The sequence below is a fragment of the Planococcus citreus genome (assembly GCF_003664125.1).
In the GTDB taxonomy this organism is placed as follows: domain Bacteria; phylum Bacillota; class Bacilli; order Bacillales_A; family Planococcaceae; genus Planococcus; species Planococcus citreus.
Window position 1 is genome coordinate 57672 of record NZ_RCCP01000005.1, and the last position, 57671, is coordinate 115342.

The window sequence follows — 57671 nt, forward strand, 5'->3', positions numbered from 1 at the left end:
CGATGAACAAAACGAGCAATATGCATTCGATAAAGCACAACAATTAAGAAATTCAGGAAAACGAGTGACCTTGCAGTATGCACCGGCCGTTAAAGCGCTGGAGCCATTCACTGCCTTGTTCACCGAAGTAATCAGAGGGGAGGAGCTGCACAATGGATGAATTGACGATTGCCATGCCAAAGGGCAGAATCTTTGAAGAAGCCTATGAACTATTAGTCGGTGCGGGATATGACCTACCGAAAGAGCTCGACGACTCGCGCAAGCTGATCGTCGAAGCGCCGAATGAAAAATTCCGCTTTATTCTGGCGAAGCCTATGGATGTGCCGACTTATGTCGAGCACGGGGTAGCGGATATCGGCATTGCCGGAAAAGACGTCTTGCTCGAGCACGATAGAGACGTACACGAATTATTGGACCTCGGCATCAGTGCATGCTATATCGCGACTGCCGGATTGCCGGATACGGAAATGGACGAAGTGACGCCGCGCATTGCGACGAAATATCCAGCGGTGGCTTCTCATTATTACCGCAGCAAAGGCGAGCAAGTCGAAATCATCGAATTGAACGGCTCGATCGAATTGGCGCCGCTGATCGGCTTGTCCGACCGCATCGTGGACATCGTATCGACCGGCCGCACATTGAAAGACAATGGCTTGGTGGAATATGAGAAGATTGCGGACATCACGTCGCGCCTCATTGCAAACCCGGTAAGCTACCGCTTGAAACAACAGCGCATTACAGAATTGGTCGATAAACTGCGGGAGCAGGTGGAACGATGAACATTCAGCGCCTGACAGACGAGTTGTCGATTCGGCGCCAATTAGCCGATGGCACAGAACAGCAATTGCAAGCGGTAAAAGAAATCATTCAAGCGGCGCGTACAGAAGGCGATGCAGCATTGTACCGCTTTGCAAAAAAATGGGACAAAGCGGAGTTGTCCGCATTAAAGGTGACGCCAGAAGAAATCCAACAAGCAGCGAAGCGTTTCGATCCCCAATTGCTTGCCGACCTGACAGAAGCTGCGGATAATATCCGAAGCTATCATGAAGGCCAACAGCAACAAGGCTATCGCCAAGACCGGGCGGACGGGTCGTATGTCGCGCAGCGTGTCACAGCGATCGAATCTGCTGGATTGTATGTTCCAGGCGGCACAGCGGCCTATCCATCCTCCGTCTTGATGAACGTCATTCCGGCACAAGTCGCCGGAGTCGGGCGCATCGTCGTTGTATCACCGCCTGATAGCGAAGGGAATTTGTCGGACGGCGTTCTTGTTGCAGCGCATATCCTTGGCATTGAAGAACTATATAAAACTGGCGGGGCACAAGCAATCGCGGCGCTCGCTTACGGCACGGAATCGATCCAACCGGTCGATAAGATTACGGGACCCGGCAATATTTTCGTAGCGCTCGCAAAACGCGAAGTGAACGGAGACGTCGCGATCGACATGATCGCAGGTCCGAGTGAAATTGCCATCATTGCCGATGACAGCGCATATGCGGATGAAGTGGCGGCGGATTTATTATCCCAAGCAGAGCACGATCCACTGGCAAGTGCTGTATTATTGACAGAGAGCCGTGCGTTTGCCGAACAAGTCGCAACGCAAGTGAAAAGCCAATTGGCCACTTTGCCGCGCGAAGCGATTGCCGCGGCGTCGATCCGTGACCACGGCGCCATTTATGTGGCGGACAGCCGCGCTGATTTGATTCGTGCTGCCAACCAATTGGCTCCAGAGCATTTGGAGATCATGACAGAAGATGCGGAAGCGGTAGCGGAACAAATCGATCACGCCGGCGCGATTTTTATCGGCCGTTATTCATCGGAACCGATCGGCGATTATTTTGCCGGCACGAACCATGTCTTGCCGACCAATAGCACGGCGCGCTTTTCAAGCGCTTTGTCCGTCTATGATTTTGTTAAACGGACGAGCATCGTCCATTACAGCGAGCAGGCATGGCGTGAAAACCAAGAAAAAATTGCAAGGCTCGCACGGCTGGAAGGCCTCGAAGCACACGCACGTGCAGTCGAATCGCGCGCTTGGAAAAAGGAGAGTCAATCATGAGGAAATCGGACATTACGCGAAAAACCAATGAAACGGAAATTGCCGTCAGCTTCTCACTCGATGGAAAAGGGCAGGCGGATATCAATACAGGGGTGCCATTCATGGACCATATGCTGGATCTTTTCATCAAGCATGGCCAGTTCGACGGGCGCATCCACGCAAACGGCGATACCCATATCGACGATCATCACACGACGGAAGACATCGGGATCGTCCTTGGCCAGGCAGTGCTTGAAGCTTTAGGCGATAAAAAAGGCTTGCGCCGCTACGGCAACGCCTTTGTGCCGATGGATGATGCGCTCGCGCAAGTGGTCATCGATTGCTCGAACCGCCCTCACCTGGAATTCCGGGGAGATATCCCGAACGCCAAAGTCGGCGCATTCGATACGGAGCTGGTCCATGAATTCCTATGGAAGTTTGCGTTGGAATCACGCATGAACGTCCACGTCATCGTCCATTACGGACGCAATACGCACCACATTATCGAAGCGGTCTTCAAGGCGCTTGCCCGCGCGCTCGATGACGCGACGATGATCGACCCGCGTGTAGAAGGCGTCCCGTCGACAAAGGGGCTTTTAACATGATTGTTGGCATCATTGATTACGGCATGGGCAATTTATTCAGCGTCGAACAGGCATTGAAAAAACTGGAATGCACCGTCATCACCTCAGACGATGCACAAGTCTTGGCGGAAGCGGATGCGATTTTGCTTCCGGGTGTCGGCGCTTTTCCGGATGCCATGAAGCGCCTGGAGGAGAAAGGCTTAGCCGAATTCATCCGTTCGCTTCCGGAGCAGAAGATTCCGTTGCTCGGGATTTGCCTCGGCATGCAATTATTATATGAAGATAGTGAAGAAGGCAGGCCGGTCAATGGGCTTGGTTTATTGAAAGGCCATATCCGGCGCTTTCCAAAAGGCGCTTACCGCATTCCGCATATGGGATGGAACCGCCTGAACTTCACGCAACAGCCGTACTGGCTTGAAGATGTACTGGAAGATACACATGTTTATTTTGTCCACTCATTTTTGGCGACGGAGACGGATCGTGCAGAAGTCTTCGCGACTGCCGAATACGGCGGGCTTGAAGTGCCGGGGGTTGTCGGCGGCGGATTGATTACGGGGATGCAATTCCATCCGGAAAAATCGGGCGAGTTCGGGCATTATTTATTGGCGCAGTGGATTGCAAATGTCAGGGGGGATTTCCATGAGTGAATTTCAAATTTATCCGGCGATCGACTTGAGGGGCGGAAAATGTGTCCGCTTGTTCCAAGGCGATTATGGGCAGGAGACGGTCTATGCGGATTCGCCCGTTGAAATGGCAAAAAGTTTTGTGGAAGCCGGGGCTAAATGGATCCATATGGTCGATTTGGACGGCGCGAAAGACGGCAGCCGCATCAACGATCAAATGGTCATCGAAGCGGCAAAGCTCAATGCCAACATCCAAGTAGGCGGCGGCATCCGCAGCCGTGAAGACATCAACCATTATTTATCGAATGGCGTTGCACGGGTCATCATCGGAAGCTTGGCCGTTCGGGAGCCGGAACTGGTCGCGTCCTTTATCGAAGAGTTCGGTGCAGAGCGGATCGTCATCGGCATCGATGCGAAAGACGGCATGGCGGCGACAGAGGGATGGATCGAAACATCCCATAAGCCGGCATCTGAAGTGGCCGCTTATTTTGCTTCAAAAGGGGCGAAGCATTTCATCTATACCGATATTTCGACGGACGGCACGCTTGCCGGCCCAAATATCGACGCTAACCGCAAGCTCGTCGCCGATGACGCTTCGCAAGTCATCGTATCGGGCGGCATCGGAACGCTCGATGACGTAAAAAAAGTCAAGCAAGCGGCTGCCGACAGCCCAATTGCCGGCTTGATCATCGGCAAAGCTTTGTATGAAAACCGCTTCACCCTCAAGGAGGCGCTGTCATGCTGACAAAACGCATCATCCCGTGCCTCGACGTTAAAGAAGGGCGCGTCGTCAAAGGCGTGAGCTTTGTGGAACTTCGGGATGCGGGAGATCCTGTGGAACTTGCTAAATTTTATGATGAACAAGGCGCAGATGAATTGGTCTTCCTAGACATCTCTGCTTCACACGAAGGCAAAGAGACGATGGTTGAAGTGGTGCGCATTGTCGCCACTGAACTATCGATTCCTTTTACTGTGGGCGGGGGCATCCGGACGCTAGATGATATGAAACGCATGCTGCGTGCAGGGGCGGATAAAGTCTCCTTGAATACGGCAGCGCTCGACCGGCCGGAATTGATCAAAGAAGGCGCGGATTTCTTCGGGTCGCAGTGCATCGTCGTCGCCATCGACGCGAAAAGAAACGGGGACAGCTGGGACGTCTACACGCATGGAGGCCGCAACCGAACCGAATGGGATGCGATCGAATGGGCGAAAAAAGCGGTCGCTTTAGGGGCTGGGGAGTTGCTTTTGACCAGCATGGACAGCGATGGCCAGAAAGACGGATTCGATGTCGAACTCACGAAGGCGGTGCGTGACGCCGTCGAAGTGCCTGTCATCGCAAGTGGCGGTGCAGGAAATCGTGAGCATTTCAAGGAAGTATTCGAACAGTCAGATGCGGATGCAGCACTTGCGGCATCGATCTTCCATTATAAAGAAACGAGCGTCAGAGAAGTGAAACAGTATCTGCAGCGAGAAGGAGTGAATATCCGGTGACAAATGTGAAATACGACGAAAACGGGTTAGTGCCCGTCATATTACAAGATGCAACTACAAAACAAGTGCTGACTTTGGCCTATGCCAATGAAGAAGCGGTCAAGCGCACGATCGACACGAAAGAAACTTGGCTGTATTCAAGAAGCCGCCAAGAACTTTGGAATAAAGGCGCGACCAGCGGCAATACACAGACCGTCCAGTCCGTACAGATTGATTGCGACGGCGATTCCTTGATTTATGAAGTGATCCCGAATGGCCCGGCCTGCCATACAGGAGAGACAAGCTGTTTCCATGAAACATTGGCAGGGGAACGTGCTGCTTCAGCATCAGATATGATTACAGAGCTCAGCGCGTTAATCAAACAACGCGAAACGGATATGCCGGAAGGCGCTTATACGACGTATCTATTTGAAGAAGGCGTCGATAAGATCTGCAAGAAAGTCGGGGAAGAAGCGGCAGAAGTCATCATCGCTGCGAAAAACCGCGATGCGCGTGAACTGGCAACGGAAAGCGCAGACTTGCTATACCATCTCCTCGTGCTTCTCCAAGAACAGAAAGTCGATTTTAAAGAAGTGACGGGCGTGCTCGAAGAACGCCACGCCGCGAAAAAGGACAAGTAAATAATAGGGAAATATGCTATAATAACAGCACATTTAGGGATAGGAACGATTTCGATCGTTCCTTTTCCTGTTACGGAGGCATATTTTGGAGAAAAACAAAAGAAAAAATTTCGATAATGTCGTATCATTCATTCCGACAGGGGAATTTTACTATCAAAAAGCACTCAAGGAGCTGCAGCGCGAACAATATGATAAAGCGTATAAGTATTTGCAGCGGGCGAAAGAACTGACTCCGGATGATCCGCTTATCCTCATGCATTACGGAGTGGTGCTGATGGAGCGGCAGGAATTCGAGCTGGCGATGGATGAATTGCGCACTGCCCATAAGCTCGATCCGGAAGAACCGAATATTTTATTCTTTTTAGCTGAAGTCCATGCACATCTGGGCTTGTTTTTTGATGCCCGGAAATATGCCAAGGCTTATCTCGAAAAGGATACCCGAGGGAGCTACGCGGCGGAAGCGATGGAAATCATCGATTTTGCCGAACAGGAAGACTGGCAGTTGTTCGATGATGAAGGCGAAGCCCATAACAGCGAGTATTATTATTTGCAGGAAAAAGCGCGCCGGTTGATGGAACAAGGCAAGTTTCCGGAGGCGATCGAGTTATTGGAAGAAGTCATCGAAGAAAAGCCGGATTTCTGGGGGGCCTATAATAACCTGGCGCTGGCGTATTTTTATGTCGGGGAAACGGAAATGGCGAAATCGCTTCTTCACGAAGTGCTTCGCAGAAATACCGGCAACCTGCACGCCTTATGCAATTTAGCAGTGTTCCATTATTATGAGAAAAATGATGAATTGGACGATATCCTCAGCTTGCTGAAAAAGATCCAGCCCTATGTCTTTGAACATCGCTATAAACTGGGCGCGACCTTCGCTTTGGTCGGCAAATATAAAGAAGCCTACCGCTGGCTGAAAAGCCTCCAAAAACGCGGATTTGATGGAGACCCGGCGTTTTACTTCTGGCTGTCGCATGCCGCGTATCATTCGGGCCATGAAGAAACTGCCAAATATGCATGGGAGCAATTGAAGCGGATGGATCCGGCAAAAGAAGGGTATGAACCGTGGGGAGAGCAGGCGGTGATGCCGCATGCGGATGCGCTTGAACATGATCGTGATTTTCTCATCCGTAAACTTGACCACCCCCATTTAAGCGAGCGGATTTACGGTTTGTTCCTGCTTGGGAAATCTTCCCATAAGCAGGAAATCATCTCGCATCCGAATTGGCTGAAATCAGAGCAGCCATCGGTTTTGGAAACCTATATGCTCGGCTACGCGCTCGGCCATCCATTCCGCGAATCGGTCAAAGAAGAAAAAGCCTTTTTGCGTGCGATGGAAACAGCGGAGCGCTTGTATTACCAAAAAGGAATGGTCGACCGCGAAAATGACGGCATTTTCCAATTGTGGTTCATGCTAGCAGAACAGGCTTTTGCTGCGCAATATGCGTTCCGCAATCCCGCAGCACTTGCCGCTGCTGTCAGCTATATGGTTGAAGCGGCAGAAAAACGGGAAACAACAAAAAAAGCAGTCGCTGCAAAATTCGGCACATCTGCTGCCACAATGGCCAAATATGTCGATGAATTAAGCGGGTTTTTGCCGAATTTCAAGGACTAGGCATAAAAGTTGAAGGCGACAGTTTATTGCTTTACGATTTAGCTATTGATAACGAGGAGGGCCTATGATGACAGAAACAACAAATATTTATGATGTATTAATTATTGGTGCAGGGCCGGCTGGCATGACAGCAGCCGTCTATACGTCCCGAGCGAACCTTTCGACGCTCATGCTTGAGCGCGGGATCCCTGGCGGACAGATGGCCAATACCGAAGAAATTGAAAACTATCCAGGATTCGACCATATTCTCGGTCCTGATTTGTCCACGAAAATGTTTGAACATGCAAAAAAATTCGGAGCCGAGTACGCTTACGGCGACGTAACCGAAATTATCGACGGCGATGAATTCAAAACCGTCAAAGCCGGATCGAAAGAATACAAAGCCCGTGCCATCATTTTGACGACTGGAGCCGAGTATAAGAAAATGGGCATTCCAGGCGAAAACGAACTGGGCGGACGCGGCGTCAGCTATTGCGCAGTGTGCGATGGCGCATTCTTTAAAGGCAAAGAACTGGTCGTTGTCGGCGGCGGGGATTCTGCCGTAGAAGAAGGAGTCTATTTGACACGCTTCGCGGATAAAGTGACAATCGTCCACCGCAGAGATGAATTGCGCGCGCAGAAAATCCTCCAAGACCGCGCATTTGCCAACGATAAGATCGACTTTATCTGGAGCCACACTGTAAAAGAAATCCACGATAAAGACGGCAAGGTCGGCAGCGTTACCTTGGTATCGACAAAAGACGATTCCGAACGGGAATTCGAAGCGGACGGCGTGTTCATCTACATCGGCATGCTGCCATTGACAAAACCATTTGAATCACTGGGTATCCTGAATGACCTAGGTTACATCGAAACAAATGAAGAAATGCAAACTTCGGTGCCGGGAATCTTCGCGGCAGGCGATGTGCGGGACAAAACTTTGCGCCAAGTCGTCACTGCGACTGGCGACGGCAGCATCGCCGCGCAAAGCGTCCAGCATTACGTAGAAGAGCTTGCCGAAAAAATTGCTTCAAAAGCGCAAGCTTAACGCTTTCTTAATCCCTTTGTAACAGCATTGTCATGCAAAAGAGGTATAGTAAGTAATGTAAATCAACCCCCTTTTTATATAGTTATTTTTGACAGGCTGCTTTCCGGATTGTCCGGGGAGTGGCCTCTTTTTTTGCATTCTTTTGCATGACACGCCAGGATAGATGTATAATGAAAATAGTTTATATTAGATGCGGAGTGGCAAATGTGCAGCGAATCGCGAATTTATTGCTAATAGAGAATGGCAAAGTATTATTGATGAAAAAGCCGCGCAGGGATTGGTACGTAGCTCCTGGCGGCAAAATGGAAAGCGGTGAATCGATTTATGAAGCGGCCATCCGTGAGTTCAGGGAAGAAACGGATACAGAGCCGTTGGGCGTTCACTTGAAGGGCGTCTACACCATGATGATCCAAGAAGGCGGACAGACAGTGGATGAATGGATGCTATTCACGTTCCGGGCGACACAGTTCCGCGGGATCCCATTCGAAGAAACGCGTGAAGGGATTCTCGAATGGCATCCAGTAGAAAGTCTGCATACCCTGCCGATGGCGGAAGGGGACCGGACAAACCTATTGTTTGCGGCTTATCAGGAAGGGGTCCAATACGGGACCTTCTATTATACGCCAGAGTTCGAACTGCTAGAAGAGAACATCCAATCATCGACTGAAGAGGTGAACCGCCAGCATGGATAAGCATATCGAAGAAACCGAATTGATCATTATCACCGGCATGTCCGGTGCGGGCAAGACAGTGGCGATCCAAAGTTTTGAAGACCTCGGTTTTTTCACGATCGATAATCTTCCACCGGCACTCCTCCCGACATTCATCAAATTGATGCGGGATTCGGGCAAATCGATGAAGCGCGTCGCAGCAGTCATGGACCTTCGCGGCGGCGATTTTTTCGCCAGCCTCGTCGATGCAATCGATGACCTCTCCAAAGAACCGGAAGTGGCGATCACGATCCTGTTTCTCGATGCGGAAAACCAGACGCTCGTCAGCCGTTATAAAGAAACACGCCGTTCCCACCCATTATCGCCGGGCGGACTTGTGCTTGGCGGCATCAAAAAAGAACGGGATATGCTGAAAGACTTGCAAGGACGGGCCCATTATATGTATAACACGTCAGAAATGAGCCCGCGCCAGCTGAAGGAGAAAATCACGTCGGATTTCGCTTCGAAAACGAGCAATGTCTTTACGGTCAATTTGATGTCTTTCGGCTTTAAGCATGGCATGCCGATTGACGCCGACCTGGTGTTCGATGTGCGTTTTTTGCCGAATCCTTATTATATAGAAGAATTGAATCCGCAATCGGGCTTGGATCAGCCGGTTTCCGATTATGTCTTGAAGTGGCAGGAAACGCAGACGTTGGTGAGTAAGCTTGAGGATTTATTCGATTTCATGATTCCCCAGTACAAACAAGAAGGCAAAGCACAATTGGTCATTGCTTTTGGCTGCACAGGCGGCCAGCATCGATCCGTGACGCTTGCCGAGTATTTCGGGAAATACCTATCGAAAAACAACAAAGTCAGCATTACGCATAGAGATGTGAAAATCAGAAAGGGCTGAGCATATGGAAAAAAGTCTCCAGCAAAAACGAGTCGTAATCATCGGGGGCGGAACCGGTCTGTCCACTTTGCTGAGGGGCTTAAAAACTTTTCCGCTCGACTTGACGGCAATTGTGACAGTGGCAGATGACGGTGGAAGCTCCGGGCGTTTGCGCGATGACTTGGATATCCCGCCGCCAGGAGACATCCGCAACGTCATGGCTGCGCTGTCGGATGCCGAACCATTGGTGGCTGAAATGTTCCAATACCGCTTCAAGCATTCGCTTGATTTGGAAGGGCATTCATTGGGCAATCTGATGCTTGCGGCATTGACTGATTTGACAGGCGATTTTTCACACGCGGTCCGGGAAATGAGCCGTGTTTTGAACGTCAACGGCACGGTTTTGCCTGCCGCCAATCAATTGGTCACATTGAACGCAGAGCTTGAAGATGGAACCATCATCAAAGGCGAGTCCAAAATCCCCGCCTATCTGCAGCCGATCAAGCGTGTATTCCTCGAACCTGCCGGCGTCAAGACATTGCCGGATACCATACAGGCGATTCAATCTGCGGATGTCATCGTCATTGGGCCGGGTTCCTTGTACACGAGCATTTTGCCGAATTTGCTCGTGAAGGATATCAAAAAAGCGCTGCTCGAAGCGAAGGCAAGGAAAATATACATTTGCAACCTGATGACCCAAGCGGGTGAAACTTACGGCTATACGGCTTCAGATCATGTGAAAGCCCTTTACGACCATGTAGGCGTGAACTTTCTCGATGCCATTCTGATCGATAAAGTCCAAATGCCGCAAGGAGTGGCTGAAAGATACAAAAAAGAAAAAGCATGGCCGGTAGAATACGATGAAGAACGCCTGAGAAATATGGGGCTTGAAGTATATCGCCATGACATTGCGAATATTTTCGGGGAAGCCGTCCGGCATGAACCGATGAAAGTGGCGAAATGGCTTTTTGAATACACCAGCAGCGAATCACAGGAACCATCGCAGCGCCGGTATTCCTAAAGCTTGAAAGGGGGGGCGTAATTGTCTTTTGCATCAGAAACAAAAAAAGAAATGACCCAGATTGAAGTAGACGATTGCTGCGGCAAGGCAGAGCTGTCGGCGATGATCCGCATGAACGGTACGCTGTCATTTTCCAACCGCCAGCTGAGCCTGGATATCCAAACGGAAAACGCAGCCATCGCGAGAAGGATCTATACTTTGCTCAAGCGCTTCTACAAAGCGTATCCAGTGGAACTCTTGGTCCGTAAAAAAATGCGTTTGAAAAAGAATAATGTCTATATATGCCGCTTACGGGAAGGCGCGAAATTCGTGCTTGAGGATTTGTTGATCTTGTCGGAAGGCTTTCAGTTCCAACAGGATATCTCGCCTGAGTTGATCTCGACGACGTGCTGCAAGCGCTCTTATTTACGCGGTGCCTTTTTGGCCGGAGGGTCGGTCAACAATCCCGAAACGTCCTCTTATCATTTGGAAGTGTATTCTTCCTATAAAGACCACGCTGAAGCGCTGGTCATCCTGATGAACCATTTCCAGTTGAACGCGAAAATGATTGAACGGAAAAAAGGGTTTGTGACCTATTTGAAGGAAGCTGAGAAAATTTCCGATTTCCTCAGCCTGACAGGTGCCCATTCAGCGCTATTGAAATTCGAGGATGTCCGCATTCTCCGCGATATGCGTAATAGCGTCAATCGCTTAGTCAATTGCGAAACGGCCAATTTGAATAAAACGATCGATGCGGCGCTGCGGCAAATTGAAAACATCCGCTTTATCGACCAAGTAATCGGAATCGACCAATTGCCGGACCGCCTGAAAGAGATAGCCCGCTTGCGTGTGGAGTACCAGGATGTCACACTGAAAGAACTCGGCGAGATGGTATCGACAGGAAAAGTGAGCAAGTCAGGCGTCAACCACAGGCTCCGGAAAATCGATGAGATTGCCGAGTCGTTAAGAAAAGGCGAAACGATCAGCCGTTAAACGGGCTGCTCTTTTCTATAGATTGCGTGAGAGTCAAGTTTTCGGAGGAGGATATGCATGGTAGAAAAACAAGTGGAAGTGCAATTGAAATCAGGATTACAAGCGAGGCAGGCCGCATTGTTCGTACAGGAAGCCAACCGCTATAGTTCGGATGTCTATTTGGAAAAAGGCGACAAGAAAGTCAATGCCAAGAGCATCATGGGCATCATGAGCCTAGCTGTCAGCAAAGGCACGAACGTCACGATTTCAGCCGACGGCGCTGACGAAGAATCAGCCGTCGATGCGCTGGCGCAATTGATCGATAAAGAAGCTTAAAGCCAAGCGCATTAAGCACCAAAAAAGAGCTGCCCCGTAAGCGGGACAGCTCTTTTTGTGTAACTTAATCTTCTTTTTCGTGGTTTTCCGGCAATTTGTTGCGGGTGATGATTTGGTCGATCAGACCGTATTCCAGTGCACGTTCTGCAGTCATGAAGTTATCACGGTCTGTATCGCGTGAAATCACTTCAAGCGGCTGGCCAGTACGTTCAGATAGAATTTGGTTCAATTTCTCGCGCAAGAACAGGATGCGTTTCGCGGCGATTTCAATTTCAGTCGCTTGCCCTTGAGCTCCGCCAAGTGGTTGGTGGATCATGACTTCAGCGTTTGGCAATGCATAGCGTTTGCCTTTTGTGCCGGCTGCGAGAAGGAAAGCACCCATGGATGCAGCCATGCCGATGCACACTGTTTGGACATCTGGCTTGATAAATTGCATAACATCGTAGATCGCCATGCCGGCCGTGATGCTGCCGCCTGGGCTGTTGATGTAGATGGAAATGTCTTTTTCCGGATCTTCAGCTTCAAGGAATAGCAATTGCGCGACGATGGAGTTGGCGACGTTGTCATCGATTCCGCTGCCGAGCATGATGACGCGGTCTTTCAATAGGCGTGAATAGATATCGTATGCGCGTTCGCCTCTGCTTGTCTGTTCGATTACTGTAGGGATTAAATTCATGGATAATTTCCTCCTTCGGGTAAATGTAAGTGCTACTGAAACACTGTTCAGCCGTACATTCATCATACACATCATGGTCAATGAAGGTCAAATCTAACGAATTGAAAATAGGCGCTTGAAATACGGGGAAAGCTTTTGTATAATAGAAAAGTCGCGAACAACATTTGCCCTCGTAGTGTAAAGGATAACACGTAAGATTCCGGTTCTTGAGATGGGGGTTCGATTCCCTCCGAGGGTGTAAAAAATGAAAAACCGCACAGCCTGCTAAAGGCTGTGCGGTTTTTTGTTGAATCTTTTTAGCGGCTGAAACGTAGAATCAGGTGTATTGGGTTTCAAGGAACGGATAGTCAGGGAAAACAAAAAATATTATTGTAAAAGAAAAGGAGACGGGAAAATGAAAAAATTACTTATTCCATTGCTATTGGTGGTTGGGCTGATCGTCGTTGCCATCGCCGTATTCGGTTCAAGCTATAATAATTTCGTTCAATTGGAAGAGGACGTCAACCAATCGTATGCGCAACTCGAAAGCCAATTGCAGCGCAGGCTCGATCTAATCCCGAACTTGGTCGAGACAGTGAAAGGCTTTGCCGACCAGGAGCAAGAGGTCATCGATAGTGTCACAGAAGCCCGTTCAAGCATGGCGAATGCCGGATCAGTGGAAGAACAGGCCGAGGCTGACGCCGAATTGAGCGGCGCGCTCAGCCGCTTGCTCGTCGTCGTCGAGAACTATCCGGAAATCCGTTCGAGCGAGAACTTCCAACAATTATCCGATGAACTCGCCGGGACGGAAAATCGGATCGCAGTCGCCCGCCAGGACTATAATGGCTCGGTGACGGAATTCAACCGGGAAGTCCGCAGTTTCCCAGGCAATATGGTGGCGGGAATCTTCGGCTTTGACGAAAAGGAATATTTCGAAGCTGATGCCGGGGCAGAAGATGCACCCGATGTGGACTTTGGGACTGACGAAGAATGATCCGAAGAATTCCTGTTTTGCTCTTGTTGCTGCTGATGATCGCCGGAACTGTGCAGGCGGCAGAATTTCCGGAGTTGACTGATGATATTTACATTCAGGATCTCGCCGGCGTCTTGAGCGAAGAGCAGGAAGCCGAGATCATGAGCCTGGGCGCTGGCTTAGAAGATGCGACAACTGCACAGATTGCTGTCATGGTCATCGATTCTTTGGAAGGTGAGCCGATTGAAAGCTACGCGAATGAAGCCTTGCGGCATTATGGTGTAGGTTCAGCGGAAGAGAACAACGGCGTTCTGGTCGTGCTATCGATGACGGACCGCGAGATCTACATCGAAATCGGTTACGGCCTCGAAGGCGCGCTTCCTGACGGGAAAGTGGGGCGCATATTGGATGATTATGCCGTTCCGTATTTGCGCGAAGACCAGCCGGACGAAGCGATCCTCAATACGTATCAAGCACTGTACAATGAAGTTGCTGCAGAATACGAGTGGGACGGAGAAGCGGCCAGTCCGCAGCCGCTCAATGAAGTGACACCAGGCAGCGAAGACAGCGAAGGCGGCATCATGCAGCCGATCGTGACGTTCCTGATCGTTCTTGTTTTACTGTTCCTGTTTACAGGAGGAGGTGGCGGCCGTGGACGTCGCGGCCGCGGCAGAACCATGAGGCGCGGCGGATTTTTCGGGCCCGGCAGTTTTGGCGGCGGCTTCGGCGGCGGTTCCGGCGGTGGAGGTTTCCGCGGCGGCGGGGGCGGCTCTTCAGGAGGCGGCGGAGCCGGGCGAGGCTTCTAATAAGGGGGAATGGCATGTATACACTCTACACACGGCCGAATTGTGGGCTTTGCGAAGAGGCAAAGTCAGCACTGCGACTGCTGCAGGAAGATTACCCAATTGACTTCCGGGAAATCAATATTGAAGAAGATGAACAATTGCACGAACAATATATGCTGATGATTCCGGTGCTCACGAAACAGGAAAATGTGCTGCTCTACGGAAATTTCGGCTATGGTGAACTTTTAGAAGCGTTAATTCTTTAACGCTTCTTTTTATTTGCATAAATCTAATAGCTCGGCTACAATGAATCTAGTGGGACGTATTTATATATAGTGGGACAAAAAACGTCCAACAAAGGGGTGGAGCGATGGATCCAGTTCTGCAAGCGCAAGTGCATTTATTGCCTGAACTGCCAAGCTTGCTGAAAAAGCGCTATAGCATCCTCGAGCTGATTCAAACTGAACAGCCCGTTGGAAGGCGCACAATCAGCGAGATGACAGGCGCAGCCGAAAGGGAAATCCGCAAAGAGACCGATTTATTGAGGGACCAAGCCTTGATCGAAATGAGCAAGAGCGGCATGAGCCTGACGATACTGGGAGACGATGTTCTTGACCAACTCCGTGAGCTGGTCAAGGAATTGGCCGGGACCGCTGAGCTTGAAATGGGGCTGCAAGCGAAACTCGGCATCAAACAAGCCGTCGTCCTGCCAGGGGATAGCGACCGGCTATCATCGGTCAAAGCCGCTATCGGCAGGCAAGCCGCTCGCATTGCGGAGGAAATGTTCGAAAACTGCAGGACGATCGCTGTCACTGGCGGCAGTACGATGGCCGCCGTTGCAGCTGAAATCCGGACAGCCAAGAAAAATCCTGCCATGCAGTTTATCGCTGCGCGAGGCGGCTTGGGGGAGGAAATGCTTCACCAGGCGAACACCATCGCTTCATCCTTTGCCGAAAAAACAGGCGGGGCTGTCCGCACGCTTTATCTGCCTGAGCATTTGAGTGCAGAAGCACTCGAAATGATGATGAAGGAACCTGTCATCAAAGAAATGATGGAGCTGTATGACCGGACGGATTTAGTCATCCATGGAATCGGCGATGCCGAAGAGATGGCCATCAGGCGCCGCTCTTCCGTGAACGAAGTCGAACAGATCAAAACAGGCGGAGCTGTTAGCGAAGCCTTCGGTTATTATTTCGATAAAACCGGAAAAATAGTTTATCGCATCCCAACAGCGGGCATTCAATTAGAGCAGGTCCAAAAAGCACCGGGCATCATGGCGGTCGCCGGAGGACGCACAAAAGCGCGTGCCATCGAATCTTATTTCCAGGCCGCGCCTGAACGCACCATCCTCGTTACAGACGAAGGAGCAGCAAGGGCAATACTCAACCAAACAACAAAATTGGAGGAATTATAAATGACTTTAAAATTAGCAATCAATGGTTTTGGCCGCATCGGCCGTGTCGTATTCCGTGAAGCAATGCAAAACAGTGAAGTGGAAGTAGTAGCAGTCAATGACCTAACAGATGCAGCTATGCTGGCACACCTTTTGAAATACGATTCAGTTCACGGAACATTGGACGCTGAAGTTACAGCAGAAGGCAATTCAATCTTCGTCGATGGCAAGGAAATCAAAGTATTCGCTGAAAAAGACCCAGCGCAATTGCCTTGGAAAGAGCACCAAATCGACATCGTTCTGGAATCGACAGGAATCTTCACAACAGAAGAAAAAGCTTCTAAGCACATCGAAGCTGGAGCTAAGAAAGTCATCCTTTCAGCTCCTGGCAAAAATGGCATGAAAATGTTGGTTATGGGCGTTAACGAAGAAACTTACAACCCAGAAGAGCATCATGTCGTTTCCAATGCATCTTGCACAACAAACGGCTTGTCCGGCATCTCTAAAGTGTTGAACGAAAAATTCGGCATCAAGAAAGCCATGATGACAACGATCCACTCTTACACGAACGACCAAGCATTGCTTGATGCGCCTCACTCTGACTACCGCCGTGCGCGTGCAGCAGCTGAGTCGATGATCCCGACAACTACTGGCGCAGCGAAATCCGTTGCAAAAGTATTGCCTGAACTTGAAGGCAAAATCGATGGCATGGCGATCCGCGTTCCAACACCGAACGTTTCATTGATCGACCTTGTTGCTGAACTTGAAACAGAAGCATCTGTTGAAGAAGTGAACCAAGCGCTTAAAGAAGCGACTGAAAACGAGTTGAAAGGCTACTTGGAATACAGCGAACTTCCGCTTGTCTCACGCGACTATAACGGCAACACAGCTTCCGCTACAGTAGATGCTCAATCTACAATGTCCCTAGGCGGAAACATGGTGAAAGTTCTTGCTTGGTACGACAACGAATCCGGCTACTCTGCACGCTGTGTAGACTTAGCTGTACACATGTACAAAAAAGGGCTGTAAGCTGAAAATCATAGCTTAATTACCAATGAACCTCTATAATAAAGAGGGTAAAAGGGGTGGGGAATTTACCCCACCCCTTATTTTTTTGAATATAATTAGGAGGTATTTTCATGCTGCAGAAAATGACCATGAAAGACTTGGATTTGAAAGGGAAACGCGTATTTTGCCGTGTAGATTTCAACGTACCGATGGAAGACGGGAAAGTGACAGACGACACGCGCATCCGTGCCGCGATGCCGACGATCGAGTATTTGGTCGAACAAGGCGCAAAAGTCATCTTGGCAAGCCATCTCGGACGCCCGAAAGGCCAAGTTAACGAAGACATGAGATTAGCAGCGGCAGGCGCACGGTTGGCCGAATTGCTCGGTAGCGACGTGAAATGCCTTGAAGAATCCGTAGGGGACACTGTGGAGCAGGAAATCGCTTCTCTTGAGTCCGGCGAAATTCTGTTGCTTGAAAACGTCCGTTTCCATGCAGGCGAAGAAAAGAACGATCCGGAACTCGCGAAACAATTTGCGGCTTTGGCCGACGTATTCGTCAACGATGCATTCGGCGCTGCGCATAGAGCGCATGCTTCCACTGCAGGAATCGCCGAACACTTGCCGGCAGTATCAGGCCTGTTGCTCGAAAAAGAGCTGGATGTTCTCGGCAAAGCTTTATCAGAACCGGACCGTCCGTTTACTGCCATCATCGGAGGGGCGAAAGTAAAAGACAAAATAGGCGTCATCGACCATCTGCTCGACAAAGTTGATAACTTGATTATCGGTGGCGGTTTGTCTTATACCTTCATCAAAGCGCTCGGCCATGAAATCGGCAATTCACTTGTGGAAGAAGACAAACTCGACCTTGCCAAATCATTTATCGACAAAGCGAAGGAAAAAGGCGTGAAGTTCTATCTGCCGGTTGATGCGACAGTCGCGAACGAGTTTTCGAAAGATGCAGAGACTAAAACGGTGAAAATCGAAGAAATTCCGTCCGATTGGATGGGGCTGGATATCGGGCCAGAAACAGCGAAAATGTATGCCGATGTCATCAACCAGTCGAAGCTCATCATCTGGAACGGACCGATGGGCGTATTCGAAATGGAAGCTTTTGCAAACGGCACGAAATCCGTCGCTCAAGCGATGGCAGAAACACCAGGCTATACAGTCATCGGCGGCGGCGATTCCGCAGCAGCAGTCGAGAAATTCCATGTGGCAGATAAAATGGACCATATTTCAACAGGCGGCGGAGCTTCTCTGGAGTTCATGGAAGGCAAGGATTTGCCAGGCGTTACCGCATTAACTGATAAATAAAGGGAGTGTTTTTGTGAGAAAACCGATCATTGCAGGAAACTGGAAAATGTATAAAACAGCATCACAAGCGAAGGAATTTGTAGAAAAAGTAAACGGCCTAGTGCCGGATGCTGAAAAGCTTGATTCTGTCATTTGTGCTCCGGCTCTATACTTGACGCAATTAGTCGATGCTGCAGAAAACAGCGCATTGAAAATTGGCGCACAGACGATGCACGATAAAGGCGAAGGCGCATTCACTGGTGAAATCAGCCCTGTACAATTGGCAGATATCGGCGTCAGCTACGTCATTATCGGCCATTCTGAACGCCGCCAGTATTTCAATGAAACCGATGAAACAGTCAATGCAAAAGTGAAGTCGGCATTTTCGCATCAATTGACGCCGATCCTTTGTGTCGGTGAAACGGACGAACAGCGCGAAGCGGGCCAAATGGAAAGCATCGTGGAATCGCAAGTCGAAAAAGCAGTAGAAGGATTGACCGATGCACAAATCGCTGAGCTAGTCATTGCTTACGAGCCAATCTGGGCAATCGGAACAGGCAAAACAGCGACAGCTGAAGACGCCAACGAAGCTTGTGGCATCGTGCGCAAGAAAATTGTATCGCTTTACAGCGATGAAACGGCTGAAAAAGTCCGCATCCAGTACGGCGGAAGCGTGAAACCTGCCAATATCCAGGAATTACTCTCGATGGAGCATATCGACGGCGCATTAGTCGGCGGGGCGAGCTTGGAAACGGAATCGTTCGTCAAATTGTTGGAGGCGGGTTCAAATGCGTAAAACGGCACATCCGGCAGCGTTAATCATCTTGGATGGCTTCGGCTGCCGCGAAGAAACCGCTGGAAATGCAGTTGCACAAGCGCATAAACCGAATTTCGACAGACTTTGGAACGACTATCCCCATGAATTGCTGACTGCTTCCGGTGAAGCGGTCGGTTTGCCGGACGGGCAAATGGGCAATTCCGAAGTCGGCCATTTGAATATCGGTGCGGGCCGCATTGTTTACCAAAATTTGACACGCATCCACAAATCGATCAAAGACGGCGATTTCTTTGAAAATGCCGCATTCCTGGATGCTGTCATGAACGCCAAAGAAAACGGTAAAGCTTTGCATGTCATGGGCTTGCTTAGCGATGGGGGCGTCCATAGCCATTATGAGCACCTGTTCGCTTTATTGCGCCTCGCGAAACAGCAAGGCTTGAGTGAAGTCTATGTACACGGATTTTTGGACGGCCGCGATGTCGGGCCGAAAACCGCGCTCCATTATATAGAAGAAACTGAAAAACAAATGCAGCAAATCGGCATTGGGCGTTTTGCCTCCATCAGTGGGCGTTATTATGCTATGGACCGCGACAAGCGCTGGGAACGCGTCGAGCTCGCGTACCGCGCGATGGTCGACGGGAGCGGACCAAGTGCCAGTTCCGCTGCGGAAGGTGTAGAAGCATCTTACGCGGAAGGAATTGTCGATGAATTCGTCCTGCCGTTTACGGTCGTGAAAGAAGGGGAAGCGCCTGCTGTCATCGAATCAGGGGACTCCGTCATCTTCTTCAATTTCCGTCCGGACCGGGCCATCCAGTTGACGACCGTATTGACTCGTCCCGATTTTGCCCATTTCCCGTTGAGCATCCAGCATCCGAAAGATCTGGTGTTCATCAGTTTCACGACTTACAGTGAAGAATTGAAGACCCGTATTGCTTACGGCAACGTCAATTTGGTGAATACCATCGGGGAAGTATTATCGGTGAACGGCATGACGCAATTGCGCATTGCCGAAACCGAGAAATACCCGCACGTCACCTTCTTCATGAGCGGCGGGCGGGAAGAGGTTTTCCCAGGGGAAGACCGCATTCTCGTGTCATCACCGAAAGTGGCGACTTACGATTTGCAGCCTGAAATGAGTGCCTATGAAGTGACCGACCGTCTCGTCGAACAAATCGATGCAGGCGCACACGATGCAATCATCTTGAACTTCGCCAATCCAGACATGGTCGGTCATAGCGGCATGCTCGAGCCGACAATCAAGGCAGTCGAAGTCGTGGATGAATGTCTCGGCCGTATCGTTGAAGCACTCCACCGCCAAGGCGGATCGGCGCTCATCACTGCCGACCACGGCAACGCAGACGAAGTGCTGACAGAAGACGGCTTACCGATGACGGCACATACGACTAACAAAGTGCCCGTCATTTTGACGAAGCACGGCGAAGTCTTGCGCAGCGGCGGCATTCTAGCGGATCTCGCACCAACGATCCTTAAGTTGCTCGATGTTGAGCAGCCAAAAGAGATGACTGGAAAACCGTTGTATTAAAACATTTATACAAATTGAACAAACCATTTGAAAAGGGAGCTGTTGACATTGCCAATTATTACACACATCCAAGCACGCGAAGTACTCGATTCTAGAGGGAACCCAACTGTTGAAGTTGAGGTATTCACAGAAAGCGGCGCATTCGGCCGTGCAATCGTGCCGTCTGGCGCATCTACTGGAGAACACGAAGCGGTTGAACTTCGCGATGGCGACAAGAGCCGTTACCTTGGTAAAGGCGTCCTTAAAGCAGTGGATCACGTAAACAACGAAATCGCTGATGAGTTGGAAGAAAACTATTCAGTACTTGATCAAGTATCCATCGACCAAGCGTTGATCGAACTTGACGGAACTGAAAACAAAGGCCGTCTTGGCGCAAACGCGATTCTTGGCGTTTCCATGGCAGTTGCCCATGCAGCAGCGAACTATTTGGACTTGCCTCTTTACCAATACCTTGGCGGATTCAACGCCAAACAATTGCCGGTGCCGATGATGAACATCCTTAACGGCGGCGAGCACGCGGATAACAATGTCGACATCCAGGAATTCATGGTAATGCCAGTAGGCGCTGAATCTTTCCGCCATGCTCTTCGCATGGGTGCAGAAATCTTCCACAACTTGAAAACTGTATTGAAAGACAAAGGCTATAACACATCTGTAGGCGACGAAGGCGGATTCGCACCGAACCTTGGCTCGAACGAAGAAGCGCTTGAGACGATCATGGTTGCGATCGAAAAAGCCGGCTTCAAGCCAGGCCAAGACGTCTTGCTCGCAATGGACGTAGCTGCTTCTGAAATCTACGACAAAGAAAAAGGCGTCTACACATTGGCTGGCGACAACACGGTCAAAACTTCCGCTGAAATGGTCGACTGGTATGAAGAGTTGGCAAATAAATACCCGATCGTTTCCATTGAAGATGGATTGGACGAGAACGACTGGGATGGCTTTAAGCTATTGACAGAACGTATCGGCGATAAAGTACAGTTGGTCGGCGATGACTTGTTCGTTACGAACACGAAGAAATTGGCGCAAGGCATCGAGCAAGGCATCGGCAACTCGATCCTGATCAAAGTAAACCAAATCGGTACATTGACAGAAACATTCGATGCAATCGAAATGGCGAAGCGCGCAGGCTACACAGCGGTCATTTCCCACCGTTCAGGCGAGTCGGAAGATGTGACGATTGCAGACATCGCAGTCGCGACAAACGCAGGACAAATTAAAACAGGCGCACCGTCACGTACGGACCGCGTAGCGAAATACAACCAATTGCTTCGCATTGAAGACCAATTGCACGACACAGCGAAATACTTGGGCGTTAAGACTTTCTATAACTTGAAGAAATAATAGTGAATAGGTGAGGGGAAGCTGCCGGAGATTTTTTCCGGCAGCTTTTCTGTTACAGTGGATAAAGATTCCGCTACAGGGGGACGCTTTCCAGAGGGCTCGCATTGAGCCGCTTCGGCGCTTCGCAAAACCCACCTGCTCAACTCTCATGATGTTCGAGCTTCGCAAACGAAAACGCTCAATGCCTTTCGCGTTTCTGCTTGCAGGGTCTCAATTGTCTCGCTGTTCCTCTTGGAGTCGCCCCCTTCCGCTTCATCTATAGCGGGTTTGTAAAATAGAATTAAAATAGATTATTATTGTTTTCAGGCTAGACATTGTAAATGTTCCTCACCAACAGATTCAAAAAAGAATGAACAGAAAAAGATGAAATGGTCTAAACTATTTGTATTTTTTAGGGGCTCTATTGCTTGAGGTTTCAATTTTTGGTAAACTAGAGTTTGTTGTGAAGGTTCTTTTCAGGAGGTGGTATTTATGCATACATTGTTAATGACATTACTTCTTATCGTCTCGATCGCTTTGATTGTTGTCGTTCTATTGCAATCAGGGAAAAGTGCAGGCCTTTCAGGAGCCATCTCCGGTGGAGCAGAGCAACTTTTTGGCAAGCAAAAAGCCCGTGGGTTGGATCTTGTCCTACACCGGGTGACGATCGTCCTTGCTGCCTTATTCTTTATTCTGGCTATCGCCGTAACGAAAGTATAATGTAGAGCACATCGCCTGACCATTTAGTGGTTGGGCGTTTTCTTTTAGGGGAAATTGGGCACTGGCCTATATAATATAGTAAGTAAATTTAGTTGGAGGGAACATTTATGCGCATTTCACAACCGAAACCATTCTTCTTTGAGCAAGGGCCGCGTGCAGTTCTGTTATTGCACGGCTTTACCGGCAATTCCGCAGATGTCCGGATGCTCGGGCGATTCTTGGAAACAAAAGGCTACACAAGCATCGCGCCGCATTACGCAGGGCATGGTGTGGCGCCGGAGAAGCTGGTGGAGACAGGTCCCGTAGATTGGTGGAAAGACGTCGAACAGGCGTATCAAACACTGGTCGACAAGGGATACCAGGAGATTGCGGTGGCCGGCTTGTCGCTCGGCGGCGTATTCAGCTTGAAACTAGGGTATACAAAGCCTATCAAGGGCATTGTGACGATGTGTGCGCCGATGCACATGAAATCCACCGACCTGATGTACCAGGGCGTTTTGGAGTATGCCCGTGAATACAAGAAATATGAAGGAAAAGATGATAAGCTTATCGAAGAAGAGATGAAGAAGTTCGAGGAAAAGCCGATGGAAACACTCGCTGAATTGCGTGAGTTGATCGGTGAAGTACGGAACAACGTCGATCATGTCTATGCACCGCTTTTCGTCGTCCAAGGCTCGTTGGACAAAGTCATCAATATAGAGTCTGCGAACATCATCCACGACGAAGCGGAGTCGACTGACAAGCGAATCAAATGGTATGAGAAATCAGGCCATGTCATTACGCTAGATCAGGAGAAAAAGCAATTGCATGAAGATATATACGAGTTTCTCGAATCGCTCGACTGGAGCGTGTGAGACGGTCTCAAAAGGAGGAGTTAGGATTGGGCAAGAATGAACAGTCATTGGATCAGCGTCTATTGGCCTTTATGCGCGAAGAAGCATACAAGCCATTAACGGTGACAGAAATTGAAGAACAGTTCGGCTTTGAAGACGCCGACGAATTTAAGGAATTGGTGAAGACACTCGTCAAGCTCGAAGAAAAAGGCGAATTGGTGCGTTCACGTTCGAATCGCTACGGTGTGCCGGATCGCATGAACTTGATGCGCGGCAAATTCATCGGCCATGCCAAAGGCTTCGGCTTTTTTGCGCCTGAAGAAGCAGGCCTCGACGATGTCTTTATCCCGCCGAATGAAGTGAACGGAGCGGTAAACGGCGATACAGTCATGATCCGTGTTTCTGAAGGGTCATCTGGAGACCGCCGCGAAGGATCCGTCATCCGCATCTTGGAACGCGGCACAACGAAAGTCGTCGGCACGTTCCAGGCGAACAAAGGCTTTGGCTTTGTCGTCACGGATGACAAGAAAATGAATATGGATATCTTTATTGCTAAAGACGATACACTCGGTGCCGTCGACGGCCATAAAGTCGTCGTCGAAATCACCGGCTGGCCGGAAGGGCGTTTATCCGCAACGGGCATGGTTACACAAGTGCTCGGGCACAAAAACGATCCAGGCGTCGATATTTTGTCGATCATCCACAAATACGGCATCGAAGTGGAATTCCCGCAGGATGTGCTGGACCAAGCAAATGCCGTGCCGGACCAAATCGATCCTGAAGACTTGAATGACCGACGCGATTTGCGCGATGAGCAGATTGTGACGATTGACGGGGCGGATGCGAAAGATTTGGATGATGCTATTCAAGTCAAGAAGTTTGAAGATGGCACATACAAACTCGGCGTCCATATTGCAGACGTCAGCCATTATGTGACGGAAGGTTCTGCCATAGACCGGGAAGCTTACGACCGCGCGACCAGCATTTACTTGACGGACCGCGTCATTCCGATGATTCCGCACCGCTTGTCGAACGGCATCTGCTCGCTCAACCCGCAAGTTGACCGTTTGACTTTGTCTTGTGAAATGATTTTCAACGACAAAGGGGAAGTGTTGTCCCACGATATTTTCCAGAGCGTCATCAATACAACGGCACGCATGACCTATACCGACGTATACGAAATTCTTGAAAAAGACAATCAGGAATTGAAAGAACAATATGCTGAACTGGTTCCGATGTTCGAATTGATGAAAGAACTTTCAGCTGTCTTGCATCAGCGCCGTATGACACGCGGAGCGATCGACTTTGACTTTAAAGAGTCCAAAGTAATTGTGGATGATGAAGGTTATCCGATTGATATTGTCGTTCGTGAGCGCACAGTTGCTGAACGTTTGATCGAAGAATTCATGCTCGCAGCGAACGAAACCGTCGCGGAACATTTTCATCGCATGGATGTGCCGTCGCTATACCGCATTCACGAAGAACCGAAAACGGAAAAATTGCAGCGCTTTTTCGAATTCATTACGAATTTCGGTATTACTGTGAAAGGTTCAGGGGATGAAGTTTCTCCGAAGGCTTTGCAGGAAATCATCGAATCTATCGCAGGCAAGCCTGAAGAGCCCGTTGTTTCGACGATGATGTTGCGCTCGATGCAGCAGGCGAAATATTCTTCACATAGCCTTGGCCATTTCGGTTTATCGACGGAATTCTATACGCATTTCACGTCGCCGATCCGCCGCTATCCGGATTTGATTATCCATCGTCTGATCCGCACGTATTTGATCGAAAAAGACTTGTCGAAAAAGACAATTCGCCATTGGGAAGCGGAAATGGATGATATCGCAACTCACACATCTGACCGTGAACGCCGTGCAGTGGAAGCGGAGCGCGATACGGATGCACTGAAGAAAACACAGTATATGGCAGATAAAGTCGGAGAAGAATTCGACGGCATTGTGTCATCTGTGACGAACTTCGGCATGTTTGTCGAGCTGCCGAATACCATCGAAGGTTTGGTCCATGTATCCAACTTGACGGATGATTATTATCAGTTTGATGACCGTCAGATGATGATGATCGGCGAACGAACCAAGCGCCAGTTCCGCATCGGTGATGAAGTCAAAGTACGGGTTATCGGTGTCAAACCGGAAGAGTCATCCATCGACTTTGAAATCGTCGGCATGACGCAAAATACGCGCCGCAGTTCGCGCAAGGAAACACCGAAAGTGATTCGCAGCGGACGTAATGGCGATAAGCCAAGAGACGGCAAAAAGCGTGGCGAAGGCGGGGCAGACCGCAAGCCGAAAAACAAGAAAAAGTTTTATGAAAAGCCTGCCAAACAGCAAGGCCGTAACAAGAAGAAATAAAAAAAGCGGCCGCGTGCCGCTTTTTCCAACAGTTTGAGGTGAACAGAAATGGCCAAAGGAGAAGGCAAAGTAATTGCCCAGAATAAAAAAGCGGGATTCGATTTCGCGATTGAAGAAACGATCGAAGCGGGGATTGTCCTGCTCGGTACGGAGATCAAATCCGCGAGAAGCGGCAAAGTGCAGATCAAAGATGCATTTGTCCGCATCCGGAACGGGGAAGCGTGGATTTCCAATATGCACATCTCGCCGTATGAACAAGGCAACCAGTTTAACCACGATCCGTTGCGCTCGCGCAAGCTCTTGCTCCATAAAAAGCAGATCAACGAACTGGTCGGCAAATCGAAAGTCGAAGGTGCGGCAATCGTTCCGCTCAAGATGTATTTGAAAGACGGATATGCCAAAGTGCTGCTCGGCGTCGGTAAAGGGAAGAAGAAATACGACAAGCGCGAAGACTTGAAGAAGAAAGACGCGAAGCGGGCAATCGACCGCGCGCTCAAAGAGAGAAGCCGTTAAACTTGAACTCTGACCTGTTTTGTCCTATACTGGTAACAGTACACCGAAGCTAAACCACTTCCGTGTTCTCTTTTAATGAGGGGACGTTACGGATTCGACAGGGATGGTTCGAGCTTGGGTTGCGCGTCGGAGGATCGGCTTCGTCATCAACGTAACTTATAACAACTGGCAAAACTAACAACAACCTAGCATTCGCAGCGTAAGCTCGGATCTGCTTTATGTAACCATCGCCCATGTGGCTGCATAGAGCTCACTTTTAGTGGGATACGGCAGTCAGTGCCGTTTGAGCTGACTGCAAGAGATTCTCGAACTAGCCCTCATGACGCCTGCTTGTCGGCAGATTGAGCGGCGAAACTCCAATAGATAAGCTACACGCGTAGATGCTCAAGTAACGGAGTCTCTGGACGCGGGTTCGACTCCCGCCGTCTCCATAGAATTTTATGGAGTTTATGAAACGCCAAAATCCTACAAAAGGATTTTGGCGTTTTTGTTTTGTGAAAAGCTAATATGAGAACTATCGATATCACTTGATGCATGAAATGTGTCTATATTAAAACTCTTTTAATATAATGATTATTTGTACTGTGTAAATATTAAAAAACCGGCAACTCCATTATAGGGGTTGCCGGTTTCACATTTTATTTCTTCGTATTATCCACAAATGCCCCGTACTGTCTGCGCTGATGTTGCACGGACAGCCATTTTAAGGTAGTGAATTCCTCAAGCACCCATTCGCCGTTAAAGCGGCCGAGGCCGGAGTCTTTTTCGCCCCCGAATGGCATATGCGCTTCGTCGTTGACCGATTGGTCGTTGACGTGGATCATGCCTGTCTCGATCTGGTGAGCGATGTTCGTGCCGTGTTCGATGTTCGCTGAATGCACAGCACCGCTCAAGCCAAACGGATATTTATTGGCCTGTTCAACCACTTCCTCGTCGCTTTCAAACGGAATGAGAATGGCGACAGGGCCGAAAATTTCGTTCTCTGCAAGCGGCATGTCGTTTGTAACGCCGGTCAAGACTGTCGGTTGGAGGACATTGCCGTCCGCTTTGCCGCCGAGGCGGATCTTCGCACCTTGTTCGACCGTGGCGTCAATGTCTTTTAGGATACGGTCGACTTGGTCGCGGTTGATAAGCGGCCCGACTTGCGTATCTGCTTCTGCAGGGTTGCCGTATTTCAACTTGCCGGCACGTTCAATGAACTGCTCGGCAAATGTGTCGTAGATGTCCTTGTGGACGAAAATACGGTTAATCGACATGCAAATCTGGCCTTGGTGATAGAATTTGCCGAATAGGGCAGACTCGACCGCCTGGTCGACATCAGCATCTTCAAGGACGATGAAATTATTATTGCCCCCAAGTTCCAAAGCGGTTTTCTTCAATGTACCACCAGCCAGTTCGCCGATGTGTTTGCCGACTGGCGTCGAGCCGGTGAATGATATCAAACGCGGAGTTGGGTGGGTGACGATGTCATCGCCAATTTCAGAACCGCGGCCGACGACAACATTGAGCAATCCTTTAGGTAGCCCAGCTGCTTCGAACAGGCTCGCGAACAATAGCCCGCCAGTGACAGGCGTATCGGTCGCTGGTTTGATGACGACGGCATTGCCAGTGGCAAGTGCCGGCGCGATAGAACGAATCGCCAAATGGAACGGGAAGTTCCATGGGCTGATAATGCCGATGACGCCAAGCGGGTTGCGGTAGACGCGGTTTTCTTTGCCCGGTTGCTGGGAAGGCATAATTTTTCCTTCCATGCGGAACGGGAAAGTCGCCGCTTCTTTCAGGATATTCATCGAAGCGCCGAATTCGACTGTCGCTTTGATCTTCGTACTGCCGGCTTCTTTGATGAGCCATTCGATGATCAATTCTTTGTTTTCCTTCATGACTTCGATAGCTTTTTCCATGACGGCTTGTTTCGCTTGCGGCAATTCCTTCGCCCACTCAAGTTGGGCGGTTTCTGCTGCTTTATAAGCGGCGTCCAAATCGTTCTTATCGGCTGCTTGCGTGGTGACCAGTTCTTCACCGGTGAACGGATTGGTGTTTTTCATTTGGCTATCGCTGGACCCGGAAGTCCATTCGCCGTTTATAAAAATCTTGGAAAAATCGGTTTTCATTTAAATCGTCTCCATTCTTTTTCTTAAGGCTGTTGTCTCGGGCGGATCAAGATTTCGTTAACGTCGACGTGTGATGGCTGTTCCACCGCATAGCCGATAGCATTCGCGATATCTTCCGCCTGTAGCGGTTCCATGGACATGCTCTTGAAGCTGTCGAGTACATCATCATCAGTGATGGTATCTGTCAATTCGGTTGCGACCGCACCTGGCGATACGATGGTCACGCGGATTTCATGCGATGGATCGATCTCTTGGCGCAGCCCATCTGAAATGGCGCGCACCGCGTATTTCGTGCCGCTGTAAACGGCGCTGCCTTTCATGACTTGATGGCCTGCCACAGAGGAAACGTTCAAGATGTGGCCGGATTTCTGTTCTTCCATGATCGGAAGAACAGCCGCGATGCCGTAAAGCACGCCTTTAATGTTAACGTCGACCATCTGGTCCCATTCATCGAGTTTCAGCTTATTCATATAGGACAATGGCATAAGTCCGGCATTATTGACGAGGATGTCAATTTTTCCGGTTTTCTCTAATGCCGCTTGTGCTAGTGATTTCATTTCATCGGCTGAGGTGACATCGGTTACTTTATAATCAGCGCTTCCGCCTTCAGCTTCGATTTCTTTTTTCAAGTCCACTAAGCGCTCTTCGCGCCGTGCAGCGAGCATGACGTGGTAGCCTCTTGCTGCCAGTTCCTTTGCAGTAGCTTGACCGATACCACTGCTTGCCCCTGTAATGATTGCAGTATTTTTCTCTGTCATATCTATTCAGCTCCAGTTCTGTTTTATTTTAAATGATGGCGAAAATGTCCTGAAATAAAGACATCTTATTTCCTTACCCGCAACTATGGCTTTTCTAAACAAGTGCTGATTATGCAGTGTCGAATGCTCTGCTTATGGGTGTTTTGGCAAGATGCGTGGCTTCGAATGACTTGAAAAAGAGAGATGGAAGTTTAAGAATTGGAGCACGAAGTCATGCAAGCGGATTCCAACTATTTCCATGGGCAATTGGTCTTAATTTCCATTGTTTCATTCCGCAGGTTGATGGGTATTTGATATTGAACCTAAGTGCTTTAGTTGATACATAATTCAGACAGTTGACAAGCGCGCCAATGTTCCGTAGCGTAATATCTTGTGAAGAAATTTAAAGGAGGAGACTATATGAAGAAAGTAACAAACGTGTTTTGGATCTCGATCGTTCTAATTGCTTTGGCAGTTGGCTACGGTGCGCTTGCTCCAGAACATTTTGCGGAAGTTACCGGCAATATGGAATCGTTCCTGACTACTTCGTTCGGTTGGTATTATTTATTGATCGTTTCAGTAATGGTTATCTTTTGCTTGTACTTCCTTGTTAGTCCAATGGGACAGATTAAATTAGGGAAAGACACAGACAAGCCGGAATATTCATTTGCAACATGGATTGCAATGCTGTTCTCAGCGGGCATGGGTATCGGGCTCGTATTCTGGGGTGCGGCAGAGCCGCTATCGCATTTCGCGATCGACCCGGCGACAGCTGAGCCGGGATCTCAGGAAGCGTTCCGGGAATCCATGCGTTTTACATTTTTCCACTGGGGCATCCATGCATGGGCAATTTACGCAGTAGTTGCATTATCGCTGGCATACTTCCAATTCCGTAAAGGTGAGCCAGGGCTTATTTCCTCGACGCTTCGCCCATTGTTCGGCGACCGCATGAAAGGCCCGTGGGGTGTTCTTGTTGACGTTATTGCTGTATTCGCTACAGCGGTCGGTGTCGCGACGACACTTGGCTTCGGTGCCATCCAGATCAATGGAGGGCTCGCGTATTTGTTTGACGGCATTCCAGGGGATAGCCTGATTACGCAAATCATCATCATCGCAGTCGTCACTGTGCTGTTTATGGTTTCCTCTTGGTCAGGCATCAGCAAAGGGATCAAGTACTTGTCGAATACCAATATGGTGCTTGCTATTACCTTGCTCATTTTGGTAATCGTTCTTGGGCCGACCTTATTGATTTTCAACATGTTCACCGATTCACTCGGAAGCTATTTCCAAAACTTGATCAATATGAGTTTCCGTTCTGCCCCGATCAATGGCGAAAACCGCTCATGGATTGACGGTTGGACGATCTTCTATTGGGCATGGTGGATCTCTTGGTCGCCATTTGTCGGGATTTTCATTGCCCGCGTTTCCAAAGGCCGGACCATCCGGGAATTCCTGTTTGGCGTCTTGCTCATTCCGACGTTCATCAGCTTCATCTGGTTCGCGGCATTTGGCACAACGGCAATCGATGTGCAAAGCAGCGGCGTCGATTTGACTGGATTGTTGACAGAAGAAACATTGTTCGCCGTGTTTAATGAATTGCCGCTTGGCATGTTGTTGTCGATTGTGGCAGTGTTGCTCATTTCGACTTTCTTTATCACTTCTGCCGACTCAGCTACATTTGTACTCGGCATGCAGACTTCCAACGGATCGCTGGACCCAGCGAACGCCGTGAAGCTGACATGGGGGATTGCGCAATCGACCATCGCGGTCATCCTGCTCTTTGCAGGCGGGCTCGGGTCCTTGCAGACGGCATTGATTATCGCCGCCTTCCCGTTCTCGTTCATCATGCTATTGATGATGGCGTCGTTCTATAAAGCCTTGAACCTTGAATACAAAGCAATCAAGCGCAAACGATAAGCTATAAAAGATGCTGAACTAGAGGATAGCTTTCTATATGTAAAAGTGATCAAAAGCTTATCCTATATAAAAAATTCAGTGAACTGTCTAAGTGTTTGGAGAAGCGTTTGCTTGACTCCTGTGGGATCAGCGGGTTTGAGAGACCCCGCAGACCGCGAAGCGGTTGAGGAGGCTCGATTCCCGCCCCACGGAAAGCAAGCAAGTAGCTTCGGAAAACACAGAACGAAAAGGGTGCCGGAAGTCCGGCACCCTTTTTCTATGGAAAGTCGCGTATAATGGATAATGGAAATCGTGTTGAATGGAGGAGTATTTTTTGGAAAAACCACATATTATGCTTGTAGACGGAATGGCGGTATTGTTCCGTTCGTATTTTGCCACTGCGGGCGTCGGGCAATTTTTCCGCACAGAAAGCGGGCTCGCGACAAACGGTGTGCAAGGATTCGCTCGCCACGTGCTCACCGCAAAATCATTGATGAAGCCGACCCATATCGCCGTGTGCTGGGATATGGGCGCGCATACGTTCCGCACAGACTTGTTCGACGGCTATAAGGCAAACCGGCCGGCGCCGCCTGAAGATATGTTGCATCAATTCGACCAAGCACGTGAAGTTTCTGAGCTTCTGGGATGGAAAAATTACGGCGAAAAGGGCATCGAAGCGGATGATTTTATCGGCTCGTTTACGAAAAAATGGCCTGACGAGGCAGACTATACGATTATTACCGGCGATAAAGACATGCTTCAGCTATTGAACCCATCGGTCAAGATCGCTTTCATGAAAAAAGGCTTCCATATCTATGACCTCTATACCGAAGCGCGATTCGGTGAAGAATATGGCATCTTGCCGGAGCAGTTCGCCGATGTGAAAGCGTTTATGGGCGACCCGAGCGACGGCTATCCAGGTGTCAAAGGCATCGGCCCGAAGACGGCGCTTCAGTTGATTCAGCGCTATGGTTCGGTAGAAGGCGTCCTGGAACATATTGAGGACTTGAAGCCGGCCCAGAAAAAGAAAATCGAAGAACATCAGGATATGCTCGCGCTATCAAAAAAGCTGGCGGTCATCAAAGATGACCTCCAGCTCGATGTGGCACTCGAGGAAATCGCAGTGCCCGATTATTCTTCTGATTTGGTGAGGATATGCGACGAACGGGAATTCCGTCTGCTCGCAAGACTTTTGGAAAAATCATTTATCTGACTTCGACACCGGTGAAATCTGGACGAAACTCAATACGCCCCGGTTCTCCCGGAACGACACCGCCCGCAGCTTGCTCGGGCGGTTTTTTTGTCCGTTGTCGTGAATATACAGAAGCAAATCGTCCGGAGTTTCCTCATAACCGATGAGCGGAACCCAGTGATAGGCGAAAGTGGTTTTTTGGCACCAACGCATTGAAAAATAACGGTCGAATTTCACAGCGAGCGGATAGCCGGCATCGAGTTGCAGTTTGATCTGTTCAGTCGTGCGAACCCGCTTGATGTCATACCGCGGCCAAGCCATTTTTCTCAATCGCCGGATCAGGCAAAAAGCGCTCAATCCGATCGGCGTCGTCCCGAGATATTTATAAAGCGGCCCGATCCCCGGTGCCACACCTTCATGGTAGAGGAGAATCGACGCAGCAGTGACGGGCCCGCATGCAGAAGCACGGTAAGCAGCAGGTACATGTTCAGCGTATTGGTTCATGGCTTGAAAAGGCAGCAGCACTTTCATGATGCATCCTCCTTTTAAACGGTTCAGCGCAGCTTGGCTTCTCGTTCATCGAGCAAAGTTTGCAAGGCGCTGCGGAATGTCGTATAGACTTCCAGCTCAACGTGAATGCCGGCGTGGACAATTTCCCTGACGAAGCGAGGGTTGAAGCCGACATAAATGCCGCGTAAGCCCATCAATTTCAAGGCGCTGTTCAATTGGGTCAGTTCGAGTGCGAGCTCATTGAAATCAAACGATTGGACGTCTTGCATAGTCACTCCGGTGAAGTCGAAAATCGCTTGTTCCGTATCGCGGTGGTTATCGGCATAATCGAGTACTTTTGTCCGGATCGTCTCGAAGCGGTCGCGGAAGATATACCCGGCAATCGGCACGAGAATGGTATTCGGGACAATCGATGGGATGATCGGTGCCGACATGTTGTAGATGACGTCTTGGTAATACGCCACGAGGTCTTGCAATTCCTTAATTTCTTGTTGCGGATCCATTTCGGCACCTCTGTTTTATAGTATTCGTAAATATCGGGCTTTCGCCTTTAAGCTTTTTGCTCTTCCAGGAAGTGGATGACAGAAGCGGGGGTCTTGGCATTGGCACTATGCAGATGTGCTTGTTTCACGCCGTCCTTGAAGATCAGCAGGCTCGGGATGCCCATCACTTCGTACTGCTCTGCGATTTCTGGCAGTTCGTCACGGTTGACGTCAAACCATTGGTAGTTGTCGTATTGCTCGATGATCGGATCGATGAACATATCCATGCGCGTGCAGTCAGGGCACCAGCCAGCCTGGAATTTCACGATGACTGGTTCGCCGTTTTGGATTGTATCGTTGAACTGTTCAGTTGTTTTTAGGGATTTCATTAAAATGCCTCCTTTAATAGTCCTTTTAATCTTACCCTTTTTTTGCTTTCTCTCCAAGCGCTTGGATAAAAGCGGCAGAAAAATCTTCCGATTAAATATTGCGAAAATAGGAAAAATAATTTACACTAAGAACGAGAAGGAAAGTATTTCTTTTTTTTACCCAGAAAATGAATGAGTGTTCATTCAAAAATAGGAGGGTTTGCTCGTGTCATACAAAATCAAAAAAGCAGCCGTGCTCGGATCTGGCGTCATGGGATCTGGAATCGCAGCTCATCTAGCCAATATCGGAATTCCGGTCATGCTGCTCGACATTGTGCCGAAAGAAGTGACAAAAGAAGAACAAGCGAAAGGGCTAACGCTTGAAGATAAAGCAGTCCGCAACCGGATCGCAGCGACTGCCACTCAAAAACTATTGAAACAAAAGCCTGCTCCGCTGACACAAAAGAAAAATTTGCAGTTGATCACGCCAGGCAATTTAGAAGACGATCTCGAGAAATTATCCGATGTGGATTGGATCATTGAAGTCATCGTAGAAAACTTGGATATCAAGAAATCACTCTATGAAAAGGTGGATGCGGTCAGAAAGCCCGGCACCATCATTTCCTCCAATACATCAGGCATCAGCATCAATGCGATGTCAGAAGGGCGCTCGGAAGATTTCCAGAAGCATTTCCTCGGCACCCATTTCTTCAACCCGCCGCGCTATTTGAAATTGCTTGAAGTCATTCCGGCAGAAGCGACAGCTCCCGAAGTCGTTGAATTCATGCAGCAATTCGGCGAAGACCGCTTAGGTAAAGGTGTCGTCTTGGCAAAAGATACACCGAACTTCATCGCCAACCGCATCGGCACATACGGCTTGCTCGTCACGGTCCGTGAAATGCAAAACCGCGGCTATTCTGTCGGTGAAGTGGATTCCGTTACCGGCCCATTGATTGGCCGCCCGAAATCGGCGACATTCCGTACACTCGATGTCGTAGGCCTGGATACGTTTATGCATGTTTCGAAAAACGTTTACGATCAAACCGAAGGCGAAGAACAGCAAGTGTTCAAAACGCCTGAATTCATGAAGAACATGGTCGAAAACGGCTGGATTGGCGCCAAAGCTAAACAAGGCTTTTTCCAAAAGAAAGACAAAGAAATTCTGGAGCTCGACCCGGAAACAATGGAATATCGCCCAGCGCAAAAATTGAAAACGCCTTCACAGGAAATGGCCAAGCAGCAAAAAGGCTTGTCCGCGAAAATGAAGACGCTCGTTTATGCAGACGACCGCACAGGCGAATTGCTGTGGAGCATCCTCGCTCCGACACTCGTCTATTCCGCACAGCTTCATGGCGAGATTGCAGACGACATCGTCGCCATCGACAACGCCATGAAATGGGGCTTCGGCTGGGAACAAGGTCCATTTGAAGTATGGGACGCAACCGGCGTCAAGCAGTCGACAGAAAAAATGGCTGCTCAAGGCCTAGAAGTACCGGCATTTGCACAAGCGCTATTGGAAAAAGGCTTTGATTCCTTCTATAAAGAAGAGAACGGCGATCTGTATTATTTCGACGGTTCAGATTACCAGCCTGTTCCGGTCAATGAAAAAGTGATCGACTTGAAACGTTACAAGAAAAAGCACGGCGTCATCAAATCGAATTCCGGCGCAAGCTTGATCGATCTTGGAGACGGCATCGCATTGCTCGAATTCCATTCGCGTTCGAACGCGATCGGGCTCGATATCATGCAAATGATTAATTTCGCTGTGGACGAAGTCGAGAAAAACTTCAAAGGACTCGTCATCGGCAACCAAGGAAAGAACTTCTGTGTTGGCGCCAACCTTGGCATGATTTTGATGGAAGCACAAGACGACAATATCTTTGAACTGGATTTGACGATCCGTACGTTCCAGAACGCCATGCTGAAATTGAAATACAGCTCGAAGCCGGTCGTAGCGGCACCATTCGGCATGACACTCGGCGGCGGGGCGGAAGTCATCCTGCCGGCAGCACGTGTACAGGCATCTATGGAAACCTATATGGGCTTAGTCGAAGCAGGCGTTGGGCTCATTCCGGGCGGCGGCGGAAACAAGGAATTGTATATGAAACAATTGAAAGGCTTGCCGAATCATGTCACGGCAGACTATGTCAACTTGGCAGCGGGCGTGTTCGAATCGATCGCGACTGCGAAAGTGTCGACATCGGCAGACGAAGCACGTGAAAACAATTTCCTGAATTTCGTCGACGGCATCAGCGTCAATAGCGACCATTTGATCTACGATGCAAAGCAATTGGCATTGTCGCTCCACGATAATGGCTACCAGGCGCCGAGAAGAGAAAAAGTACCGGTTGCAGGGGAAGCAGGCTATGCGGCGATGTTGCTTGGGGCTGAAGGTATGTTATTGTCCGGCTATATCAGCGAACACGATATGAAAATCGCCAAGAAACTGGCTTATGTATTGTCAGGAGGCAAATTGCCATACGGCACGAAAGTCGATGAGCAGTATTTGCTCGATTTGGAACGCGAAGCCTTCCTGAGCCTCGTTGCTGAACCGAAGTCACAGCAGCGCATGCAACATATGCTTGTCAAAGGGAAACCATTACGCAATTGATCGCCGATTAGATAGAGGAGGAAATGATATGCGCGAAGCAGTAATTGTGGCCGGAGCCAGAACACCGGTCGGAAAAGCGAAAAAAGGTTCTCTTGCCTCGGTGCGCCCGGATGATTTCGGGGCACTCGTCGTACGGGAAACATTGAAGCGGGCTGGATATGACGGCCCCATTGATGATTTGATTATGGGGTGTGCTATGCCCGAAGCAGAACAAGGCATGAACATTGCCCGCAACATCGGGGCACTCGCAGGGCTTCCGGATACGACGCCGGCAGTTACCGTCAATCGCTTTTGTTCATCGGGCTTGCAGTCGATCGCTTATGCCGCTGAACGAATCATGGTCGGCCATGCTGAAGCGATTGTTGCCGGCGGTGTTGAATCGATGAGCATGGTGCCAATGATGGGCAACGTGCTGCGGCCGAATGCTAAAATCGCCGAAACCGCACCACAATATTATATGAGCATGGGGCATACGGCAGAACAAGTAGCGACACAATACGGCGTTAGCCGGGAAGACCAGGATGCATTTGCGGTCCGGTCCCATGAAAATGCAGCTAGGGCGATCGAAAAAGGCCACTTCGTCGATGAAATCGTTCCGGTCGAAGTGATCCAACGCTATGTCGATAGCCAGAATAAATACCAGGAAAAATCGTTTATGTTTGAAATGGACGAAGGGGTACGCCACGGCACATCCATCCAGACACTCAATAAATTGCGTGCGGCATTCTCGGCACGCGGCACGGTGACAGCGGGCAACTCTTCGCAGACTTCTGACGGCGCAGGTTCAGTGCTCGTCATGGACCGTGAAAAAGCGGAAGCGCTTGGCCTTAAGCCGATCGCGAAATTCCGTTCATTCGCAACAGGCGGCGTTCCGCCCGAAGTCATGGGTATCGGCCCGGTCGTCGCGATTCCGAAAGCCTTGAAACTGGCCGGCCTGACGAAAGACGATATCGACGTCTGGGAACTGAACGAAGCATTTGCGTCTCAATCGCTTGGCGTTATCCGAGAGCTTGGCCTGGATATGGATAAGATCAATTTGAACGGCGGCGCCATCGCACTCGGCCATCCGCTAGGTGCGACAGGTTCGATTTTGACCTTGCGCATGCTCAGCGAATTGAAGCGCCAGAACAAACAATTTGGCGTCGTCACGATGTGCATCGGCGGAGGAATGGGCGCAGCAGGCGTCTTCGAAATGTTGTAAAGAGAACTTTAAGGGATACGGTTAACTAGGGGATTCAAGATAAACGATAAATTGGGAGGAATGGAAAATGGAACAAGAAAAAACATTGATCAAAGGCGGAAGCTTCTTGATCGAAGATGCAGACTTATCGCGTGTGTTCACGCCGGAAGATTTCACGGAAGAGCATAAAATGATCGCCAAAACGACAGAGGATTACGTCAACACGGAAGTTATGCCTTTGGTCGAAAAGTTGGAGAACCATGAATTCGAACATTCCGTCAAGCTTCTGAAGAAAGCCGGCGAACTCGGGCTCCTTGGGGCAGACGTTCCGGAACAATACGACGGGCTCGGGCTCGACAAAATCGCGTCGGCCTTGATTGCTGAGAAAATGTCCAAAGCGGGCGGCTTCTCCATCACTCACGGCGCACACGTGGGCATCGGTTCATTGCCGATCGTCCTATTCGGTAACGAAGAACAGAAAAAGAAATACTTGCCGGTTCTTGCAACGGGCGAGAAAATCGCAGCATACGCCTTGACAGAGCCAAGCTCCGGATCGGATGCTTTGGGTGCGAAAACAGTTGCGAAACTGAACGAAGCGGGTACACATTACGTCTTGAATGGTGAAAAACAGTGGATCACAAACGCAGGATTTGCGGATGTCTTCGTCGTCTATGCAAAAATCGACGGTGAACAGTTCTCGGCATTTATCGTTGAGCGCGACTTCGGGGGCGTATCGGTTGGTCCGGAAGAAAAGAAAATGGGCATCAAATCGTCTTCCACACGTACATTGATCTTGGAAGACGCAGAAGTGCCAGTGGAAAATCTTCTTGGTGAAGCAGGGCGCGGACATATCATCGCCTTCAATATTTTGAACATCGGGCGCTACAAACTCGGTGTCGGCACAATCGGCGCATCCAAGCGTGCTATGGAATTGACCATTCCTTACACGAACCAGCGCCAGCAATTCAAGACGCCGATCTCTTCTTTCAACCTGACGAAAGAGAAATTGGCGACAATGGCATCCAAATTGTATGCGGTTGAAAGTTCCGTTTACCGCACAGTCGGCTTGTTCGAAGACCGCATGAGCGGCTTCACGGATGAACAGCAGGCTGACGGCAAACTGGTCGCGGATTCCATCGCGGAATTTGCCATCGAATGTTCGTTGAATAAATTCTTCGGAACAGAAACTCTGGATTATATCGTTGATGAAGGCGTCCAGCTGCACGGCGGCTACGGCTTTATGCAGGAATATGAAATCGAGCGCATCTACCGCGATTCCCGCATAAACCGGATCTTCGAAGGAACAAACGAAATCAACCGCCTGCTTGTACCTGGCACACTGCTACGCAAAGCAATGAAAGGCGAATTGCCGCTATTGCAACATGCACAAGCTTTGCAGGAAGAATTGTTGATGATGATGCCTGAAGAAGTCGGAACCGAAGCTTTGGCACAGGAAAAAGCATTAGTGAAAAATGCGAAGAAAATTGCCATCCTCGCTGCAGGCCTTGCCGCACAGACTTACGGCAAGAAACTTGAAGCAGAACAGGAAGTGCTCGTGAACATCGCGGATATCGTCAGCAATGTCTTCGCGATGGAATCGGTTGTCTTGCGCACAGAAAAAGCGATCGCAGCAAGCGGCGAAGAAAAGGCGAAGCAGAAACTTCTTTATACGCAGATCTTCTGCCAGGAAGCTTTGGAGGAAATCGAGAAAGACGCGAAAGAAACCTTGATCGCAGCAATCGATGGCGACAACCAGCGCATGATGCTGTCCGCACTCCGCAAGTTGACGCGTTCAACGCCGTACAACTTGATCGCGAAAAAACGCGAAGCATCCGAAAAATTGATCAGTGTAGAAAAATACGTCGTCTAATAGATTGCACAAAACAGGAAGGGGAAACCCTTCCTGTTTTTTAAGGTTGTCGATATAATTGGGAAGTCGTATTTTCCGATGCTTATCGCTCGCTTTCCGTGGGCTCGCACCCAAGCCTCCTCCGTCGCTACGAAACCTTTTTTTGTTTAAGACATGCAAGAAGAGGAGTTTTATAATTTTTGTATAAAGTGTTTCTTCTGAGAGCAACAGAAACGGTGAGATTTAATTAGCATTTAAGGTTTTTCCTTCGTTCAATACACAATACCGGATGGGAATGGAGACGGCGACTCCTGCGGAAATAGCACGAGCTGAAGACCCTGGACTGAGCGCAGCGAAGGAAGCGGCTGAAGCCGTGTCCGCGGAAAGCGTCCGTCGAAATGGACATCCGATTTTTCATACAAGAAAGTCACATTTTCAATTCAATTTTCACTAACTCCCTTCCAGTCGACTGCTCTGTGGCATTTTGATATGCTTGATTTACAAGACAGGAGGAGATTTGATGATCCAGTATTACGCTTACCCGAAATGCTCGACCTGCCAAAAAGGCAAGAAATGGCTTGAAGCGAATGGCGCGGAGTTCGACTATATCGATATTTCGCAAAACCCGCCATCCGCAGCGCAATTGAAAGAAATTCACGAAGCAAGCGGCATCGAGCTGAAGAAGTTTTTCAATACGAGCGGCAAGAAATACCGTGAACTCGAACTGAAGGAAAAGCTGCCGGAAATGTCAGCAGATGAGCAATACGAATTGCTGGCAGCGGACGGCATGCTCATCAAACGCCCGCTCGCATGGGACGGTTCTCAGGCGACACTCGGTTTCAAGGAAGACGCTTACGCAAATACATGGAGCTGACAAGTTTGTCATCTTGTTTTTCATTCCTGGTTGTGGCAAACTAAAATTGAGTCAATTACATATTTGGAGGGGTTTGGATGAGCACACCACAAGAGCTTCGCTATTCAAAAGAACACGAATGGGTCAAAGTCGAAGACGGCAAAGCACGTATCGGCATCACTCATTTCGCGCAAGATGAACTTGGAGACATCGTATTTGTCGAGCTTCCGCAAGTCGGCGACGAGCTGAAAAAAGACGAGCCATTCGGCAGCGTCGAGTCCGTTAAAACAGTATCGGAATTGTATGCGCCGATCAGCGGCAAAATCGTCGAAGTCAATTCTGAGCTTGAAGACAGCCCGGAATTCGTCAACGAATCCCCTTATGAAAAAGCGTGGATGGTCGTTGTGGAAGCCCCTTCCGAAGATGAGGTCAATGCATTGATGTCAGCTGACGAATATAAAGAAATGACAAACGAGTAAGTTCTGAAAGCGCCTCTTCATGGCGCTTTTTTTCATATATGGTTTTCTGGGGGGATTACTTATGGAGAAAGTGATAGTGGTTGAAGGGATCAGCGACAAAACCCGGATAGCGCCATTGATTGCAGAACCCGTGACGATTCTTTGCACAAATGGTACAGTAAGTGCTACAAGACTCGAAGAAATGCTGTTGCCTTTTGAAGGGCAGGATATCATCATCCTCGTCGATGCGGATGCTTCCGGCGATAAACTGCGCAAGCTCATCAAGCGCGAATTTCCGGAAGCCCGCCATTTCCATATCGACCGAAGCTATAAAGAGGTGGCGACGACGCCGCTGCGGAAGCTGATTGATGTGCTCATCGCAGCAGATGTACGGGTCTTAAATCCAGTAGCAGGGAATGACTAGCATGAATGAATGGACACATAAAGAATGGCTGAAGGAAAAAAACACCCAGCCTGTTTCAGCTTATTATCTATATACGCCGATGTGCGGTACGTGCCAAGTCGCAAGCAAGATGCTCGGCGTGGTGGCGGAACTATTGCCAGACCTTCCAATGGGCAAAGCTAATTTGAATTATGTACAGGAAGTGGCGGAGCTTTATGAAGTGGAAAGCGTGCCGTGTCTGCTGATTTCACAGAATGGCCAAGTGACAGACAAGGTCTACGCTTTCCAGTCGGTGCCGTATCTATATGAGAAATTGAAAACGGTTGACGAATACAGCCAGCCATGATAAATTTAATTTCTGAAATTAACTTAATAGCGTAGCTCTTATACAGAGAGGTGGAGGGAAGTGCCCGATGAAGCCCGGCAACCGTCATGAAAATGAAATGGTGCCAAGTCACTCAAAGTGAAAACTTTGAAAGATGAGAGAACGGTTTATTGTGTTTACACATGTGCCTTTCTGCTTATCTGAGCAGGAAGGCTTTTTTATTAGCAAAAGATTTAGGAGAGTGCCCAACCATGATTGAGTTAAAAGGATTGACTAAAGTTTTCGATACTGGCAAAGCGCGCTTGACGGCTGTCGACCATGTCGACTTAACGGTGCCGGCCGGCGAGATTTTTGGCATTATCGGTTATAGCGGAGCGGGAAAAAGTACGTTGATCCGCCTTCTGAATGGCCTGGAAAAACCGAGCGAAGGTTCCGTTGAGATCAATGGCCAGAACATCACAGCGATTTCAGGGCCGAAACTTCGCAAAGCCCGCCAAAAAGTCAGCATGATTTTCCAGCATTTCAATTTGCTGTGGTCGCGGACTGTGCGCGAGAACATTGAATTCCCGCTCGAGATCGCGGGTGTGGGGAAAGAGGAGCGGCGCAAGCGTTCAGCAGAGTTAATCGAACTGGTTGGCCTGGAAGGTCGTGAAAGTGCATATCCTGCCCAGCTTTCCGGTGGACAGAAGCAGCGTGTCGGCATCGCCCGTGCGCTGGCCAATGATCCGGAAGTGCTTCTGTGCGACGAAGCGACATCGGCACTTGATCCGCAAACAACTGATGCGATATTGGAATTATTGGTCGACATCAATAAGCGACTCGGCTTGACGATTGTCTTGATCACGCACGAAATGCACGTCATCCGGAAAATCTGTCACCGCGTGGCAGTGATGGAAGGCGGGCGCGTCGTCGAACTGGGCGAAGTGCTCCATGTCTTCCAGCATCCGAAGGAAACAATCACCAAGCGATTTGTTGCCCAAGTGACCGAGACGGAAGATTCGGCAGAAACCGTCCGCCATTTGCGCGAACAATATCCGGAAGGACAATTGGTCAAATTAATATTCGTGGGGGACCAAGCGGAACAGCCGATCCTGACACAGCTGATTCGGGAATATACGGTGGAAGTCAATATCGTCCACGGCAATATCTCCCATACCCAGCGCGGGGCATACGGCACGCTCATCCTTCAACTGAAGGGGCCCGCCGATGAAATAAGCAAAGCTTTAGCGTTCCTCGGTGCACACGATGTACAGACGGAGGTGATGGGCGATGCTTGAAACTTTATTCCCGAACGTTGATTGGGCGGATATGTGGGAAGCAACACTCGAAACCATTTATATGACGGCAATGTCCACATTTTTCACATTTGTTATTGGATTGGTCCTGGGAATCGTCTTATTCCTTACCGCACCGAACCAACTATGGGCAAATAAAATCGTCAACTGGCTGACAGGCGCTTTCGTCAATATTTTCCGTTCGATTCCATTCATTATTTTGATTATCTTGCTCATCCCGTTTACAAAATTCTTGATCGGCAGCATTCGCGGGCCGAACGCAGCACTTCCTGCATTGATCATCGGGGCAGCTCCTTTTTACGCCCGCATGGTACTCATCGCATTGAAAGAAATCGATAAAGGCGTTATCGAAGCAGCGCGGTCGATGGGCGCTACGACTTGGACCATCATCCGCAAGGTCCTGCTGCCTGAATCCAAGCCGGCATTGATCTCGGGCATCACGGTTACCGCCATTGCCTTAGTCGGTTATACTGCGATGGCAGGCATCATCGGGGCTGGCGGTCTTGGGACATTGGCATTCCTCGATGGTTTCCAAAGAAGCCGCGAAGATGTGACACTAATGGCGACCATTGCTATCCTCATTATCGTTTTTGTCGTTCAGTTCATCGGAGATTTCTTGACTGGAAAAGCGGACAAACGTTAAATTTCGCATTGTTTCAGAATCACTGAATAAAACGGGGCTTTTTGGTCCATGATATACAAAACTACATTTAATAGAAGAAAAGGGGAAATTTGTAATGAAAAAACTAGTATTCGGTTCATTTGCAGCAGTATTGGCATTATCCGCTTGTGGCGCAGAAGAAGAAAGCGGCAGCGGCGCATCAGAAGGAGAAACAAGCACACTGACGGTCGGCGCTTCTAATGTCCCTCACGCTGAAATTCTCGAACAGGCAAAACCGATTTTGGAAGAACAGGGCATTGAGTTGGAAATTGAGACATACCAAGACTACATCTTACCAAACCAAGATTTGGAATCAGGCGACTTGGATGCGAACTATTTCCAACACACGCCTTACCTGGAATCGCAAATTGCTGACCATGGCTATGATTTCGTAAGTGCTGGCGGCATTCACATCGAACCAATCGGCGTCTACTCGCAAGATTACTCATCACTTGAAGATTTGCCACAAGATGCGACAATCCTCATGAGCAATTCAGTGGCTGACCACGGCCGTATCCTGGCTATGCTCGAAGCGGAAGGCTTGATCACGTTGGAAGAAGGCATCGATAAGACGACAGCTGAAACTAGCGATATCGTAGAAAACGAGAAGAACTTGCAGTTCGATACAGAATATGAAGCGGCTTTGCTTGTGCAAATGTATGAAGCTGGTGAAGGCGATGCTGTATTGATTAACTCAAACTATGCAATCGATGCTGGCTTGAGCCCAATGGAAGATGCTATCGCTCTTGAAAGTTCAGATTCGCCGTACGCTAACATCATTGCCGTACAAGCAGGAGATGAAAACAACGAAGATATCCAAGCCTTGGTTGAAGTATTGACATCACAGGAAATCCAAGATTTCATTTTGGAAGAATGGAACGGATCAATCGTGCCAGTCGAACAATAAACTTTTGCCAGCCTATTCTATAAAAGAATAGGCTGGTTTTTTCATGCGCAGAATTGCCCTGTTTTACAAGAAAGACAGTGATGACCGGAACAAATGCAAGTGGGAAAAATTTCCGTTCATTTTTTCGGAATAATAAAAATATTACGTGTTTTAGTAAAAAGCTATTAGCTTTTCGAAAACTGTGGTAATTTCACATAATAAACAATAAACATCTGTTTACACAGGGAGGACAAGATCATGAAAATTCAATTCGGTTTACTGCCGCGGATTGTGCTGGCCATCGTGCTTGGCGTGCTCATCGGCTCGGTTGCTCCAGAAGCGCTCGTTCGTGTATTTGCTACGTTTACAGGGATTTTTGGCGGGTTCTTAAATTTTATCGTGCCATTAATCATTCTTGGCTTTATCGCACCAGGGATTGCGAAGCTTGGGAAAGGTTCTGGGAAATTATTGGGGCTGGCGACAGCGATCGCTTATTTATCCACTATAGTTGCAGGAGTATTAGCTTTCATCGCGGCATCGTCGATTTTGCCGAATTTGATGGAAGGCGGATCACTGAGCAATTTGGATGACCCTGAACATGCCCTTGCTTCAAGTTTCATCGCTTTGGAAATTCCTCAATTGTTCGGGGTTATGAGCGCCTTGATCTTGGCATTCCTCTTGGGAATCGGAATGGCTTCTACAGGGAGCAAGACGATGGCGTCGTTTTTCGAAGAATTCCAGGAGATTATCGAAAAAGTTATTTCAGTCATCATAATCCCGCTATTGCCTTTCCACATCTTCGGTATTTTTGCGAATATGGCATACGGAGGCGCAGTGGCTGAAATTCTTTCTCTCTTTGCGGTTGTTTTTATCCTCATCATTGCAATGCATTGGATAATGTTAACGGGACAATATACAACAGCGGGCATATTAAGAAAGAAAAACCCGTTCGGTTTGATCCGGACGATGTTGCCGGCATACTTTACGGCACTTGGCACACAGTCTTCTGCCGCGACAATTCCGGTAACTTTGCGCCAAGCGCGGAAAACTGGCGTGAAAGAGCGTGTAGCAGACTTCACCATCCCATTGTTTGCGACAATTCATTTGTCGGGCAGCACGATCACGCTTGTCACTTGTGCGATCGGGGTCATCTTACTGACAGGCCAGTCGCCATCATTCGGCAGCTTCTTCCCGTTCATCCTCATGCTCGGCGTTACGATGATCGCGGCGCCTGGCGTCCCGGGTGGCGCGGTCATGGCAGCTATCGGCTTGCTTGAAGCGATGCTTGGCTTTGACGAGACGATGGTCGCGTTGATGATTGCATTGTATATGGCACAAGACAGTTTCGGAACGGCCACCAATGTAACAGGAGACGGTGCGCTAGCGAATATCGTCGATCGTTTCACACCATCCCAAAAAGCATGAATTATGCCGGAATTCAATGAATTCCGGCTTTTCTCTGCTCTCTATACGGATAAAACGGGCTGTGCTATTATATGCTGGATATGAAATTCAGGAGGCACGAACATGAAAAAGATGACAATCCTCGGCCTATCTGCTGCCTTGTTGCTTGCGGCATGCGGAACCGAACAATCCACTGACACAGCTGAAACGGCTTCTGGGTCTGCCACGATGGAATCCGGAAAAGAAAGCATCAAAAGCCAATTGATGCAATTCTATTTGACTGTTTCAAAGGAAATAAATAAAGAAGATGCACAACTGAACGACTTCGAAATCGCCCAAGCTGAAGATGCACTCCCAGCTGGTGCAGAACTTACCGACATGAAAGAAGCGGCTGCAACTTCTGCTGAACAAGCGATGCAAGCGGTGGAATCAATCGAAGTGCCAGAATCGCTAAGCGATCATCAAGAAGAAATCGATGGGGCGTTGGCTTCAATCGCTGCATCTTACGAGATGAAAATCGAAGAACTGGGAACAGATGCACCAGACTTCCAAGCGGCTGCCGACAAATTTGCCGAAGCTGACGCTGTTTTCAACCAAGTGTTAGAAGAAAATGGCTTGATTTCATCAAACCTTTATAACGAAGTGAGCCAATAATTTATGGAAACTGTCCGCATAACGGGCAGTTTTTTCTATATATTCCCAATAACTATGACGATAGGTCTATTTTCTGATAAATTAGATTATTTAACTTGTTTAATCTTTGTCGAGTCGGGTATACTTATAAAAGTAAAATACGAAAACTCGAAAGGGATGGTTTATTATCGATTCTCAAGGTATTGAAAAGACGGAAAAAATGGAACAGGCATTCAGAGACGTACACGGGTACGGACTGAACGAATACCAAAATGACCCGCAAAAAATCCTTGAAGTTGAACAGCGCCGGGAGCAGGATTATCGCCAAGGCCAGTCGGTTGCGGCACAGATCGAGCGCCAAGCGCACCGCGAATAGCAATAGATACACGATCCACATACATTCAAACATTCAAATGAAGCTGCCGGACAGAGTGATTTCTCTGTCCGGTTTTTCTATGCCCAAGCATGCAGAATCTAGCGCCTAATACAAAGTTTATTGAAATGAATTCTCATTTAGCCTAACTTTATTGAAAATGCAGGAAATCCGCGAGGCCAGCTGGAATTTGCTTGTAGACATTAGGAAATACGGATTTCAAAATGGTTTTTGGCTAAGACTTGCGGCCGATTTTAACATTTGCTACTGAAGTCGATATAAGTTAAGATTAGAATGATACTAATTAAGAGTGCGAGGCATTCTTCAATAACATTATGGAGGTATTTACATGTCAACTTTGGTCATTAAAGATCTACACGTTGAAATCGAAGGAAAACAGATTTTAAAAGGTGTAAACATCACAATTAACACGAGCGAAATCCATGCCATCATGGGGCCGAACGGTACAGGGAAATCTACCTTGGCGTCAGCAATCATGGGGCATCCTAAATATGAAGTAACACAAGGCACGATCGAATTGGACGGAGAAGACGTATTGGCGATGGAAGTCGACGAGCGCGCACGCGCAGGACTCTTCCTAGCTATGCAGTACCCGAGCGAAATCTCCGGCGTCACAAATGCTGACTTCATGCGCTCTGCGATGAACGCACGCCGCGAAGAAGGCAACGAAGTTTCATTGATGAAATTCATCCGTGAACTTGACAGCAAAATGGAAACTCTTGCAATGGACCAAGACATGGCACAGCGCTACTTGAACGAAGGATTCTCTGGCGGCGAGAAGAAACGCAACGAAATCCTCCAAATGATGATGATCAAACCGACATTCGCTGTACTTGATGAAATTGACTCTGGTCTTGATATCGATGCATTGAAAGTCGTTTCTGACGGCATCAACCAAATGAAGGGCGAGAACTTCGGCTGCTTGATCATCACTCACTATCAGCGCCTGTTGAACTACATCACGCCAGATCACGTCCATGTCATGATGCAAGGCCGCGTCGTGAAATCCGGCGGACCTGAACTTGCGCATAAATTGGAAGCGGAAGGCTATGACTGGATCAAGGCAGAACTCGGCATCGAAGACGAGACTGTCGGACAAGAAGCATAATTGGAAGGAGAGACTAACGTGACGGTTGAAACAAAACTAACGATGACCGAGCAGGATGTACGCTCCTTCTCGGCTTCGCACTCAGAACCAGAAGAATTTACGAACTTGCGCGTACAGGCTTTGGCTGCTGCCGAAGCGTTGCCGCTCCCAAAACCCGATAAAACGAAAATCATCAACTGGAACTTTACGGACTTCCCGGTCCATACAGTGGAAAGCTCTACTTATTCGTCATTGGATGAGTTGCCGGAGCAGGTAAAGTCTATCGTTGATACAGATCAAAAAAATCTATACATTCAGCACAATAATACACCGGCTTATATTTCATTGGATAAGAACCTTCAGCAACAAGGTGTCATTTTGACAGATATCCAAACAGCGATCCGTGAGCACGGTGATTTGGTTGCTAAGTATTTCATGACAGAAGCAGTCAAAGCTGAAGAACATAAATTGACGGCTCTTCATGCAGCGCTTCTAAATGGCGGGATGTTCCTGTATGTACCGAAGAATCTTGCCATAAAGAATCCGGTGCAAGCGATCTTCGTACATGACAATGAGGAAGCTTCTCTGTTCAATCACGCATTGATTGTCGCAGATAAAGGCAGTGAAGTAACTTACGTCGAAAACTATATTTCCACCGTGCCGAAAGCAAAAGGCCAAGCGAATATCGTTTCAGAAGTATTTGCAGAAGACAATGCGTCTGTCACTTACGGCGCAGTGGATGTACTCGCTGAAGGATTCACGACTTACGTGAACCGCCGCGGAGTAGCGCAGCGCGATGCACGCATCGAATGGGCGCTCGGCATGATGAACGACAGCGACACCATTTCCGATAACACGACGTTCCTGATTGGCGATAATTCAGTCGGCGATACGAAAACAGTCGTGGTCGGAAGAGGTACGCAAAAGCAGAATTTCACGACGCAAGTCATCCATTGGGGCAAAAACTCCGACGGCCAGATCTTGAAGCACGGCGTCATGAAAGACTCCGCTTCTGCGATCTTCAACGGCATCGGCAAAATTGAACACGGCGCAACGAAAGCTAACGCAGAACAGGAATCACGTGTCCTGATGTTAAGCCCGAAAGCACGCGGCGATGCGAACCCGATTCTCTTGATCGACGAAGATGATGTAACGGCAGGACATGCGGCATCAGTGGGACGCGTCGATCCGCTTCAATTGTATTATTTGATGAGCCGAGGCATTACAAAACAAGAAGCTGAACGTCTTGTTATTCACGGCTTCCTGGCACCGGTTGTAAACGTGTTGCCAATCGAAGGCGTTAAAAAGCAATTGACGGAGGTTATCGAAAGGAAAGTCCGCTAATGAATCCAGAGATCAAGAGCTATTTCCCGATACTCAACCAGGAAATCAATGGACATCCGCTCGTCTATTTGGACAGCGCGGCGACTTCCCAGAAGCCGACGCCAGTCATCGAAGCGCTGAAAGAATATTACGAGTCTGATAATTCCAATGTCCACCGCGGCGTCCACACGCTCGGCAACCGGGCAACAGAGAAATATGAAGGCGCCCGCGAGAAAGTGCAGCAATTCATCAATGCCAGATCGACGCAGGAAATCGTCTTTCTCCGCGGCACGACGACTGCGATTAACTTAGTCGCACAAAGCTATGGCCGTGCCAATGTGGAAGAAGGCGACGAAATCGTCATCACGTATATGGAGCATCACTCGAACATCATTCCTTGGCAGCAGCTGGCAAAAGAACGCGGCGCTGTCTTGAAATACATCGAGCTTGAAGAAGACGGTACCATCTCGCTTGAAAATGTCCGTGCAGCCATTACCGACCGGACAAAAATTGTGTCGATGGTTTATGTATCCAATGTGCTTGGCACGATGAATCCGGTGAAGGAAGTAGCAAAAATCGCCCACGAACATGGCGCTGTCATGATGGTGGACGGTGCACAAGCTGCGCCTCACTTGAAAATCGATGTCCAGGACTTGGATTGCGACTTCTTCGCATTTTCCGGCCACAAAATGGTCGGCCCGACCGGCATCGGTGTCTTGTATGGCAAAAAGCATTTGCTCGAAGCCATGGAACCTGTCGAGTTCGGCGGGGAGATGATCGATTTTGTCGGATTATACGATTCGACCTGGAAAGAGTTGCCTTGGAAATTCGAAGGCGGCACGCCGATCATTGCCGGGGCAGTCGGACTGGCTGCGGCCATCGACTTCCTGCAGGAAATCGGATTGGATGAAATCGAAAAACATGAACACCATATGGCAGCCATCGCGATGGACAAGATGTCGGCTATTGAAGGGCTTGAGATTTACGGCCCGAAAGACCCGGCGAAACGTGCAGGGATCGTCACTTTCAATTTGAAAGAAGTCCATCCCCACGATGTAGCGACTGTGCTCGATATGAGCGGCATCGCTGTCCGCGCAGGTCATCACTGCGCACAGCCATTGATGAAATGGCTTGACGTGACAGCGACAGCACGCGCAAGCTTCTATCTTTATAATGACGAATCGGATATCGATCGCCTAGTGGAAGGTTTGCGTTCTGCAAAGGAGTATTTTAGCGATGTCTTTTAATAATTTAGATCAATTATATCGACAAGTAATCATGGACCATTACAAGACGCCTCGCAACAAGGGCGCGCTTGAACAGGACAGTGTCAATATCGAAATGAACAACCCGACTTGCGGCGACAGGATCCAACTAACGCTGCAAGTGGAAGATGGCATCGTCAAAGACGCCAAATTCGACGGGGAAGGCTGCTCGATTTCCATGGCATCTGCTTCCATGATGACGCAAGCCGTCAAAGGCAAAGATGTAGATACAGCATTGAAGCTGTCCGGAATCTTTTCGGACATGATGCTTGGAAAAGAGTACGACGATTCAGTGGACCTTGGGGATATTGAAGCATTGCAAGGTGTATCTAAATTCCCGGCGCGTATCAAATGCGCGACCTTAGCGTGGAAAGCCATGGAAAAAGGTGTGCACGACGAAGAAAAATCGTAACAGAGAACGGAGGAACGACGATGGCGAAAAAAATGCCGGAAATCGGAGATTATAAATATGGGTTCCATGACAAGGACGTCTCCATCTTCAGATCAAAACGCGGTCTGACGGAAGACATTGTCAGAGAAATTTCGAAGATTAAAGAAGAACCGGAATGGATGCTCGAATCACGCTTGAAAGCGTTGAAACTATTCTATTCTATGCCAATGCCGCAATGGGGCGGAGATTTGAACTCGCTGGATTTTGATGAAATCACATATTATGTCAAACCTTCTGAAGCGAGCCAGACTTCATGGGATGAAGTTCCTGAAGAAATCAAGCGTACGTTTGATAAACTGGGCATTCCTGAAGCTGAACAGAAGTACCTTGCAGGTGTCTCTGCACAGTACGAATCCGAAGTTGTTTACCACAACATGAAAGAAGATTTGGAAGAGATGGGCATCATCTTTAAAGATACTGATGCAGCACTTCGTGAAAATGAAGACCTCTTCAGAGAAAACTTCCAGACAGTCATTCCAGCAGCAGACAATAAATTCTCTGCTTTGAACACGGCTGTTTGGTCGGGTGGTTCATTCATCTATGTACCGCCAGGCATCAAAGTGGAATCGCCACTACAAGCCTATTTCCGCATCAACTCGGAAAACATGGGCCAATTCGAACGTACGATGATCATCGTTGACGAAGGCGCAAGCGTCCATTACGTAGAAGGCTGTACAGCTCCTGTCTACACGACGAACTCACTGCACTCTGCAGTTGTTGAAATCATCGTGAAAAAAGATGCTTATTGCCGCTATACAACAATCCAAAACTGGGCGAATAACGTATACAACCTGGTAACGAAACGTGCTTTCGTAGATGCAAACGGCACGATGGAATGGATCGATGGCAACATCGGTTCGAAATTGACGATGAAATACCCTGCAGTCTTCCTTAAAGGCGAAGGCGCACGCGGCATGACATTGTCGATTGCAATCGCCGGCAAAGGCCAGCACCAGGATGCAGGCGCGAAAATGATCCACTTGGCGCCGAATACATCTTCATCGATCGTTTCCAAATCGATTTCGAAACAAGGCGGGAAAGTTTCTTACCGCGGAATCGTGCACTTCGGCCGCAAAGCGGACGGCGCACGTTCGAACATCGAATGCGATACGTTGATTATGGACAACCAATCGACATCCGATACAATTCCTTACAACGAGATCATGAACGATAACGTTTCGCTTGAACACGAAGCGAAAGTATCGAAAGTCTCTGAAGAGCAATTGTTCTATCTGATGAGCCGTGGCGTTTCTGAACAGGAAGCGACAGAAATGATCGTCATGGGCTTCATCGAGCCATTCACTAAAGAATTGCCGATGGAGTATGCAGTCGAAATGAACCGTCTCATCAAGTTCGAGATGGAAGGTTCAATCGGTTAATCAATCAATTAATCAATCCCCGGCATGGAAAATGCCGGGGATTTTTTATGCCGTTTAGGAGGAGTGGATTTCCTCATTTGTATAAATTTCGTTTTACTGTTTTTCCTAAGGGTATACAAAGGATGAAGCAAAAAATTGAGGAGGGATTTTTCTAATGAGCCAAACTTTTGATGCGTTAAAAGAGAAAATCAGCAACGCTGACATGGGAGAAGCGAAAGAAATTATCACTCAAGTCAAGCAAGCATACGACGATGGCAAAATCGATGAAAACGAAAAGAACGAATTGATGGATCTCGCTAAATCCAAAATCGGCGGCGGCGGGCTCGGCGGGTTGTTCTAAGAGCCTGCAGCCCAATTAAAAAAATAAGCTTTGGCGTCTCTTCATGGATGCCAAAGCTTATTTTTTTATGTGTTTTAGAGCTTCCCGCTTGCTCAGTGGCTGAAGCGTATGGGCAGAGACGAAGTCCAAGACCCACATGGGATCGGTTTTTGCGTATTCCCTCAAAGCCCAGCCGATGGATTTTTGGATGAAGAATTCGCGGGATTCGGCATGTAGAGAGATGATGGAGCCGAGCATTTCCGTGTCGGTCTGTTGCTTGAATTTCAGTTGGTGCAAAATGGCAGCGCGCTGGGTCCATAAGTTTTCTGCATGTGCCCACTCAACAAGGAGCGGGGCAGTGGTTGTTCGGTCAAGCAACACAATATGACCGACGAGTTTGAGGGCAATGGCATCGACAGTGTCCCACCAGGAATTGGATTCGACCAGCAGGCGCAAAAACGGCAAGTCGTCTGGAGTCAGTTCCTTTTTTGCTTGTTCCAGCAATTCGATGGCCGCGTAATGAAATTCGCGTTCCGGCAGTGCGTACAGTGCTTGGACAATGGACTTCAATTGTGCTTTTTCAGGGAGGAGATATGTGGATAGCTGCTCTTTCATTAACACAGTACGCAGAGGTTTCTGGATTCCTAAAAATGGGAAGTTGTGCTTCATATAAGCGGCCATCGGAGCGGCAAGCTCGGGGTTGCGATTGTCTTCAAAGCGTGAGATGAGGGCATCTGTGTCCCATGGTTTTTTCATTTCCAAAAACCTCCTGAAGAATGGCTTGATATGCGATTGTAACCATGCGGGGAATAGGGGGCTTCGCCTGGCATTGCTTTCGCGAATCTCAAAAAGGACGCCTGTTTTGTTCTATGCTATCATAAAATAATAACGAAAATGGAGGCAGGGCGATGATTTATGTTGGATTGACGGGCTGGGGAGATCATCCAGATGTGTATAGCCCCGGGTCGAAACAAAAAGATAAATTGGTCGATTACAGCGCGCATTTTCCGATTGTGGAACTGGATTCTTCATTTTATGCAGTCCAGCCTGAGCGCAATATCAGCAAATGGATCCGCGAGACGCCGGACAATTTCCAATTCGTCGTAAAAGCATATCAGGGCATGACGGGGCACCAGCGCGGGGAAAATCCATTCGAGACCCGCGAGGAAATGTTCGAAGCTTACAGGTTATCTGTCCGGCCACTGAAAGAAGCGGGAAAGCTGGCGATGGTGCTGTTGCAGTTTCCGCCGTGGTTCGACTGCCAAAAAGATCATGTCGATGAAATCCGGGAGATCATCGCGGAGTTGCAGGAATTCGACTTGGCGATCGAATTCCGCCATCAGTCCTGGTATGCAGACAGCATGAAAGAAAAAACGCTGGAATTCCTCCGCGAGCACGGGTTGATCCATTCGGTCTGTGATGAACCGCAAGCGGGGGATGGTTCGATCCCGCTCGTTCCGGAATCCAGCCGCAAAGACAAGGTGCTGCTGCGTCTGCACGGGCGCAATGTCCACGGTTGGCTGAATCCCGGCAATGCTGAAAAATGGCGGGAAGTGCGCTATCTATACGATTATAACCGTGAGGAACTAGAAGAAATCAGCCGAGCCGTGAAGCGTCTTGAACGACAGGCAGAGCAGGTATATGTGATTTTCAACAATAATTCAGGCGGGCATGCAGCGGGCGATGCGAAACAGTTCCAGGAATTGAACGGTTTGCATTTTGAAGGATTATCCCCGAAACAACTTGACCTGTTCGAAGGCGGGTTCTGATGGTATTCCTGATCCTTCTATTGACCGGGCTTGCTTCAGGAATCGTCGGAGCGCTCATCGGGCTTGGCGGTGGCGTCATCTTGGTGCCGGTGCTGTTGTTCCTCAGCTCCTCGGTCAGTTTATTTCCAGACTTATCGCCTCAACAGATTGTCGGTCTCTCGGTCGTCATGATGATTTTCACCGGCTTGTCTTCGACGATTGCCTATATGAAAGTTGGTACTGTCGATTACCGGAGTGGTTTCATTTTCTTTCTCGGCAGTGCGCCTGGAACCATTTTAGGCGCATTCGTCAACCGCAGTCTTGATGTACCGTCCTTTCAATTATATTTTGGCCTGCTATTGGTGTTCTTATCGTTGCTGCTGTTGCTCCGGAATCGCTTAAAGGCGGTTAGCTGGTTCGTCGATCACGGCAAAAAGCAAAGTTTCTATGACCGCAAAACCGATCAAGAATACGTCTACGGCTATCCGATATGGTTCGCGCTCGCATTGACTTTCTTCATCGGCTTTGCATCCGGGCTATTCGGCATCGGCGGCGGTTCGATCCTCGTTCCGGCCATGATCCTGCTATTTTTATTTCCGCCTCACGTAGCCGTTGGAACGTCGATGCTGATGGTCTTTCTGTCAGCCATCGTCAATTCCATCACGCATATTTCACTCGGCAATGTCCCGTGGATCTATACCTTGGCCATCATCCCTTCAGCATATATTGGAGCGAAGATCGGGGCTAGGCTGAACCGCAGCATCAAATCCGAGACTCTGGTTGTCGTGCTGCGGCTCGCATTATTATTACTCGGGCTCCGCTCGATTTACGAAGGAATTTTCAGTTCATAATGAGGTGTTTGACATGAGTGAAATCATCCATATTTATCATACGAACGACCTGCATAGCCATTTTGCGCACTGGCCCCGTATCCAATCCTTGCTGACGGAGCGCAGGCGCTGGCATGAAGAAGCGGGCGATGTGTGCTTGGTGCTCGATATCGGGGACCACGCTGACCGCTCACATCCTTTTACAGAAGGCACGGCTGGCAAAGGCAATGTCCAGTTGCTCAATGAAGCCGGTTATGATGCAGTGACCATCGGCAATAACGAGGGCATTACGCTGTCCAAAGCGGAATTGGACGAATTGTACGTGCAGGCTGATTTTTCTGTCGTTGTCGCTAATTTATTGGACTTAGACGGCAAGCAGCCGGAATGGGCAAGCGCAAATCAGATTATCGTGACGAATGACGGAGTGAAAATTGGGCTTGTTGCTGCAACGGCAGAGTTCACACCGTTTTACCGTCGTCTCGGCTGGCAAGTAACGAGCGGCAGAGAAGCGATCAAACGTGAAGCCGCAGAAATCCGCGGGTCAGTCGATTTTCTCATTTGCATGTCTCATCTTGGCATCAGGGAAGATGAACTGTTAGCAGCAGAATGCCCCGAACTCGATATTATCTTGGGGGCGCATACCCATCATTTATTCCACCAAGGAAAAGAAATCGGCGGGACCTTGCTTGGTGCTGCCGGCAAGTTCGGCTATTATATCGGCCATATTGAAATTGATATCGCGACACGCAAGATGACAGCGGAAGTGATCGAGACCGACCAGTTGCCAGAAGCCGATAAAGGGTTCAATGACTACTTGGTCGGTGTCGGCAAGCAGCAAATGGCAGAGACGGTTTTCTACAATGACCATCATTTGAAAGCGGAATGGTTCAAGCCGTCACCCATGGCAGAGCTGTTTGGCGATGCCTTGGTGTCGTTTGCTTCGGCGGATTGCGGATTGTTCAATGCCGGCATTTTTATGGAGGATATGCCGCAAGGGGAGATGACGCGCTACGATTTCCACCGTATGCTTCCGCATCCGATCAATCCATGCGTCATCGATCTCAGCGGCGCGGAACTAAAGGAAATTTATCTCCAATCCTTGAACGAAGACTGGCCACAACTTGAGCTCAAAGGCATGGGCTTTCGTGGCGCGGTATTCGGACGGATGATCCATAGCGGGATGGACATGCACAATCACCAATTGATGGTGGGGGGCAAGCCAGCCGATCCGGACCGCATCTACCGGCTTGCGACGCTCGACCTGTTCACATTCGGCTATTTTTTCCCTGCCTTGAAGCGTGCACCGAAGAGTTATTTCATGCCCGAGTTCCTGCGTGATGTCTTTGGTGATTATTTCCGAATGAAAACCGTCAAATAGAAGGAACATTCAAAATGGACTGTTAGTTGATTTCGTGTGCTTTTTGGGCTATGCTTTTTATGAATTAGATATCGATGGGTAGAGGCTGCAACCTTCATCAGTAGAATGTGCGAGTTTGACCGCGTAGACCACATTCGAAAGGGAAGCTTGCCGAAATCACCGTTTCCGGGTCAGGGGGCGGCGATTGGGGGCATTTCGAACAGGAATGCCACTGTCATTTGCAGTGAGTTGCAGATGGAGAGCTACAGGGTTGTTTGATGCTTGTGCACACAGACGAATTGTAGGAAGCCGGTTTATCCATTGGATAAGCCGGCTTTTTTGGTCTAAGCCTTACCATCAAAATGAATAGGAGGAAATCTAATTATGGAAAATACAATCTTTTCGATTCTGCCGCCGATTATCGCGATTGCGATGGTGCTGTTGACGCGTCGTGTATTGCTGTCGCTCGGCGTCGGCATCGTAGCGGCTGCGTTGATCCTGACATCGTTTGCGCCGCTCGAAGCCTTGAACGAATTATTCACTTCATTTGCGGTAATCTTTTGGGATGAAGGCTTCAACGCTTACAATGTCTTCATCATTTTGTTCTTATTGCTGCTAGGGGTCATTACAGCATTCGTCAGCCTGTCTGGAGGCAGCCATGCGTTTGCCGATTGGGCATCTGCGCGCGTCAAAACACGCCGCGGGGCGAAATTGGTTACGGTGTTTCTTGGCATCTTGATTTTCATCGACGATTATTTCAATGCCTTGGCCGTCGGGCAAGTTGCACGACCGATTACGGACCGTTATAAAGTATCGCGTGCAAAACTAGCTTATTTCATCGATTCCACTGCTGCACCGATTTGTGTAGTGTCTCCCGTATCCAGCTGGGGAGCTGCGATCATCGGCATCATTGGAACGATCTTGGCTGGGCAGACCTTCCTTGATTATTCGGCGCTGGAAGCTTTCCTGTGGATGGCACCGATGAACTTCTACGTCATCGCGGCACTTGCCATCGTGTTCTTCGTCGCAATCCGTGATGTGGATTTCGGGGAAATGAAAAAACATGAACGCCTGGCGATTACAGAAGGCCAGTTGTTCAATCCGGATAAAGTGATTCCTGGGGAAATGAAAGAAGATTTCCCGAGCCACTCGCACGGACGCGTCCGCGATTTGTTATTGCCGATCCTGTTATTGATCGTCGGAACAGTCACAGCGATGATGTGGACAGGATATGTAAATGCCGATAGAGTATTTGACATTTGGCTTATTTTTGAAAACACTGATGTTCCTTTGTCCTTGATCACAGGTGGAATCGTCGGCGCACTTGCAGCGATCATCCTGTACGCAATGCAGATCAAGCGCAACGAAGCAGCGGAAGCGCATTGGATCGCTAGAGGCATCTGGGCAGGGATTCAATCAATGGCGGGAGCTGTCTTCATCTTGATCTTCGCCTGGTCGCTGACCTATTTGATCGGCGCTTTGGAAACAGGGAGTTACCTTGCTGATGCTGTCGCTCGCGGCAATGTGCCGACAAGCATCCTGCCTGTCCTATTGTTCTTGTTAGCTGGCGTCATGGCATTTTCGACTGGTACTTCCTGGGGCTCTTTCGGGATCCTGCTGCCGATTGCCGG

General features: G+C 49.0%; 60 protein-coding genes, 1 tRNA gene, 1 other RNA gene and 2 riboswitches (2 of these 64 cut by a window edge). Of the genes, 55 read left to right on the plus strand and 7 right to left on the minus strand.

The genetic code is table 11. From position 1 onward, the window contains the following. The 15 genes from DFR62_RS14520 to DFR62_RS14590 all read left to right on the plus strand — a co-directional run. Window positions 1-160: the end of an ATP phosphoribosyltransferase regulatory subunit gene (locus DFR62_RS14520; RefSeq protein ID WP_121301047.1), read on the plus strand. Its footprint begins 1004 nt before the window's first position; the window shows 160 of its 1164 coding nt (coding positions 1005-1164); the start codon falls outside the window, past its left edge; its stop codon occupies window positions 158-160. Continuing rightward, a complete protein-coding gene (gene hisG, locus DFR62_RS14525) occupies window positions 153-779 on the plus strand; it encodes an ATP phosphoribosyltransferase (protein WP_101189964.1) in 627 nt (208 codons plus the stop codon). Before DFR62_RS14520 ends, hisG begins: the two co-directional genes overlap by 8 nt. Continuing rightward, complete coding sequence (gene hisD / locus DFR62_RS14530) at window positions 776-2059, plus strand: histidinol dehydrogenase (protein ID WP_121301048.1); 1284 nt, start codon at window positions 776-778, stop codon at window positions 2057-2059. Before hisG ends, hisD begins: the two co-directional genes overlap by 4 nt. Then, window positions 2056-2643 (plus strand): imidazoleglycerol-phosphate dehydratase HisB, encoded by a 588-nt coding sequence (gene hisB, locus DFR62_RS14535; RefSeq protein WP_249222073.1) that lies wholly within the window; start codon window positions 2056-2058, stop codon window positions 2641-2643. The genes hisD and hisB overlap by 4 nt, the downstream gene beginning before the upstream one ends. After that, window positions 2640-3269: an imidazole glycerol phosphate synthase subunit HisH gene (hisH, locus tag DFR62_RS14540; protein ID WP_121301049.1), complete on the plus strand. Its 630-nt coding sequence runs from the start codon at window positions 2640-2642 to the stop codon at window positions 3267-3269. Before hisB ends, hisH begins: the two co-directional genes overlap by 4 nt. After that, entirely contained in the window at window positions 3262-3990 is a 729-nt protein-coding gene (gene hisA, locus DFR62_RS14545) for a 1-(5-phosphoribosyl)-5-[(5-phosphoribosylamino)methylideneamino]imidazole-4-carboxamide isomerase (RefSeq protein WP_121301050.1), read from the plus strand. The genes hisH and hisA overlap by 8 nt, the downstream gene beginning before the upstream one ends. Next, window positions 3984-4736, plus strand: coding sequence for an imidazole glycerol phosphate synthase subunit HisF (gene hisF / locus DFR62_RS14550; protein WP_121301051.1), 753 nt, complete (start codon window positions 3984-3986; stop codon window positions 4734-4736). The genes hisA and hisF overlap by 7 nt, the downstream gene beginning before the upstream one ends. Next, a complete protein-coding gene (hisIE, locus tag DFR62_RS14555) occupies window positions 4733-5356 on the plus strand; it encodes a bifunctional phosphoribosyl-AMP cyclohydrolase/phosphoribosyl-ATP diphosphatase HisIE (RefSeq protein ID WP_121301052.1) in 624 nt (207 codons plus the stop codon). Before hisF ends, hisIE begins: the two co-directional genes overlap by 4 nt. 85 nt (window positions 5357-5441) lie before the next feature. Beyond that, the gene (locus DFR62_RS14560) at window positions 5442-6968 is read left to right on the plus strand and encodes a tetratricopeptide repeat protein (RefSeq protein WP_338324962.1); all 1527 of its coding nucleotides are present in this window, start codon (window positions 5442-5444) and stop codon (window positions 6966-6968) included. Between the two features lie 67 nt (window positions 6969-7035). After that, complete coding sequence (gene trxB, locus DFR62_RS14565) at window positions 7036-7995, plus strand: thioredoxin-disulfide reductase (RefSeq protein ID WP_058381256.1); 960 nt, start codon at window positions 7036-7038, stop codon at window positions 7993-7995. Between the two features lie 206 nt (window positions 7996-8201). Then, the gene (locus DFR62_RS14570; RefSeq protein WP_121301054.1) at window positions 8202-8687 is read left to right on the plus strand and encodes an NUDIX domain-containing protein; all 486 of its coding nucleotides are present in this window, start codon (window positions 8202-8204) and stop codon (window positions 8685-8687) included. Further along, complete coding sequence (gene rapZ / locus DFR62_RS14575; RefSeq protein WP_058381254.1) at window positions 8680-9561, plus strand: RNase adapter RapZ; 882 nt, start codon at window positions 8680-8682, stop codon at window positions 9559-9561. Before DFR62_RS14570 ends, rapZ begins: the two co-directional genes overlap by 8 nt. A 4-nt stretch (window positions 9562-9565) precedes the next feature. Next, a complete protein-coding gene (locus tag DFR62_RS14580) occupies window positions 9566-10561 on the plus strand; it encodes a gluconeogenesis factor YvcK family protein (RefSeq protein WP_121301055.1) in 996 nt (331 codons plus the stop codon). A 21-nt stretch (window positions 10562-10582) separates the two neighbouring features. Beyond that, entirely contained in the window at window positions 10583-11533 is a 951-nt protein-coding gene (gene whiA / locus DFR62_RS14585; RefSeq protein WP_058381252.1) for a DNA-binding protein WhiA, read from the plus strand. Between the two features lie 57 nt (window positions 11534-11590). Beyond that, on the plus strand, window positions 11591-11848 hold the full coding sequence (locus DFR62_RS14590) for an HPr family phosphocarrier protein (protein ID WP_058381251.1): 258 nt from the start codon (window positions 11591-11593) through the stop codon (window positions 11846-11848). A gap of 64 nt (window positions 11849-11912) precedes the next feature. On the opposite strand, the gene clpP is transcribed toward DFR62_RS14590, so the two are convergent. Further along, complete coding sequence (gene clpP / locus DFR62_RS14595) at window positions 11913-12524, minus strand: ATP-dependent Clp endopeptidase proteolytic subunit ClpP (RefSeq protein WP_121301056.1); 612 nt, start codon at window positions 12522-12524, stop codon at window positions 11913-11915. 166 nt (window positions 12525-12690) lie between these two features. On the opposite strand from clpP, the gene DFR62_RS14600 reads away from it, so the two are divergent. The 15 genes from DFR62_RS14600 to ssrA all read left to right on the plus strand — a co-directional run bounded on the left by DFR62_RS14600 (window position 12691) and on the right by ssrA (window position 26467). Next, window positions 12691-12762: transfer RNA gene (locus DFR62_RS14600), tRNA-Arg, on the plus strand. Between the two features lie 156 nt (window positions 12763-12918). Then, entirely contained in the window at window positions 12919-13497 is a 579-nt protein-coding gene (locus DFR62_RS14605; protein WP_121301057.1) for a LemA family protein, read from the plus strand. Continuing rightward, on the plus strand, window positions 13494-14282 hold the full coding sequence (locus DFR62_RS14610) for a TPM domain-containing protein (RefSeq protein WP_121301058.1): 789 nt from the start codon (window positions 13494-13496) through the stop codon (window positions 14280-14282). Before DFR62_RS14605 ends, DFR62_RS14610 begins: the two co-directional genes overlap by 4 nt. A gap of 14 nt (window positions 14283-14296) precedes the next feature. Continuing rightward, window positions 14297-14527 carry a glutaredoxin family protein gene (locus DFR62_RS14615; protein WP_121301059.1) on the plus strand — a complete coding sequence of 77 codons (231 nt, stop codon included), beginning with the start codon at window positions 14297-14299 and terminating at the stop codon, window positions 14525-14527. Between the two features lie 104 nt (window positions 14528-14631). Next, a complete protein-coding gene (locus DFR62_RS14620) occupies window positions 14632-15675 on the plus strand; it encodes a sugar-binding transcriptional regulator (RefSeq protein ID WP_121301060.1) in 1044 nt (347 codons plus the stop codon). Beyond that, window positions 15676-16683 carry a type I glyceraldehyde-3-phosphate dehydrogenase gene (gap, locus tag DFR62_RS14625; protein WP_121301061.1) on the plus strand — a complete coding sequence of 336 codons (1008 nt, stop codon included), beginning with the start codon at window positions 15676-15678 and terminating at the stop codon, window positions 16681-16683. A 110-nt stretch (window positions 16684-16793) separates the two neighbouring features. Further along, window positions 16794-17978, plus strand: coding sequence for a phosphoglycerate kinase (locus tag DFR62_RS14630; RefSeq protein ID WP_121301062.1), 1185 nt, complete (start codon window positions 16794-16796; stop codon window positions 17976-17978). Window positions 17979-17991: 13 nt separating this feature from the next. After that, window positions 17992-18753 (plus strand): triose-phosphate isomerase, encoded by a 762-nt coding sequence (gene tpiA / locus DFR62_RS14635; RefSeq protein WP_121301063.1) that lies wholly within the window; start codon window positions 17992-17994, stop codon window positions 18751-18753. Continuing rightward, window positions 18746-20278, plus strand: a complete 1533-nt coding sequence (gene gpmI, locus DFR62_RS14640; RefSeq protein WP_121301064.1) for a 2,3-bisphosphoglycerate-independent phosphoglycerate mutase — start codon at window positions 18746-18748, stop codon at window positions 20276-20278. Before tpiA ends, gpmI begins: the two co-directional genes overlap by 8 nt. A 48-nt stretch (window positions 20279-20326) precedes the next feature. Then, complete coding sequence (gene eno, locus DFR62_RS14645; protein WP_058381241.1) at window positions 20327-21622, plus strand: phosphopyruvate hydratase; 1296 nt, start codon at window positions 20327-20329, stop codon at window positions 21620-21622. Between the two features lie 471 nt (window positions 21623-22093). Further along, window positions 22094-22321, plus strand: coding sequence for a preprotein translocase subunit SecG (secG, locus tag DFR62_RS14650; protein WP_058381240.1), 228 nt, complete (start codon window positions 22094-22096; stop codon window positions 22319-22321). Window positions 22322-22428: 107 nt separating this feature from the next. Continuing rightward, a complete protein-coding gene (locus tag DFR62_RS14655; protein ID WP_121301065.1) occupies window positions 22429-23175 on the plus strand; it encodes an alpha/beta hydrolase in 747 nt (248 codons plus the stop codon). 26 nt (window positions 23176-23201) lie between these two features. Beyond that, window positions 23202-25520 (plus strand): ribonuclease R, encoded by a 2319-nt coding sequence (gene rnr / locus DFR62_RS14660; RefSeq protein WP_121301066.1) that lies wholly within the window; start codon window positions 23202-23204, stop codon window positions 25518-25520. A 48-nt stretch (window positions 25521-25568) separates the two neighbouring features. Further along, window positions 25569-26033: an SsrA-binding protein SmpB gene (gene smpB, locus DFR62_RS14665; protein WP_058381238.1), complete on the plus strand. Its 465-nt coding sequence runs from the start codon at window positions 25569-25571 to the stop codon at window positions 26031-26033. Window positions 26034-26112: 79 nt separating this feature from the next. Continuing rightward, window positions 26113-26467: a transfer-messenger RNA gene (gene ssrA / locus DFR62_RS14670) on the plus strand. A 204-nt stretch (window positions 26468-26671) separates the two neighbouring features. On the opposite strand, the gene DFR62_RS14675 is transcribed toward ssrA, so the two are convergent. Together DFR62_RS14675 and DFR62_RS14680 are read right to left on the minus strand one after the other, a co-directional pair. Beyond that, window positions 26672-28144, minus strand: a complete 1473-nt coding sequence (locus tag DFR62_RS14675; RefSeq protein WP_121301067.1) for an aldehyde dehydrogenase family protein — start codon at window positions 28142-28144, stop codon at window positions 26672-26674. Window positions 28145-28167: 23 nt separating this feature from the next. Then, the gene (locus DFR62_RS14680; protein WP_121301068.1) at window positions 28168-28902 is read right to left on the minus strand and encodes an SDR family oxidoreductase; all 735 of its coding nucleotides are present in this window, start codon (window positions 28900-28902) and stop codon (window positions 28168-28170) included. Between the two features lie 399 nt (window positions 28903-29301). On the opposite strand from DFR62_RS14680, the gene DFR62_RS14685 reads away from it, so the two are divergent. Further along, window positions 29302-30798 (plus strand): glycine betaine uptake BCCT transporter, encoded by a 1497-nt coding sequence (locus DFR62_RS14685; protein ID WP_121301069.1) that lies wholly within the window; start codon window positions 29302-29304, stop codon window positions 30796-30798. 313 nt (window positions 30799-31111) lie between these two features. Further along, complete coding sequence (locus DFR62_RS14690) at window positions 31112-31990, plus strand: 5'-3' exonuclease (protein WP_121301070.1); 879 nt, start codon at window positions 31112-31114, stop codon at window positions 31988-31990. Here DFR62_RS14690 and DFR62_RS14695 read toward each other — a convergent pair. Genes DFR62_RS14695 through DFR62_RS14705 form a run of 3 tightly spaced genes read right to left on the minus strand, consistent with a single transcriptional unit; the run spans window position 31979 to window position 33350 of the window. Then, on the minus strand, window positions 31979-32500 hold the full coding sequence (locus DFR62_RS14695; protein WP_121301071.1) for a cysteine peptidase family C39 domain-containing protein: 522 nt from the start codon (window positions 32498-32500) through the stop codon (window positions 31979-31981). The two genes, DFR62_RS14690 and DFR62_RS14695, sit on opposite strands and share 12 nt — an antisense overlap. Window positions 32501-32523: 23 nt before the next feature. Next, on the minus strand, window positions 32524-32982 hold the full coding sequence (locus DFR62_RS14700; RefSeq protein WP_121301072.1) for an STAS domain-containing protein: 459 nt from the start codon (window positions 32980-32982) through the stop codon (window positions 32524-32526). 47 nt (window positions 32983-33029) lie between these two features. Beyond that, a complete protein-coding gene (locus DFR62_RS14705; protein WP_121301073.1) occupies window positions 33030-33350 on the minus strand; it encodes a thioredoxin family protein in 321 nt (106 codons plus the stop codon). Window positions 33351-33555: 205 nt separating this feature from the next. Here DFR62_RS14705 and DFR62_RS14710 point away from each other — a divergent pair, with 205 nt between their 5' ends. From DFR62_RS14710 to DFR62_RS14795, 19 genes are all read left to right on the plus strand, one after another. After that, window positions 33556-35940 carry a 3-hydroxyacyl-CoA dehydrogenase/enoyl-CoA hydratase family protein gene (locus DFR62_RS14710; protein WP_121301074.1) on the plus strand — a complete coding sequence of 795 codons (2385 nt, stop codon included), beginning with the start codon at window positions 33556-33558 and terminating at the stop codon, window positions 35938-35940. 28 nt (window positions 35941-35968) lie between these two features. Next, on the plus strand, window positions 35969-37141 hold the full coding sequence (locus DFR62_RS14715; RefSeq protein WP_121301075.1) for an acetyl-CoA C-acetyltransferase: 1173 nt from the start codon (window positions 35969-35971) through the stop codon (window positions 37139-37141). A 67-nt stretch (window positions 37142-37208) separates the two neighbouring features. After that, complete coding sequence (locus tag DFR62_RS14720; protein ID WP_058381222.1) at window positions 37209-38990, plus strand: acyl-CoA dehydrogenase family protein; 1782 nt, start codon at window positions 37209-37211, stop codon at window positions 38988-38990. A gap of 496 nt (window positions 38991-39486) precedes the next feature. After that, window positions 39487-39843, plus strand: a complete 357-nt coding sequence (locus DFR62_RS14725; RefSeq protein ID WP_167456536.1) for an arsenate reductase family protein — start codon at window positions 39487-39489, stop codon at window positions 39841-39843. 77 nt (window positions 39844-39920) lie between these two features. Beyond that, entirely contained in the window at window positions 39921-40301 is a 381-nt protein-coding gene (gene gcvH / locus DFR62_RS14730) for a glycine cleavage system protein GcvH (protein WP_058381220.1), read from the plus strand. A gap of 61 nt (window positions 40302-40362) precedes the next feature. After that, window positions 40363-40704: a ribonuclease M5 gene (locus tag DFR62_RS14735; protein ID WP_058381219.1), complete on the plus strand. Its 342-nt coding sequence runs from the start codon at window positions 40363-40365 to the stop codon at window positions 40702-40704. A 1-nt stretch (window position 40705) separates the two neighbouring features. After that, the gene (locus DFR62_RS14740; protein ID WP_058381218.1) at window positions 40706-41029 is read left to right on the plus strand and encodes a thioredoxin family protein; all 324 of its coding nucleotides are present in this window, start codon (window positions 40706-40708) and stop codon (window positions 41027-41029) included. Window positions 41030-41064: 35 nt separating this feature from the next. Beyond that, window positions 41065-41169: riboswitch (SAM riboswitch) on the plus strand. A gap of 90 nt (window positions 41170-41259) precedes the next feature. After that, window positions 41260-42285 (plus strand): methionine ABC transporter ATP-binding protein, encoded by a 1026-nt coding sequence (locus tag DFR62_RS14745; RefSeq protein WP_121301077.1) that lies wholly within the window; start codon window positions 41260-41262, stop codon window positions 42283-42285. After that, window positions 42278-42946, plus strand: coding sequence for a methionine ABC transporter permease (locus DFR62_RS14750; RefSeq protein ID WP_121301078.1), 669 nt, complete (start codon window positions 42278-42280; stop codon window positions 42944-42946). The genes DFR62_RS14745 and DFR62_RS14750 overlap by 8 nt, the downstream gene beginning before the upstream one ends. Before the next feature lie 94 nt (window positions 42947-43040). Continuing rightward, complete coding sequence (locus DFR62_RS14755) at window positions 43041-43871, plus strand: MetQ/NlpA family ABC transporter substrate-binding protein (RefSeq protein WP_121301079.1); 831 nt, start codon at window positions 43041-43043, stop codon at window positions 43869-43871. 237 nt (window positions 43872-44108) lie between these two features. After that, entirely contained in the window at window positions 44109-45275 is a 1167-nt protein-coding gene (locus DFR62_RS14760; RefSeq protein WP_121301080.1) for a dicarboxylate/amino acid:cation symporter, read from the plus strand. 102 nt (window positions 45276-45377) lie between these two features. Beyond that, on the plus strand, window positions 45378-45908 hold the full coding sequence (locus tag DFR62_RS14765; protein ID WP_241663041.1) for a hypothetical protein: 531 nt from the start codon (window positions 45378-45380) through the stop codon (window positions 45906-45908). Between the two features lie 199 nt (window positions 45909-46107). Beyond that, complete coding sequence (locus DFR62_RS17435) at window positions 46108-46263, plus strand: YuzK family famiily protein (RefSeq protein WP_167399234.1); 156 nt, start codon at window positions 46108-46110, stop codon at window positions 46261-46263. A 346-nt stretch (window positions 46264-46609) separates the two neighbouring features. Further along, window positions 46610-47389, plus strand: coding sequence for a Fe-S cluster assembly ATPase SufC (gene sufC, locus DFR62_RS14770; RefSeq protein WP_058381212.1), 780 nt, complete (start codon window positions 46610-46612; stop codon window positions 47387-47389). An 18-nt stretch (window positions 47390-47407) separates the two neighbouring features. After that, a complete protein-coding gene (gene sufD / locus DFR62_RS14775) occupies window positions 47408-48712 on the plus strand; it encodes a Fe-S cluster assembly protein SufD (protein ID WP_121301081.1) in 1305 nt (434 codons plus the stop codon). After that, the gene (locus tag DFR62_RS14780; RefSeq protein WP_101805223.1) at window positions 48712-49938 is read left to right on the plus strand and encodes a cysteine desulfurase; all 1227 of its coding nucleotides are present in this window, start codon (window positions 48712-48714) and stop codon (window positions 49936-49938) included. The genes sufD and DFR62_RS14780 overlap by 1 nt, the downstream gene beginning before the upstream one ends. After that, window positions 49928-50368: a Fe-S cluster assembly sulfur transfer protein SufU gene (gene sufU, locus DFR62_RS14785; RefSeq protein WP_121301082.1), complete on the plus strand. Its 441-nt coding sequence runs from the start codon at window positions 49928-49930 to the stop codon at window positions 50366-50368. The genes DFR62_RS14780 and sufU overlap by 11 nt, the downstream gene beginning before the upstream one ends. Window positions 50369-50388: 20 nt before the next feature. Further along, the gene (gene sufB, locus DFR62_RS14790) at window positions 50389-51786 is read left to right on the plus strand and encodes a Fe-S cluster assembly protein SufB (RefSeq protein WP_101190002.1); all 1398 of its coding nucleotides are present in this window, start codon (window positions 50389-50391) and stop codon (window positions 51784-51786) included. A 154-nt stretch (window positions 51787-51940) separates the two neighbouring features. Further along, the gene (locus DFR62_RS14795; RefSeq protein ID WP_121301083.1) at window positions 51941-52126 is read left to right on the plus strand and encodes a hypothetical protein; all 186 of its coding nucleotides are present in this window, start codon (window positions 51941-51943) and stop codon (window positions 52124-52126) included. Between the two features lie 57 nt (window positions 52127-52183). Here DFR62_RS14795 and DFR62_RS14800 read toward each other — a convergent pair whose 3' ends face one another. Continuing rightward, window positions 52184-52861, minus strand: a complete 678-nt coding sequence (locus DFR62_RS14800) for a DNA alkylation repair protein (protein ID WP_121301084.1) — start codon at window positions 52859-52861, stop codon at window positions 52184-52186. Window positions 52862-53013: 152 nt separating this feature from the next. On the opposite strand from DFR62_RS14800, the gene DFR62_RS14805 reads away from it, so the two are divergent. The 4 genes from DFR62_RS14805 to DFR62_RS14820 form a co-directional block, all read left to right on the plus strand. After that, window positions 53014-53874: a DUF72 domain-containing protein gene (locus DFR62_RS14805; RefSeq protein ID WP_121301085.1), complete on the plus strand. Its 861-nt coding sequence runs from the start codon at window positions 53014-53016 to the stop codon at window positions 53872-53874. After that, on the plus strand, window positions 53874-54704 hold the full coding sequence (locus DFR62_RS14810; protein WP_121301086.1) for a sulfite exporter TauE/SafE family protein: 831 nt from the start codon (window positions 53874-53876) through the stop codon (window positions 54702-54704). The genes DFR62_RS14805 and DFR62_RS14810 overlap by 1 nt, the downstream gene beginning before the upstream one ends. Window positions 54705-54717: 13 nt before the next feature. Further along, a complete protein-coding gene (locus DFR62_RS14815; RefSeq protein ID WP_121301087.1) occupies window positions 54718-56061 on the plus strand; it encodes a bifunctional metallophosphatase/5'-nucleotidase in 1344 nt (447 codons plus the stop codon). A 71-nt stretch (window positions 56062-56132) separates the two neighbouring features. Continuing rightward, a riboswitch (Lysine riboswitch) is annotated at window positions 56133-56314 on the plus strand. Window positions 56315-56424: 110 nt separating this feature from the next. Beyond that, on the plus strand, window positions 56425-57671 hold the 5' portion of the coding sequence (locus DFR62_RS14820; protein ID WP_121301088.1) for a Na+/H+ antiporter NhaC family protein. Its footprint extends 328 nt past the window's final position; the window shows 1247 of its 1575 coding nt (coding positions 1-1247); it begins with the start codon at window positions 56425-56427; its stop codon lies off the right edge, out of view.

Coding starts and splice junctions, on each gene's coding strand:
- rapZ (WP_058381254.1), top strand. CDS start 8,680: ATGGATAAGCATATCGAAGAAACCGAATTGATCATTATCACCGGCATG.
- DFR62_RS14815 (WP_121301087.1), top strand. CDS start 54,718: ATGAGTGAAATCATCCATATTTATCATACGAACGACCTGCATAGCCAT.
- DFR62_RS14720 (WP_058381222.1), top strand. CDS start 37,209: ATGGAACAAGAAAAAACATTGATCAAAGGCGGAAGCTTCTTGATCGAA.
- hisB (WP_249222073.1), top strand. CDS start 2,056: ATGAGGAAATCGGACATTACGCGAAAAACCAATGAAACGGAAATTGCC.
- DFR62_RS14805 (WP_121301085.1), top strand. CDS start 53,014: ATGATTTATGTTGGATTGACGGGCTGGGGAGATCATCCAGATGTGTAT.
- DFR62_RS14605 (WP_121301057.1), top strand. CDS start 12,919: ATGAAAAAATTACTTATTCCATTGCTATTGGTGGTTGGGCTGATCGTC.
- DFR62_RS14795 (WP_121301083.1), top strand. CDS start 51,941: ATGAGCCAAACTTTTGATGCGTTAAAAGAGAAAATCAGCAACGCTGAC.
- clpP (WP_121301056.1), bottom strand. CDS start 12,524: ATGAATTTAATCCCTACAGTAATCGAACAGACAAGCAGAGGCGAACGC.
- DFR62_RS14765 (WP_241663041.1), top strand. CDS start 45,378: ATGAAAAAGATGACAATCCTCGGCCTATCTGCTGCCTTGTTGCTTGCG.
- DFR62_RS14610 (WP_121301058.1), top strand. CDS start 13,494: ATGATCCGAAGAATTCCTGTTTTGCTCTTGTTGCTGCTGATGATCGCC.
- DFR62_RS14590 (WP_058381251.1), top strand. CDS start 11,591: ATGGTAGAAAAACAAGTGGAAGTGCAATTGAAATCAGGATTACAAGCG.
- hisG (WP_101189964.1), top strand. CDS start 153: ATGGATGAATTGACGATTGCCATGCCAAAGGGCAGAATCTTTGAAGAA.
- hisF (WP_121301051.1), top strand. CDS start 3,984: ATGCTGACAAAACGCATCATCCCGTGCCTCGACGTTAAAGAAGGGCGC.
- DFR62_RS14630 (WP_121301062.1), top strand. CDS start 16,794: ATGCTGCAGAAAATGACCATGAAAGACTTGGATTTGAAAGGGAAACGC.
- DFR62_RS14700 (WP_121301072.1), bottom strand. CDS start 32,982: ATGGATCCGCAACAAGAAATTAAGGAATTGCAAGACCTCGTGGCGTAT.
- DFR62_RS14675 (WP_121301067.1), bottom strand. CDS start 28,144: ATGAAAACCGATTTTTCCAAGATTTTTATAAACGGCGAATGGACTTCC.
- smpB (WP_058381238.1), top strand. CDS start 25,569: ATGGCCAAAGGAGAAGGCAAAGTAATTGCCCAGAATAAAAAAGCGGGA.
- sufB (WP_101190002.1), top strand. CDS start 50,389: ATGGCGAAAAAAATGCCGGAAATCGGAGATTATAAATATGGGTTCCAT.
- DFR62_RS14740 (WP_058381218.1), top strand. CDS start 40,706: ATGAATGAATGGACACATAAAGAATGGCTGAAGGAAAAAAACACCCAG.
- DFR62_RS14685 (WP_121301069.1), top strand. CDS start 29,302: ATGAAGAAAGTAACAAACGTGTTTTGGATCTCGATCGTTCTAATTGCT.
- hisD (WP_121301048.1), top strand. CDS start 776: ATGAACATTCAGCGCCTGACAGACGAGTTGTCGATTCGGCGCCAATTA.
- DFR62_RS14705 (WP_121301073.1), bottom strand. CDS start 33,350: ATGAAATCCCTAAAAACAACTGAACAGTTCAACGATACAATCCAAAAC.
- DFR62_RS14620 (WP_121301060.1), top strand. CDS start 14,632: ATGGATCCAGTTCTGCAAGCGCAAGTGCATTTATTGCCTGAACTGCCA.
- DFR62_RS14655 (WP_121301065.1), top strand. CDS start 22,429: ATGCGCATTTCACAACCGAAACCATTCTTCTTTGAGCAAGGGCCGCGT.
- DFR62_RS14735 (WP_058381219.1), top strand. CDS start 40,363: ATGGAGAAAGTGATAGTGGTTGAAGGGATCAGCGACAAAACCCGGATA.
- gpmI (WP_121301064.1), top strand. CDS start 18,746: ATGCGTAAAACGGCACATCCGGCAGCGTTAATCATCTTGGATGGCTTC.
- sufU (WP_121301082.1), top strand. CDS start 49,928: ATGTCTTTTAATAATTTAGATCAATTATATCGACAAGTAATCATGGAC.
- DFR62_RS14745 (WP_121301077.1), top strand. CDS start 41,260: ATGATTGAGTTAAAAGGATTGACTAAAGTTTTCGATACTGGCAAAGCG.
- hisH (WP_121301049.1), top strand. CDS start 2,640: ATGATTGTTGGCATCATTGATTACGGCATGGGCAATTTATTCAGCGTC.
- hisA (WP_121301050.1), top strand. CDS start 3,262: ATGAGTGAATTTCAAATTTATCCGGCGATCGACTTGAGGGGCGGAAAA.
- sufC (WP_058381212.1), top strand. CDS start 46,610: ATGTCAACTTTGGTCATTAAAGATCTACACGTTGAAATCGAAGGAAAA.
- DFR62_RS14780 (WP_101805223.1), top strand. CDS start 48,712: ATGAATCCAGAGATCAAGAGCTATTTCCCGATACTCAACCAGGAAATC.
- DFR62_RS14615 (WP_121301059.1), top strand. CDS start 14,297: ATGTATACACTCTACACACGGCCGAATTGTGGGCTTTGCGAAGAGGCA.
- secG (WP_058381240.1), top strand. CDS start 22,094: ATGCATACATTGTTAATGACATTACTTCTTATCGTCTCGATCGCTTTG.
- DFR62_RS14680 (WP_121301068.1), bottom strand. CDS start 28,902: ATGACAGAGAAAAATACTGCAATCATTACAGGGGCAAGCAGTGGTATC.
- DFR62_RS17435 (WP_167399234.1), top strand. CDS start 46,108: ATGGAACAGGCATTCAGAGACGTACACGGGTACGGACTGAACGAATAC.
- DFR62_RS14755 (WP_121301079.1), top strand. CDS start 43,041: ATGAAAAAACTAGTATTCGGTTCATTTGCAGCAGTATTGGCATTATCC.
- gcvH (WP_058381220.1), top strand. CDS start 39,921: ATGAGCACACCACAAGAGCTTCGCTATTCAAAAGAACACGAATGGGTC.
- gap (WP_121301061.1), top strand. CDS start 15,676: ATGACTTTAAAATTAGCAATCAATGGTTTTGGCCGCATCGGCCGTGTC.
- DFR62_RS14750 (WP_121301078.1), top strand. CDS start 42,278: ATGCTTGAAACTTTATTCCCGAACGTTGATTGGGCGGATATGTGGGAA.
- DFR62_RS14695 (WP_121301071.1), bottom strand. CDS start 32,500: ATGAAAGTGCTGCTGCCTTTTCAAGCCATGAACCAATACGCTGAACAT.
- DFR62_RS14715 (WP_121301075.1), top strand. CDS start 35,969: ATGCGCGAAGCAGTAATTGTGGCCGGAGCCAGAACACCGGTCGGAAAA.
- DFR62_RS14760 (WP_121301080.1), top strand. CDS start 44,109: ATGAAAATTCAATTCGGTTTACTGCCGCGGATTGTGCTGGCCATCGTG.
- DFR62_RS14800 (WP_121301084.1), bottom strand. CDS start 52,861: ATGAAAAAACCATGGGACACAGATGCCCTCATCTCACGCTTTGAAGAC.
- DFR62_RS14810 (WP_121301086.1), top strand. CDS start 53,874: ATGGTATTCCTGATCCTTCTATTGACCGGGCTTGCTTCAGGAATCGTC.
- trxB (WP_058381256.1), top strand. CDS start 7,036: ATGACAGAAACAACAAATATTTATGATGTATTAATTATTGGTGCAGGG.
- DFR62_RS14580 (WP_121301055.1), top strand. CDS start 9,566: ATGGAAAAAAGTCTCCAGCAAAAACGAGTCGTAATCATCGGGGGCGGA.